This window comes from Psychromonas arctica, from assembly GCF_038155225.1.
In the GTDB taxonomy this organism is placed as follows: Bacteria; Pseudomonadota; Gammaproteobacteria; order Enterobacterales; family Psychromonadaceae; genus Psychromonas; species Psychromonas arctica_B.
Genome location: NZ_JBAKBA010000002.1, coordinates 115,343 through 173,013, shown reverse-complemented (window position 1 = coordinate 173,013; position 57,671 = coordinate 115,343). Strand labels below are relative to the sequence as shown.

General features: G+C 35.5%; 50 protein-coding genes (2 of these 50 running past the window's edge). 38 read left to right on the top strand and 12 right to left on the bottom strand.

Annotation, left to right across the window (positions count from 1 at the left end; translation table 11 throughout):
- Both V6255_RS01925 and V6255_RS01920 read left to right on the top strand, forming a co-directional pair.
- Window positions 1-308, top strand: the 3' end of a protein-coding gene (locus tag V6255_RS01925; RefSeq protein WP_341626629.1) for a LysR family transcriptional regulator. The gene continues 601 nt to the left of window position 1, outside the view; the window shows 308 of its 909 coding nt (coding positions 602-909); the start codon falls outside the window, past its left edge; its stop codon occupies window positions 306-308.
- Window positions 309-359: 51 nt separating this feature from the next.
- Entirely contained in the window at window positions 360-1,232 is an 873-nt protein-coding gene (locus tag V6255_RS01920) for a hypothetical protein (RefSeq protein WP_341626628.1), read from the top strand.
- A 191-nt stretch (window positions 1,233-1,423) separates the two neighbouring features.
- On the opposite strand, the gene V6255_RS01915 is transcribed toward V6255_RS01920, so the two are convergent.
- On the bottom strand, window positions 1,424-2,767 hold the full coding sequence (locus V6255_RS01915; protein WP_341626627.1) for an MATE family efflux transporter: 1,344 nt from the start codon (window positions 2,765-2,767) through the stop codon (window positions 1,424-1,426).
- A 178-nt stretch (window positions 2,768-2,945) separates the two neighbouring features.
- Here V6255_RS01915 and V6255_RS01910 point away from each other — a divergent pair, with 178 nt between their 5' ends.
- Together V6255_RS01910 and pepN are read left to right on the top strand one after the other, a co-directional pair.
- Complete coding sequence (locus V6255_RS01910) at window positions 2,946-5,663, top strand: bifunctional acetate--CoA ligase family protein/GNAT family N-acetyltransferase (protein ID WP_341626626.1); 2,718 nt, start codon at window positions 2,946-2,948, stop codon at window positions 5,661-5,663.
- A 231-nt stretch (window positions 5,664-5,894) separates the two neighbouring features.
- Window positions 5,895-8,540 carry an aminopeptidase N gene (pepN, locus tag V6255_RS01905; protein ID WP_341626625.1) on the top strand — a complete coding sequence of 882 codons (2,646 nt, stop codon included), beginning with the start codon at window positions 5,895-5,897 and terminating at the stop codon, window positions 8,538-8,540.
- Between the two features lie 549 nt (window positions 8,541-9,089).
- Here the strand turns inward: pepN and V6255_RS01900 are convergent.
- Together V6255_RS01900 and V6255_RS01895 are read right to left on the bottom strand one after the other, a co-directional pair.
- Window positions 9,090-9,701, bottom strand: coding sequence for a hypothetical protein (locus tag V6255_RS01900; RefSeq protein ID WP_341626624.1), 612 nt, complete (start codon window positions 9,699-9,701; stop codon window positions 9,090-9,092).
- Between the two features lie 169 nt (window positions 9,702-9,870).
- Entirely contained in the window at window positions 9,871-10,389 is a 519-nt protein-coding gene (locus tag V6255_RS01895) for a DUF2062 domain-containing protein (RefSeq protein ID WP_341626623.1), read from the bottom strand.
- A 33-nt stretch (window positions 10,390-10,422) separates the two neighbouring features.
- Between V6255_RS01895 and V6255_RS01890 the strand changes: the two genes are divergently transcribed.
- The 10 genes from V6255_RS01890 to V6255_RS01845 all read left to right on the top strand — a co-directional run bounded on the left by V6255_RS01890 (window position 10,423) and on the right by V6255_RS01845 (window position 24,208).
- Window positions 10,423-12,897 carry a DNA internalization-related competence protein ComEC/Rec2 gene (locus V6255_RS01890; RefSeq protein WP_341626622.1) on the top strand — a complete coding sequence of 825 codons (2,475 nt, stop codon included), beginning with the start codon at window positions 10,423-10,425 and terminating at the stop codon, window positions 12,895-12,897.
- A gap of 20 nt (window positions 12,898-12,917) precedes the next feature.
- Window positions 12,918-14,669: a lipid A ABC transporter ATP-binding protein/permease MsbA gene (gene msbA / locus V6255_RS01885; RefSeq protein WP_341626621.1), complete on the top strand. Its 1,752-nt coding sequence runs from the start codon at window positions 12,918-12,920 to the stop codon at window positions 14,667-14,669.
- Window positions 14,669-15,649: a tetraacyldisaccharide 4'-kinase gene (gene lpxK, locus V6255_RS01880; protein WP_341626620.1), complete on the top strand. Its 981-nt coding sequence runs from the start codon at window positions 14,669-14,671 to the stop codon at window positions 15,647-15,649. Before msbA ends, lpxK begins: the two co-directional genes overlap by 1 nt.
- On the top strand, window positions 15,643-15,822 hold the full coding sequence (locus tag V6255_RS01875; RefSeq protein WP_160062031.1) for a Trm112 family protein: 180 nt from the start codon (window positions 15,643-15,645) through the stop codon (window positions 15,820-15,822). The genes lpxK and V6255_RS01875 overlap by 7 nt, the downstream gene beginning before the upstream one ends.
- Before the next feature lie 2 nt (window positions 15,823-15,824).
- A complete protein-coding gene (gene kdsB, locus V6255_RS01870) occupies window positions 15,825-16,616 on the top strand; it encodes a 3-deoxy-manno-octulosonate cytidylyltransferase (RefSeq protein WP_341626619.1) in 792 nt (263 codons plus the stop codon).
- A 5-nt stretch (window positions 16,617-16,621) separates the two neighbouring features.
- The gene (locus V6255_RS01865; RefSeq protein ID WP_341626618.1) at window positions 16,622-17,557 is read left to right on the top strand and encodes a hypothetical protein; all 936 of its coding nucleotides are present in this window, start codon (window positions 16,622-16,624) and stop codon (window positions 17,555-17,557) included.
- A 9-nt stretch (window positions 17,558-17,566) separates the two neighbouring features.
- Window positions 17,567-18,466 carry a DUF350 domain-containing protein gene (locus V6255_RS01860; protein WP_341626617.1) on the top strand — a complete coding sequence of 300 codons (900 nt, stop codon included), beginning with the start codon at window positions 17,567-17,569 and terminating at the stop codon, window positions 18,464-18,466.
- Between the two features lie 75 nt (window positions 18,467-18,541).
- Window positions 18,542-20,251, top strand: a complete 1,710-nt coding sequence (locus V6255_RS01855) for a polyamine aminopropyltransferase (RefSeq protein WP_341626616.1) — start codon at window positions 18,542-18,544, stop codon at window positions 20,249-20,251.
- Between the two features lie 510 nt (window positions 20,252-20,761).
- Window positions 20,762-22,507 (top strand): lysophospholipid acyltransferase family protein, encoded by a 1,746-nt coding sequence (locus V6255_RS01850; protein ID WP_341626615.1) that lies wholly within the window; start codon window positions 20,762-20,764, stop codon window positions 22,505-22,507.
- 138 nt (window positions 22,508-22,645) lie between these two features.
- Entirely contained in the window at window positions 22,646-24,208 is a 1,563-nt protein-coding gene (locus tag V6255_RS01845; protein ID WP_341626614.1) for a SulP family inorganic anion transporter, read from the top strand.
- A 184-nt stretch (window positions 24,209-24,392) separates the two neighbouring features.
- On the opposite strand, the gene V6255_RS01840 is transcribed toward V6255_RS01845, so the two are convergent.
- A complete protein-coding gene (locus V6255_RS01840; RefSeq protein ID WP_276607156.1) occupies window positions 24,393-24,518 on the bottom strand; it encodes a hypothetical protein in 126 nt (41 codons plus the stop codon).
- 413 nt (window positions 24,519-24,931) lie between these two features.
- On the opposite strand from V6255_RS01840, the gene pfkA reads away from it, so the two are divergent.
- From pfkA to V6255_RS01825, 3 genes are all read left to right on the top strand, one after another.
- Window positions 24,932-25,894 (top strand): 6-phosphofructokinase, encoded by a 963-nt coding sequence (gene pfkA, locus V6255_RS01835; RefSeq protein ID WP_341626613.1) that lies wholly within the window; start codon window positions 24,932-24,934, stop codon window positions 25,892-25,894.
- Window positions 25,895-26,091: 197 nt separating this feature from the next.
- Window positions 26,092-26,703, top strand: a complete 612-nt coding sequence (locus tag V6255_RS01830; RefSeq protein ID WP_341626612.1) for a UPF0149 family protein — start codon at window positions 26,092-26,094, stop codon at window positions 26,701-26,703.
- 77 nt (window positions 26,704-26,780) lie between these two features.
- Complete coding sequence (locus tag V6255_RS01825) at window positions 26,781-27,491, top strand: TIGR01621 family pseudouridine synthase (protein ID WP_341626611.1); 711 nt, start codon at window positions 26,781-26,783, stop codon at window positions 27,489-27,491.
- A gap of 285 nt (window positions 27,492-27,776) precedes the next feature.
- Here the strand turns inward: V6255_RS01825 and xthA are convergent, their stop codons facing one another.
- From xthA to V6255_RS01810, 3 genes are all read right to left on the bottom strand, one after another.
- Complete coding sequence (gene xthA / locus V6255_RS01820) at window positions 27,777-28,583, bottom strand: exodeoxyribonuclease III (protein WP_341626610.1); 807 nt, start codon at window positions 28,581-28,583, stop codon at window positions 27,777-27,779.
- Between the two features lie 243 nt (window positions 28,584-28,826).
- The gene (locus tag V6255_RS01815; protein WP_160062009.1) at window positions 28,827-29,063 is read right to left on the bottom strand and encodes a TIGR02647 family protein; all 237 of its coding nucleotides are present in this window, start codon (window positions 29,061-29,063) and stop codon (window positions 28,827-28,829) included.
- 249 nt (window positions 29,064-29,312) lie between these two features.
- On the bottom strand, window positions 29,313-29,735 hold the full coding sequence (locus V6255_RS01810) for an outer membrane protein assembly factor BamE (RefSeq protein WP_341626609.1): 423 nt from the start codon (window positions 29,733-29,735) through the stop codon (window positions 29,313-29,315).
- Between the two features lie 244 nt (window positions 29,736-29,979).
- On the opposite strand from V6255_RS01810, the gene hemA reads away from it, so the two are divergent.
- The 8 genes from hemA to rlmM all read left to right on the top strand — a co-directional run bounded on the left by hemA (window position 29,980) and on the right by rlmM (window position 37,159).
- Window positions 29,980-31,245, top strand: coding sequence for a glutamyl-tRNA reductase (gene hemA, locus V6255_RS01805; protein WP_341626608.1), 1,266 nt, complete (start codon window positions 29,980-29,982; stop codon window positions 31,243-31,245).
- 50 nt (window positions 31,246-31,295) lie between these two features.
- On the top strand, window positions 31,296-32,387 hold the full coding sequence (gene prfA, locus V6255_RS01800) for a peptide chain release factor 1 (protein WP_341626607.1): 1,092 nt from the start codon (window positions 31,296-31,298) through the stop codon (window positions 32,385-32,387).
- Complete coding sequence (gene prmC / locus V6255_RS01795) at window positions 32,388-33,212, top strand: peptide chain release factor N(5)-glutamine methyltransferase (protein ID WP_341626606.1); 825 nt, start codon at window positions 32,388-32,390, stop codon at window positions 33,210-33,212.
- Window positions 33,213-33,344: 132 nt separating this feature from the next.
- On the top strand, window positions 33,345-33,731 hold the full coding sequence (locus V6255_RS01790) for a SirB2 family protein (RefSeq protein WP_341626605.1): 387 nt from the start codon (window positions 33,345-33,347) through the stop codon (window positions 33,729-33,731).
- Between the two features lie 3 nt (window positions 33,732-33,734).
- Entirely contained in the window at window positions 33,735-34,595 is an 861-nt protein-coding gene (locus V6255_RS01785; protein ID WP_341626604.1) for a SirB1 family protein, read from the top strand.
- Between the two features lie 54 nt (window positions 34,596-34,649).
- Window positions 34,650-35,495 carry a 3-deoxy-8-phosphooctulonate synthase gene (gene kdsA, locus V6255_RS01780; RefSeq protein WP_025565595.1) on the top strand — a complete coding sequence of 282 codons (846 nt, stop codon included), beginning with the start codon at window positions 34,650-34,652 and terminating at the stop codon, window positions 35,493-35,495.
- A gap of 171 nt (window positions 35,496-35,666) precedes the next feature.
- Window positions 35,667-36,059, top strand: coding sequence for a DUF423 domain-containing protein (locus V6255_RS01775; protein WP_341626603.1), 393 nt, complete (start codon window positions 35,667-35,669; stop codon window positions 36,057-36,059).
- Between the two features lie 14 nt (window positions 36,060-36,073).
- On the top strand, window positions 36,074-37,159 hold the full coding sequence (gene rlmM, locus V6255_RS01770; protein ID WP_341626602.1) for a 23S rRNA (cytidine(2498)-2'-O)-methyltransferase RlmM: 1,086 nt from the start codon (window positions 36,074-36,076) through the stop codon (window positions 37,157-37,159).
- Window positions 37,160-37,492: 333 nt separating this feature from the next.
- On the opposite strand, the gene V6255_RS01765 is transcribed toward rlmM, so the two are convergent.
- Entirely contained in the window at window positions 37,493-38,569 is a 1,077-nt protein-coding gene (locus V6255_RS01765) for a VanZ family protein (protein ID WP_341626601.1), read from the bottom strand.
- Between the two features lie 317 nt (window positions 38,570-38,886).
- On the bottom strand, window positions 38,887-40,101 hold the full coding sequence (locus tag V6255_RS01760) for a pyridoxal phosphate-dependent aminotransferase (protein WP_341626600.1): 1,215 nt from the start codon (window positions 40,099-40,101) through the stop codon (window positions 38,887-38,889).
- 206 nt (window positions 40,102-40,307) lie between these two features.
- On the opposite strand from V6255_RS01760, the gene V6255_RS01755 reads away from it, so the two are divergent.
- The 5 genes from V6255_RS01755 (at window position 40,308) to V6255_RS01735 (ending at window position 46,698) form a co-directional block, all read left to right on the top strand.
- Window positions 40,308-41,261 (top strand): LysR family transcriptional regulator, encoded by a 954-nt coding sequence (locus tag V6255_RS01755; protein ID WP_341626599.1) that lies wholly within the window; start codon window positions 40,308-40,310, stop codon window positions 41,259-41,261.
- A gap of 238 nt (window positions 41,262-41,499) precedes the next feature.
- Window positions 41,500-42,747 carry a molybdopterin molybdotransferase MoeA gene (gene moeA, locus V6255_RS01750; RefSeq protein ID WP_341626598.1) on the top strand — a complete coding sequence of 416 codons (1,248 nt, stop codon included), beginning with the start codon at window positions 41,500-41,502 and terminating at the stop codon, window positions 42,745-42,747.
- Window positions 42,748-42,992: 245 nt separating this feature from the next.
- Window positions 42,993-44,045, top strand: a complete 1,053-nt coding sequence (aroG, locus tag V6255_RS01745) for a 3-deoxy-7-phosphoheptulonate synthase AroG (RefSeq protein ID WP_341626646.1) — start codon at window positions 42,993-42,995, stop codon at window positions 44,043-44,045.
- A gap of 278 nt (window positions 44,046-44,323) precedes the next feature.
- Window positions 44,324-45,724, top strand: a complete 1,401-nt coding sequence (locus V6255_RS01740; RefSeq protein WP_341626597.1) for a cobyric acid synthase — start codon at window positions 44,324-44,326, stop codon at window positions 45,722-45,724.
- A gap of 2 nt (window positions 45,725-45,726) precedes the next feature.
- Complete coding sequence (locus V6255_RS01735; protein ID WP_341626596.1) at window positions 45,727-46,698, top strand: Solitary outer membrane autotransporter beta-barrel domain; 972 nt, start codon at window positions 45,727-45,729, stop codon at window positions 46,696-46,698.
- 46 nt (window positions 46,699-46,744) lie between these two features.
- Here V6255_RS01735 and pdxH read toward each other — a convergent pair whose 3' ends face one another.
- Window positions 46,745-47,398: a pyridoxamine 5'-phosphate oxidase gene (gene pdxH, locus V6255_RS01730; protein WP_341626595.1), complete on the bottom strand. Its 654-nt coding sequence runs from the start codon at window positions 47,396-47,398 to the stop codon at window positions 46,745-46,747.
- A 155-nt stretch (window positions 47,399-47,553) separates the two neighbouring features.
- Between pdxH and V6255_RS01725 the strand changes: the two genes are divergently transcribed.
- Both V6255_RS01725 and V6255_RS01720 read left to right on the top strand, forming a co-directional pair.
- On the top strand, window positions 47,554-48,048 hold the full coding sequence (locus V6255_RS01725) for an elongation factor P hydroxylase (RefSeq protein ID WP_341626594.1): 495 nt from the start codon (window positions 47,554-47,556) through the stop codon (window positions 48,046-48,048).
- 205 nt (window positions 48,049-48,253) lie between these two features.
- A complete protein-coding gene (locus V6255_RS01720; protein WP_341626593.1) occupies window positions 48,254-48,805 on the top strand; it encodes a hypothetical protein in 552 nt (183 codons plus the stop codon).
- A gap of 733 nt (window positions 48,806-49,538) precedes the next feature.
- Here V6255_RS01720 and V6255_RS01715 read toward each other — a convergent pair.
- Entirely contained in the window at window positions 49,539-49,964 is a 426-nt protein-coding gene (locus tag V6255_RS01715; RefSeq protein ID WP_341626592.1) for a hypothetical protein, read from the bottom strand.
- Window positions 49,921-50,178 (bottom strand): hypothetical protein, encoded by a 258-nt coding sequence (locus tag V6255_RS01710; RefSeq protein ID WP_341626591.1) that lies wholly within the window; start codon window positions 50,176-50,178, stop codon window positions 49,921-49,923. The genes V6255_RS01715 and V6255_RS01710 overlap by 44 nt, the downstream gene beginning before the upstream one ends.
- Before the next feature lie 585 nt (window positions 50,179-50,763).
- On the opposite strand from V6255_RS01710, the gene V6255_RS01705 reads away from it, so the two are divergent.
- The 6 genes from V6255_RS01705 to V6255_RS01680 all read left to right on the top strand — a co-directional run.
- The gene (locus tag V6255_RS01705) at window positions 50,764-51,171 is read left to right on the top strand and encodes a response regulator (protein WP_341626590.1); all 408 of its coding nucleotides are present in this window, start codon (window positions 50,764-50,766) and stop codon (window positions 51,169-51,171) included.
- A gap of 508 nt (window positions 51,172-51,679) precedes the next feature.
- A complete protein-coding gene (locus V6255_RS01700) occupies window positions 51,680-52,501 on the top strand; it encodes an EAL domain-containing protein (protein WP_341626589.1) in 822 nt (273 codons plus the stop codon).
- Window positions 52,502-52,761: 260 nt separating this feature from the next.
- On the top strand, window positions 52,762-53,109 hold the full coding sequence (locus tag V6255_RS01695; protein ID WP_341626588.1) for an Hpt domain-containing protein: 348 nt from the start codon (window positions 52,762-52,764) through the stop codon (window positions 53,107-53,109).
- A gap of 12 nt (window positions 53,110-53,121) precedes the next feature.
- Complete coding sequence (locus V6255_RS01690; RefSeq protein ID WP_341626587.1) at window positions 53,122-54,576, top strand: sigma-54 dependent transcriptional regulator; 1,455 nt, start codon at window positions 53,122-53,124, stop codon at window positions 54,574-54,576.
- A gap of 494 nt (window positions 54,577-55,070) precedes the next feature.
- A complete protein-coding gene (locus tag V6255_RS01685; RefSeq protein WP_341626586.1) occupies window positions 55,071-55,937 on the top strand; it encodes a phosphate/phosphite/phosphonate ABC transporter substrate-binding protein in 867 nt (288 codons plus the stop codon).
- A 31-nt stretch (window positions 55,938-55,968) separates the two neighbouring features.
- Window positions 55,969-57,671, top strand: the 5' portion of a protein-coding gene (locus tag V6255_RS01680; RefSeq protein WP_341626585.1) for a response regulator. 1,027 nt of this gene lie beyond the right edge of the window; only the first 1,703 of its 2,730 coding nucleotides appear in the window; its start codon is at window positions 55,969-55,971; its stop codon lies off the right edge, out of view.

Sequence of the window (57,671 nt, the reverse complement as noted above, 5' to 3'; positions counted from 1 at the left end):
GGTTATGTGAAATAAAAGGGCAGTGGCGCGATGTCTCTGCTGAACCTTATTTAATGTCCAATAATGGTGATTGGTTATTGCAAAAAGCCATTGCAGGTAAGGGGATTTTAATGATGCCTCGTTGGGCATTAAGTGCTTACTTAGCAACAGGGCAGTTAGTTGAGTTAGATATTAAGCCTAGATTAACGGTTACTCAAAATCCTAATCTCGGGTTGTTTTTATTGTACCAAAAACAACATTATCAAGTACCTAAACTAAAAGCTGCTATCGACTTTTTAGTCGCAAGAATAAAAGCAATTAATGTCTAAGCTAAGTGAATAAGATGTAAGTTAACATATTAAAAATAAATATAGGTCAATATGGATTTTAATAATTTAATTGAAGAGCTTAAAGTAGCTTTATCTCAAGCGCCAAATTCATCTGAAAAATGGGGGAGTTGGCTAATCGAACAGCTAACGGTATTGAGTAATCACATTGCATTGTTTTTAATATTGATTTTGACATTGTTTGTTTTACAGCGATTAGTCTTTTTATTATCTGCTAAGATGTTGGGTGGTAAGGCTATCTACATAAGTGCATGGATAGGCACGCCTATTCATGAACTGTCTCATGCATTATTCTGCTTTGTGTTTGGCCATAAAATCCAACGGGTTGTGTTATTCAATCCTGATAAACGTGGCACCTTAGGCTATGTGACTCATTCTTATAATAACCGTAATTTATGGCAGGTAATGGGTAACTTCTTTATTGGTATTGCGCCTTTATTTGGTGGTTTATTAGGTCTCTATTTAGTAACTTGGCTGTTGATAGATGATGCGGTTAATTTGTTTCATTTATTACAATTTTCTGCTTTTAATGACTTAGCAACGGTACAGTTATCACAGCTTACTACACTGAATAATCAGATCATTCATTTTATCGAAAATGCCTATATTCTGTCGCCAGTTAAAGTCGCTATATGGGCCTATTTATGTGCCGCTATTAGTTTGCATTTATCTCCTTCTAAAGAAGATTTAAAAGGGGCTTGGGTTGGGTTTATTATATTTATTGTGCTGTGTTTATCATTAATGATGCTTAATCAAATATTACAATTAAGCTGGTTTTCTAGTTTGAAAAATATCATCAATATGACATCAATGCTGTATTTTATTGGTATTATTCTCGCGAGTTTTTTACTTCTATGCTTATTTTTTTGTAAAGGTATTTCTTTAACTATTACTGGTAAATGGTAATCACTATATAAAATGTCAGTGACGACAAAATACAAAAATATAATAGACAAAAATATAATAGACAAAAAGTAAAAAGGCGTTGAATAGAGAGCCTCTAATCAACGCCTTTATTGGTTTTATTCTGAGTGCCAAATAAAATACTAAATACTAAATGTAAAGTAGTAGGCAAAGAATACTTTAGCTAATACTCATTATGCAAAACGTATTTTTTGTATCACATAAAGTCGTTGACCTAATAAGATTGCAGCAACGGTTAATCCGACCGTAATGCCTATCCAAAAACCTACTGCGCCTAAAGGTTCAGTTAATAAATCAGTCATTCCTAATACATAACCTAGTGGTAAACCTACAATCCAATAAGAGATGAAAGTACGGGTAAAAATAGCATTCATTTCTTTATAACCACGTAAAGCCCCAGCTGCAACGACTTGTATTGCATCAACACATTGATAAATAGCAGATAAAAGAATTAAGGTTATTGCGAGGTCAATGACTTCTTTGTGATCGGAATATAACAAGGCAATCTGCTCTTTAAAGATTACCGTGGAAAGGGCGGTGATAATGGATGCGCCTAAACCAATAGCAAAACCCGCATAACTGGCTTGTTTTGCACCATTATCGCTTTTATTGCCTAAGTTGAAACCTACTCTAATACTGACGGCATTAGCGATACTCATTGGTAACATAAAAATCATTGAAGAGAAGTTAATTGCAATTTGATGTGATGCAACAACATTCGCCCCTAATGGAGCGACTAATATTGCAATAGCTGCAAAAATAGTGACCTCAAAAAACATTGCAACAGCAACAGGTAACCCCAATTTACTGATGGATAATATATGCTTCATGTCAGGTTTAGTAAAATTGATAAACAGTGGGTAATGTCTTAGTTTCTTTGTGTAATAAACATATCCGGCTAATGCCATGCTCATTAACCAATAAACAATGGCAGTTGCAACGCCACAACCCGCACCACCCATTGCTGGTGCTCCCCATTCACCATATACAAACATCCAGTTTAATGGAATGTTAACTAGTAGCCCTAAAAAGCCAATCACCATTGCTGGTTTAGTCAGTGATAGACCTTCAATATAGTTACGTAACGCTTGAAACAATAAGAACGCTGGAATGGCAAAGATCATGGCATATAGGTATTTTACTGTGATCAATGCAAGTAACTCTTCTATATCCATCAATTTCATTAACATGCCGGCATTAAATAAGATCACACCAATCGGTATAGACAGCAATAAGGCAAGATACAGACCTTGCTGGCCTGTTTTAGGAATTTGTTCTAGTTCATTGGCGCCATGTGCTTGTGCAGTTAGTGGCACAACAGCCATTAAAACACCCACGCCAAAAAGAATACAGGGTAACCAAATACTTGATGCGATTGCAACTGCAGCCATATCAGTAGAACTCACTCCACCTGCCATGACAGTATCAACAAAACCCATTGCAGTTTGTGCAAACTGGGCAATAAATAAAGGAACACTGAGCTTGATGATTTTTTTAGATTCAATAAAAAAAGGCACTGCTAACTCCACTAAAGGAAAAATTATGGAGTGTATGTCGCGCGTTAACAGGGTGCAATTGAATTCGTAAATAATATTAAATGATAGGCCTCTTATTTTCTTTAAAAAACAAAGCAGAATTCATTTTAAAGAGTAGACTTGATACTCTTTATTTTTGATAATATTAGGTGAATTTGTTATGAGTTTGCAGCTACTTAAACACTTTTTTAATCCTCAATCGATCGCCGTTATTGGCGCTTCGGTGAATATAAAACGTGCCGGTTATTTAGTCATGAATAACTTACTAGCTGCTGGGTTTAATGGCCCTATAATGCCGGTCACACCTAAGTACACTTCTGTACATGGTGTACTTGCTTATAAACAGGTTAATGATTTACCAATTGTGCCTGATTTAGCGGTTATTTGTACTAACGAGTTCCGTATTCCAGAGATACTTATTGCGCTTGCTGAAAAAGGTTGTGCTGCTGCGATTATTGTTACCACTGAAAGTGATCCGGTAATCTCAAAAAGTATTTATGACATTGCAGCTGCCAATAAAATTCGTCTATTAGGGATGAGCAGTTTAGGTATTATCAATCCTCATAATTTAGTTAATGCAAGTTTGGCTCATTGCAATGCGTTACCTGGCAATATCGCTTTTATTTCTCAATCTGCTGCAGTGTGTACGACGGTATTGGATTGGGCAACGAGTAAAGGCATTGGTTTTTCTGCTTTTGTTTCATTAGGTGATGCACAAGATATCTCTTTTGCAGAGTTGTTAGATTATTTAGCGCGTGACTCTAAAACACAGTCCATTTTGTTATATATCGATAATATTGATAATGCTCGTGAATTTTTATCTGCGGCACGTGCCATTTCACAGCATAAAACTGTATTGGTGATTAAATCAGGTAGTTCTGTATTAGGAGCAAAAGCGGCTGCCTTACATACGCGTGGCGCCTATGGTCATGATAGTGTTTATGATGCTGCATTCAAACGTGCCGGTATGTTGAGAGTACATGATTTTCATAAACTGTTTGCTGCAGTAGAAACCTTAGCTTATTCAAATTATTTACACGGAGAACGCCTCGTAATCATCAGTAATGGTGGCGGTTTAGGTATTTTAGCCGTTGATAATTTAGTAGAAGAAGGAGGACGATTAGCTGAATTAGATGAACCTTTAATGGATAAACTTAACGCTTGTTTACCCAGTAACTGGTCGCATAATAATCCTATTGATATGATTGGAGATGCTGATCCGAAACGCTACGCGACTGCTTTAACACACTTGATGGACAGCGATAAAGTGGATGCTGTCTTAATAATGCATTCACCTTCTGCGTTATCAGACAGTGAAGAAACGGCGCAAGCGATTGTCGATGCTATTAATAAGCACCCTAAACGTAAACAAATTAATATCTTAACCAATTGGACCGGTGAAGCAGCGGCTAGACCAGCAAGACACATCTTTGCCAATGCTAAAATTCCAACGTTTAGAACCCCCAATGGCGCGATCACGGCTTTTATGCATTTGGTTCAATATCGCCGTAATAAAAAATTATTAATGGAAACGCCAACTAGTTTACCTGACCATCTTGTTTATGATGCGCAAGCCGCTGCCGAGTATATTCAACAAAATCTCATAGAACGCGGTGATTTTGAGTTAGATAAATCAGTTAAGTTAAGTACTTACTGCACTAAACCTTTATTAGATGCTTACCACCTCAATACGATTGATACCCATATTGCTTTAGATATTAGCGAAGCGATTGAAAAAGCTAAGATCATTGGCTATCCATTAGCCGTTAAAATCAACTCGCCCAATATTCAATTTAAATCTCAAGTGCACGGTGTGATGTTGAACATCAATAATGCTCGTGAACTGGACTCAGCATTAAAGTCAATCACCGATCGAGTTAAAGCTGCATTACCTGATGCTGAATTAACAGGCTTTACGTTGCAGAAAATGGTCGCTTCAGGATTGGCCTTAGAATTACGAGTGATGATTAAGCAAGATGCTATTTTTGGCCCTGTTATTGCGATTTCTCAAGACAGTGATGGAAGAGACTTACAAACTACGTTAGAAAATGCTGTCGTCGCTTTGCCGCCTCTTAATATGGCATTAGCAAGATACCTTGTAATTCAAGGTATTAAAGATAAAAAAATCAAGGTTAAACAACATGCCAAAGACTTTGATATGCAAGCCGTGTGTTTGATGCTGACGCAACTGTCACAAATGTTATTAGATAACCCACAAATTAATGATTTAGATTTAAATCCAGTGTTAGTTTCCGGTAAAGATGTCACGATTGTTGATAGCCAAGTGACATTGATTCCAAGTGATTTAAATTTACCTTGCCGTTTTGCTATTAGTCCATACCCAAAGCAATTAGAAGAAAAAGTCACATTAAAAAACGGTATTAGGATATTACTACGTCCGATTATTGCAGAAGATGAAGCAAGGCATCATGTTTTTGATAATGGCTTAAGCAAAGAAGATCGATATAAACGTTATTTTTCCCAGCGTGGGTCAATGACACACGAAGAGATGGCGATGTTAACGCAAATAGATTACGAGCGAGAAATGGCCTTTATTGCGATACGAATTGATCAACAAAATGAAGAACAAGAAATATTAGCTATTATTCGTGCATCGACCGATCCGGATAATATAGAAGCTGAATTTGGCATGATAGTGAGTGCAGAGTTACAAGGGCTTGGGTTAGGATCTATTTTGTTGAAAAAGCTAATAAGCTATCAGAAAAATAAAGGCACTCAATACCTTGCTGGCATGACTATGCTTAGTAATACGGGCATGGCGATGTTAGCCAAGAAACTAGGTTTTAGTATTGAACGAGATATTGAAGAGGGAATTATCAATATGCACATGGAACTAAAAAAAATGCCATCAGTCTGATATTCAAAGAACAATAACGATAGTTATGGTCATCATTGTAATAATAAATATGTTCTACACCATCACCGTAACCACAACGATAATAATGATCATGTTGTAAAACTCATGACATTAAAAAATTATTGTTAATATCAATAAGTGTCGAGGTTTTATGCAAATAAGGCTTAGTAATTATTGAGCCTTCTTGTATATTAACAGTATTAATTTTCCTGATTTAAGAGTGCAAAAATAATGAGCAATTCAGACTCTCTCGTAGAAGAAGTTATTGAAAGAAATCCACAAGAAAAACACCTTAGCGATTACCGCCCATCAGATTATACGATTTCAACCATTGATCTTGAGTTTGACTTGTTTGACCATCAAACAAAAGTACAAGCTATTTCTCAAGTACAGCGAGTTAGCAAAGAAGTCACTCCATTATTCTTGTTTGGTGAAGCATTAAATTTAGTGTCTATTTTAGTTGATGATGTTGATTACACTGACTTTGAATTAGTGAAAGACGGAATAGTTATTAACCATTTGCCTACTTCATTCAAATTAGAAATTAATACTGAAATTGATCCTGCTAAAAACCATGCATTTGAAGGTTTATATAAGTCTGGTGATGCATTCTGTACACAATGTGAAGCGGAAGGTTTTCGTCGCATCACTTACTATCTTGATCGTCCTGATGTACTGGCTAAATTCAGTACTAAAGTGATTGCAGATAAAACGCTTTACCCTTATTTATTATCTAATGGTAACCAAGTGGATCAAGGCGATCTAGACGCGGGTCGACATTTTGTAAGCTGGGTTGATCCTTTCCCTAAACCTGCTTATTTATTTGCGTTAGTCGCTGGTGACTTTGATTTAGTAGAAGACAATTTTATTACTAAAAGCGGGCGTGATGTTAAGTTAGCGATTTTTGTTGATAAAGGTAACTTAGATAAAACACAGCATGCGATGCTTTCTCTTAAAAAATCAATGCAGTGGGACGAAGAACGTTTTAATTTAGAATATGATTTAGATATTTATATGATTGTGGCTGTTGATTTCTTCAATATGGGCGCAATGGAAAATAAAGGCTTAAATGTCTTTAACTCTAAATTTGTATTAGCGAATCAACAAAGTGCAACAGACCAAGATTACTTAGGTGTGGAAGCGGTTATTGGACATGAATACTTCCATAACTGGACCGGTAACCGTATTACTTGTCGTGATTGGTTCCAGTTAAGCTTGAAAGAAGGGTTAACGGTATTCCGTGATCAAGAGTTTAGCTCAGATTTAGGGAGTCGTAGCGTTAACCGTATCGCTAATGTGATGACCATGCGTGATCACCAGTTTGCTGAAGATGCGGGTCCAATGTCACATCCTATTCGTCCTGAAAGTGTGATGGAAATGAACAACTTCTATACCTTAACCGTGTATGAAAAAGGATCTGAAGTTATTCGAATGTTGCATACTTTACTAGGTGAAGAGAAGTTTCAGAAAGGCATGCAACTTTATGTACAGCGCCATGATGGACAAGCTGTGACGTGTGACGACTTTGTCGCTGCGATGCAAGATGCAAGTGAAATCGATTTAACGTTATTTAAACGTTGGTATTCTCAGTCGGGCACTCCGCAGGTATTTGTAACCGACCATTACGACAGTGTTAATCAAACTTATCAAATTACCTTTAAACAAAAAACCTTACCAACGGCTGACCAAAAGAAAAAATTACCGTTGCATATCCCTATTGATATCGAACTGTTAGACAGTAATGGTAATTCACTTGAGTTATTAGAAGGCAAAAAGAATCGCGTCCTAAGTTTAACGCAAAAAGAACAAACCTTTGTGTTCAAGCATATCTTAAGTAAACCAGTACCTTGTTTATTCCGTGGTTTCTCTGCTCCTGTAAAATACCAATATGCGTACACTGATGAGCAACTGTTAGATATTATGAGTTTTGCTAGCGATGAGTTTTCTCGTTGGGATGCAGGGCAAACGCTATTTAACAAATATTTAGTTAAGAATGTAAAAGCATTGCAAAGTGGCGGGGCATTATCATTACCAGAGATTTTCATTGATGGTTTTAAGTCAGTATTAGTCAGCGAAACATTAGACCCATCTTTAGTGGCTGATATGTTTGCTTTCACTAGTGAAAATGGTGCTCGTGAATTATTTGAACAAGTCGATATTGATGCTATTCATAATGCGCGTGATTTTATGTTAAAAGAAATTGCGACCAAATTACATGAATTATTTGTTGATACTTATTTACGCCATAACCAACTTAAAGCTTATCAACCAAATATCGATGATATTGCTAAACGTAAACTAAAAAACAGTGCATTATCATTCATTGCTCGTGTTGATAAAAAAGTTGCTGATGAGTACGTATTAGCACAGATTGCATCATGTAATAACATGACGGATTATCTTGGTGCTTTAAATGCTGCAAACAGTGGTTTATTACCTTGTCGTGCTGCTGTGATGCAAGCTTTTGATGATAAATGGTTTGAAAATGGGTTAGTGATGGATAAGTGGTTTGTGTTACAAGCTAGTATGCCTTCTGATAATGTGTTAGATAACATTGACGCATTATTTAATCATCGTAGTTTTGATTTTAATAATCCTAATCGTTTGCGTTCATTAGTAGGGGCGTTTGCTCAGACAAATACTTACCGTTTCCATCATGTTGATGGAAGTGGTTATGCTTTCCTTACTGATCAATTAATCAAATTGAATAGCCAAAACCCACAAGTGGCTTCACGTTTAATAACACCGTTAATTCAATTTAAAAACTTAGATCAGGTGCGTATTAAATTGATCAAAGCTGAGTTAAATCGTTTATTAGCACTGCCTGATTTGGCCGTTGATTTATACGAAAAAGTGACTAAAGCTTTAGCTCAATAAATGACTTTATAAACAGACTCTATATTCGCTTATAGAGTCTGCCTTTTTAAGCCTTTCTAATACTGTTAGAAAGGCTTTTTTGATCGACAATCTTTATACCAACTCCGATAAATAGCTGATCTATTTTACTTGCTAAAACAACTCACTTATTTGTTGTAAATGTTGTAAAGGAGGCAACCATTTACTTCAATTTGTGTCTCGAATTGAATTGTTTTTTCTACGCCAAATTTAGATCACATACTTAACGTAATTGGTATTATTATTAAATAGTTTTTTCTTAAAAATAGTTCAAAGTAGAAGAGGAGTTTGATTAAGTCTGACATAATTTAAACTGAATAGATTAAAGTAATGAGTGGCACTGGTTGAGCTAAGAAAGGTTATAAAAAGCGTATTAAATAAATTGATTGTAGAAGTTAAATCAGCAGAAGGAGATACGAGTGAGGTATATTGTATGAAACCTTTTACATTTTAAGTCTTAACAAATGACTTATATTTAATAATGCAAAAGGTTTATTTAGCTTTTTAGTGAATTAGGAACTAACTCTAAGCTTAGAATTTGTATTCTATACCTGTTAAGATTTCGCCTTCTATTAAGTAACCATCAGAACAGTCATCACCACTACAGAAAGATTCACTATGTCCTTCACGTAGTAAAGTTGCATATACTCTTAAATCACTACGTAAAGCGAGTTGATCTGTGAATTGGTAACGAATACCTGCTGCCATACTAGCTGAAAAAGCAAGATTAGATTCGTATTTATTACCTTCAGGATTAATATAAGTGCCACCCAGTCCTAATGCAATACTCGTTGAAAATGGTGTTGTATTAGTAAACAAAATACGTCCACCTACATGTAAATATTGAACATAGATATCTTGATCGCCATCGGTACGTAAACTATTAGAAAACAGTAATTCACCTTCTGAGTTTTCTTTGTAATTCCAATTTAATGCAATTGCTTGTGAAAAATGAAGACCATCACCCGGATCATTTTCACCAGTTCCATCATCAAAATCGATGTCTAAACGTGAACCCAAAAAACCAGTAACAGTGACATAATCATTACTATACGGTTCTGCGCTAACTAATCTTTCGGCCAATACCGGTATTGAAAAAGTACTTAATACTAATGCTGATATGAGTTGTTGACGTATTTTCATGAAATATCCATATTATCAAATAGTGTTATTAACAATGAGCGACACTTTCACACATTGAATGAAATTGGTTTTACTATCAACAGGGTAAAGTAAATCCTGTTTAAATTCGAATTATTTATCTATTTTCTATCTATTCTTTGTCTATTTTGTTGATGTTGCTCTAGAGTTATTAGCGCTTTTTATAATATTTACGCTTTTTCCATTTTTGAATTGAGCTATAACGCCAAAATAACATCGCTCCCCAATAACCTAAAAAGGCACAAAGGCTACCAATGATCAAACAACCAACAAACAAGGGTGGAGCAATGGTTTCAAATGCATTGACTATCCAGTGGTATGAAAGTTTAAAATGGAAATCTAATAGTGGTTCTTGAAGAACAAAAGCACCTAACCGGTAAGCTCCATAGAATAATGGAGGCATAGTAATCGGGTTGGAAATCCATACGAGTGCCACTGATATCGGAAGATTAACAGAAAAAAACATAGCTAAAAATGCTGCTAATACCATTTGAAATGGCATAGGCATCCAAGCACAAAATAAACCCACAGCTACTGCACCAGCTGCGCCTCGTCTATTTAAGTGCCATAGATTAGGGTTTAGTAATTTAGACCCAAAATGTTTTAAATGCGGGTGAGCTTTTAATTTCTCTGGATTAGGGGTAAAACGTTTAATAAATTTTTTTGGCATATAATTAAGCTTTATCTACTCAAACGGGAAAAAATGCGCATAACAATATGGTTGTCTATTGTTACTTTTATTACCACACTTTATTGGCCACAGTTATTAGATGCTAGTGGCATGCTTAGTTGTGCGTTGGTTATTTTTGTTTTCATGTGCTGGCCAAGATGGCGATATTTAACCGTTATTCCATTAACTGCACTGTATTTCAGTTCCTTCGTATACATGACTTTCTTAGGAGGGTCTGTAGTACTCGTGAATCCGAGTAGTATCGCTCAAAACAAATATTTATTAAATAATAATAATCATAAATTATCTGTTAATTTTATACCGGGTGCACTTGCTGCTAAAGACAATAACATAACAGTGCATATTAAATCATTAATCAATACAAAAAATAGTGGTTATTTTGTTGCACGCATTACTGCATTCAATGATCAAACTTGTGATTTCTGTCCATTAATTGAGATGCGTTGGTTTAGACCTTCTTTGCAAGTGCAAGCAGGGCAAGTACACCAATTTAAAGTGAGATTAAAAGCATTACAAGGAAATGCAAACCCCTCTGGTTTTGATCGACAAAAATGGCGTTATTCACAACACATTGCTTATATTGCCAGTATTAAAGAGCATCTTAACGTAATAAATCCCGACATATCATTACGCGCTAAATTATATCAAAAAGTATTACAAGTGACTGATTCTATGTCACAACAAGGATCGCTTGTTGCACTTATTTTTGCGGAAAAAAGTTTAATGAGTATGACTGATAAAAATACAATTAAAGAACTAGGTATTGCCCATTTGTTTGCGATATCTGGGTTACACATTGGTTTGTTGTTTGTTTTCTCTTTTGTAATATTCAATGGGTTATTGAAAAGGTTATTACCGGGCAGACGTTTAGGCTGGTTTTCCTGGCGTTTAGTTAATGGGCTGGGGTTCTTTGTTTGCATTGGTTACGGCTATATATCGGGCTTTTCCTTACCCACTCAGCGTGCATTACTCATGTTGTTTTTAGGTGTGTTGATGTTATCTAGCAAGCGAAAAGTCAGTTTGTTAGATCTATTAGTACTGTGTTTTTGGTTAATGTTGTTGTTCGATCCTTTAGCTATTTTAAGTAGTAGTTTATGGCTTTCATTTGTTGCGATGAGTAGCATTCTTGCCTTCATTTGGGTAATGCATCGAACGGATAAAATAAACAACCAAGAGGTACCTTGGTGGAAAGTAATTCTACAAAGTACGATGACATTTATTAAAGGATTAGTTTTGTTACAGCTTGTATTAACCTTGTTTATGTTACCCATTCAACTTGTTAATTTTTCAGCGATTAGTCTTTTTTCTTTGTTCATTAATTTAATTGCTATTCCGCTTTTCTCTTGGTTGATTATTCCACTTACTTTATTAGGCAGTTTGATGTTGGTGATTATTGAACCTTTGGGTAGGTGGTTATTAAATGTGAGTAACTATTTATTAGAAAATTTCTTAACCTATGCAAGTCAATTCACGGTGGGTTACTTATCGATTTCAGATTTCACTATTTCGCTAATATTAAGTGTTGGGTTGTTTATTTTATTATTGTGTTTTTTATTTTTATTAAAACGATTTTTTATTATTAAGCCTATGCTATTAGTTCTTGTTACCTTTACTTACGTTGGCTTTATTATTCTTAGAATGGCGGAATTTGCATGGAATGAAAAACATACATGGCAGGTTGAGGTGTTTGATGTTGGACAAGGCCTAGCGATATTAGTTAAAAGTGAAGGGGAAGTTTTATTGTTTGACACTGGACCAAGCTATTCCTCTGATTATGCTGTTGCTAATTCAACTATTTTGCCTTATTTGAATGCACGTGGAATAAATGAGTTAGATTATTTATTTGTTAGCCACAGTGATAATGATCATGCAGGAGGAATGTTCGCAATACAGCAGAAACTACATATAAAAGAGACCTACGTTGGTGAAGCCGTATTAATGAATAATGAACGAATAATAAATGAAGGGGATTCCCAAAAATACAAACAATGTTTAGCAGGGCAATCTTTTAGACTAGGCAAACTAACGTTGAAGGTTCTTTCTCCTTCGAAGGTGGGTAAAAATAACAATGATAATTCCTGCGTAATAAAAATCAGTGATGGTCATAAAAGTGTTTTACTTACGGGAGATATTAGTAAAGTGGTAGAGCAAAAGTTGGTGAATGAAGATGTCAGTCAATATAAAAATAAATCGGAGTTACAGGCTGATATTTTAATTGCGCCTCATCACGGTAGTAAAACATCCTCCAGTCAGGCTTTTATTCAACAAGTCGAACCACAATGGGTCGTTTTTTCTGCAGGTTACAAAAATCGATGGAATTTCCCCATTTTATCGGTGGTTGAGCGCTATCAATTACTCAATGTTGAGCATTTAACAACCGCAAATACTGGATTTATTCGCTTTAATGTGGAAAATCAGCACATTGAAGTAAAAACTTATAGAGAAGATCTCGCTGCTTATTGGTATCATCGCCATCTTGCATTCTAAATCTATTATTTGGTGTATTCATGAAAAATAAAAAAGACAACGGCTGGGCGGTATTAAAGCGCTTAGTTAGTTATGTGAAAGAATTTAAACTCGCATTATTTGGCGGCATAGTCGGTATGATTGGCTATGCTCTGGTTGATATGACACTTATTTGGTCATTAAAGCCATTAATTGATAATGGTTTTACTGGTAAAGATCCCTCTGTACTTGAAATGATGCCGTATTTTGTAGTGATCATCATTGCCCTTCGAGGTGTATCTGCATTCTTAAGTTCGTATTGTATGGCTTGGGTAGGCACACACGTAGTAATGAAGCTACAGCGTCAGTTGTTTGCACAATTGATATTGTTACCGATCTCTTTCTTCGATAAAACTAATACGGGTGATTTGTTATCTAAAATAACCTATGACGCAAGTCAAGTCTCAAATGCAGCCAGTAATGCTTTAGTTAAAATATTTCGTGAAGGTGCAACGGTTATTGGTTTAGTTTTATTGATGTTTTATCAAAGTTGGCAATTATCATTAGTCTTTTTTGTGATTGCTCCTATTGTTGGTATTGCTATTAGTATTGTTAGTAAGCGTTTTAGAAAAATCAGTAAAAACTTACAGAATGCAATGGGGTTAGTGACAACGTCGTCTGAACAAATGCTCAAAGGCCATAAAGAAGTACTCATGTTTGGTGGGCAAAAAGTTGAGAATGAAAAATTTCGTCGAGTTAGTAATACCGTACGTACACAGAATATGAAAATGGCGAGTGCAAATGCTATCAGTGTGCCTGTAATACAAACCATTGCTTCTTTTGCGTTAGCTTTTGTTCTTTATTTAGCGACTTTTCCTCAAATTATGGACACGTTATCGTCGGGCACTTTTGTGGTTATTATTAGTTCAATGTTGGCATTGATGAAACCCATTAAAAACGTTACTCAAGTGAATAACGAAATTCAAAAAGGTATTTCTGCCAGTCATAGTTTATTTGATATGTTAGATATGACAAAAGCGAAAGATGACGGCGAATATGAAGTTGAACGTGTGAAAGGTAATATTAGTATCGATAATATTATTTTTACTTATCCTACTGCTGAAAAGCCAGCGTTAAATAAAGTGAGTTTTGAAGTAAAAGAAGGTCAATCAATAGCCTTAGTAGGGCGTTCAGGCAGCGGTAAATCAACTATCGCGAACTTACTCACACGTTTTTATGATATTGATTCAGGTGAAATTAGATTAGATGGTAAAAATATTGAAGAGTACCGTTTAAGTTCATTACGTAACCAAGTGGCCATTGTGTCGCAAAATGTACATTTATTTAACGATACTATCGCTAATAATATTGCTTATGCTAGTGAAGGAAAGTTTACGGAACAAGATATTATTGATGCAGCTACCACCGCACATGCAATGGAATTTATTGAAGGGTTTCCTGAAGGATTAAACACTATTATTGGCGAAAATGGGGCAATGTTATCGGGCGGCCAGCGCCAACGTTTAGCGATTGCACGTGCTTTATTGCGCGATGCACCTATTTTGATTTTAGACGAAGCAACTTCGGCACTGGATACAGAATCTGAACGTCATATTCAAGCTGCATTAGATGAGTTACAAAAAAATAGAACATCAATTGTGATTGCGCATCGTTTATCCACTATTGAACATGCCGACCAGATATTAGTGATTGATCAAGGGCAAGTCGTTGAACATGGCACACATGCTGAATTAATCGCTGAAGGAAAAATTTATCATAGCTTGAGCCAGATGCAAGCATCAGGAGAGTTGTAATGCCATTTTGGTATCAATCAACTCGCTGGTGGGCGTGGTTGTTATTCCCATTGGCTTTAGTCATGCAATGTATTAGTGCTGTACGTTGTTATACCTATAAAAAAGGGTGGTTAAAAAGCTATCAAAGTCCGTTACCTGTTGTCGTTGTTGGCAACATTTCAGTGGGTGGTAACGGTAAAACACCATTTGTAATTAGTCTATGTGAGTTGTTAATTAAACAAGGTTATAAACCGGGTGTAGTTAGCCGTGGTTATGGCGGAAAGTCAGGTACTTATCCATTGTTAGTCGGGCAAGATACCATTGGAAAAGAAGCAGGTGATGAACCTGTTTTAATTTATAAACGTTTAAATATTCCTGTCGTAGTTGATCCGGTTCGTTCCAATGCAGCTGCTTATTTAGCTGAACATTGTGACGTTGATGTCATTATTACCGATGATGGACTTCAGCATTATGCATTACAACGCGATATTGAAATTGTGGTGGTTGATGGTAAACGACGTTATGGTAATCAACATATTATGCCAATGGGGCCTCTTAGAGAGCCGGTCAGTCGTTTAAAAACAGTAGATTATATTATCAATAATGGTGAAAACCATGTTGGTGAATTTACTATGTTATTACTGCCGTCAGAATGTAAAAGAGTCGATGGTCAAGCTGATATATTAACACTTGAATCGACTCAACCAGTGAATGCGTGTGCTGCAATAGGTTACCCTCCGCGCTTTTTTGATACACTCATAAAACAAAACTTCATATTACAAAAAAAGATCGCATTTGCAGATCATCATGCTTATACAGAAGATGATTTTAAGCAATTTGAAACAACAATACCGTTATTAATGACAGAAAAAGATGCCGTAAAATGTACCGGCTTTGCACAACCTAATTGGTGGTATTTACCGATTGATGGACAACTCCCAGATACATTTACTCAACCATTTCTAGAAAAATTAAAACAGATTAAGGAATCAAAATGTTAGATATTAAACTATTGGATATCATTGCCTGCCCAATATGCAAAGGTAAATTAGCTTATAATAAAGCTGATAATGAACTGATCTGTAAATTTGACCATTTAGCTTACCCTGTGAGAGATGGTATTCCTGCATTGTTACAAGTGGAAGCACGTAAACTGAGTGCAGACGAGAGATAGTTATGTCATTTATTGTAGTTATTCCAGCACGATACGAATCTACTCGATTACCAGCAAAACCATTGGCTGATATTTTGGGTAAAACCATGATTGAACGTGTTGCAGAGCAAGCATTACAAAGCGGCGCTAAACAAGTCATTGTAGCCACTGATGATCAACGTATTGTTGACGTTTTAAAGGACTTAAATAACATTGATGTTTGTTTAACGTCTAAAGATCATGAATCAGGCACAGATAGATTGGCTGAAGTTTGTACTATCTATCAATTTGCTGACGATGAAATAATCGTTAATGTACAGGGGGATGAACCTTTAATTCCACCAAGTGTAATAAAGCAAGTCGCTAATAATCTATTTGCTAACGAACAAGCGAGCGTTGCTACGTTAAGTGCCCCTATCACTGTTCAAGAAGATGCATTTAATATTAATGCGGTTAAAGTCGTTACAGATAAAAATAAACTCGCTTTATATTTTAGCCGTGCGACGACTCCTTGGGATCGCGATAATTTTACTGCAAAAAACCAACAAGCAAAAAATGTTGATTTGCAACATTTACAACGACATATTGGCATTTATGCCTACCGTGTTAGCTTTTTAAAACAATACGCACAATTATCTGTATCACCTTTAGAAATGATAGAGAAATTAGAGCAATTACGTGTATTGTGGCATGGTTACAAAATACATGTTGATATTGCCTGTGAATTACCGCCGGCAGGTGTTGATACAGCTGATGACTTACAACGAGTCATTAATGTATTGTCTGATAGAACGCTTAACAGTAAGGAATCATAAAACATATGCGCATTTTTCTTATCTGTTGTTTTAGTTTGTTGCTTATTGCCTGTGGCGATGATCGTGCAGATCGACTGCAAGCAAATATTAAAACAGCCGATTATTTAATTGAAAACTTAGGTAATAACTTAGATACCGATCGTATTCGTAATGCGATTATCTTGCAGCAATATGCAACGTTATTAGCCAAAGAAAAACCTGATCTTAGTCCATTGTTAACTGAGTTGTCTAAAGATGCGACTCGTAATGGCCCTATGTACCGTTCGTTAACTGATCGTTTATCGACTTTAAAATCGAGACCTGATGTATTAGGCGATATCGAAGCACAACTTTACGAAAGTGAAACGTTAGTTGAAGCTTCTGACCCAAACTTATATAGCGATGCTTTGTCGGATCCTATCAATGTTATTGCCGATATGTCTGATGGTGAATTGGCTCGTGTTAATGCGATTAGCAAAACCCAAAGCTTACAAGCAAATGGCGCTGAAAGTAATGGTGCTGGTAGTCAGTTAGTGGGTAATCCTGGTTACGGTCAATGGCAATCAAACAGCAGTGGTGGTTCATTTTGGCAATGGTACGCCGCTTATACTTTATTCTCTGCCATTTCACCTCGTCAAATTGGTTATGACCGTTGGTCTTCTCGTCGAGACTATAGCTACTACAATGATGTAGGTCGTAATCGTTATACTTCACCGCAACAAAAGAAATCTCAAGATGATTTAGCACAACGCACGAAGAAAAAATTTGGTAATAAAGGAGGGTTCAATAGCCCTTATGCTAAATCTAAAACTGGCGCTAGCAGTATGTCTACTGCGAGCAAACAGGCACAACGTGCACCAAGTTTTTCAGGGAAATCCAGTTACTCTAAACAGAAAGCATCATCGAGTAGTTTCAGAAATAGCACATCGACCACTTCACGTGGCGTTAGACGCGGTAAATAGGATAGTAATATGAATGAATTAATCAAAACGTTAGATCTCAGTGGATCGCTGATAGGTTATTTAGCAATTGATATGGCTGTTGCTATCTTATTATTAGGTTGTATTCGTTATGCGATGGGTATGATTGGTAAAGTTGATACTGCAGATGAATTAGCAAAAAAAGATAACTTTGCTTATGGTATCAGTATGGCTGGTGGCGTTGCAGCAATGGGTATTGCATTAAGTGGTGCAATTACAGGTGAATTAGCTGGATCATACCAAATTGAATTTATTGGTATGCTTAGCTACGGTCTAGCGGGTTTAATTTTAATTAAAGCAGGACGTTATATCCATGACAAATTTGCGTTACCTGATTTTAATAAACAAGAGTTAATTTTAGATCGTAACATTGCTGTTGCACTGGTTGATGCTGCTTCAGTTATTGCAACTGCGATTGTTGTACGTGCTGCCATTATGTGGGTTGATGGATTAACTGTCGATACCTTTATTGCTTTGATCGCGGCATGGATTGTTTCACAAGTTATGTTAGTCATTATTACTCGTCTTTTTGAATGGAAATATGCAAAAAATAACGGTATTTCTTTCCAAACTGCATTAGTTAATGAACACATTGCATTATCGTTACGTTACAGCGGTTACTTAATTTCCACGGCTATGTCAGTAACGGCAGCTAGTTACTTTATTATTTTTGATGCAAATGCATTATGGCATGGTATTGCTCAATGGGTTGTTATTAGTATTATCTTAATGGCTTTATTAACGGTACTCACAGCGGTTGCTAAATTTCTTGTTTTATGGGGGATTAATCGCCGTGAAGAAGTTGAAGATCAACAAAATGTGGGTATTGCAACAATTGAATTAGCAATATCATTCTCGATTGCATTGTTATTGATGGGCTTGATGTCTTAATTCAAAAAATCTCATTTCATCCTAACCTATTAAGCCATCTATTAGATGGCTTTTTTTATAAGCGAATAATAAGCAATGCAATCAAACTCACTTAATAGTAAAAAAATGAAACTAGTGATCGATGATGCTTTATTAATTTTAATCATGGCAACATTAGCTTGTTGTGGTTTAATTTATGAGTACCTTCTCTCTCATTATTCAGCACGCATTTTAGGCAGTGTGGAAACTGTTATCTATGCCATTATTGGTATTATGATTGTCTCTATGGGCTTAGGGGCATTTGCTGCTAAAAAAATCAAAGATGCCTTTCAAGGTTTTGTCATTTTAGAGTTAACCGTGGCATTAATCGGTTGTAGTGCGACTTTATTCATTGCTTCTGTGATCGGATTTAGTCAAACCTTACCGCAAATCATTGCTGATACTTACCAAATACCCAATGATGTTTTACTGAAAGGGGATTTTTTAGCCAGTATCACCTGGTTTAGTATTAACTTACCTTATGTGTTTGCTTTTATTTTAGGCTTTTTAATTGGTATGGAAATCCCGCTGATTGCGCGTATTCGTGAAACCATATATGGCCATCATTTAGCACATAATGCTGGGACAATTTATGGTGCCGATTATATAGGTGCTGGTGTAGGTGCCGCGATATGGGTACTGTTTATGCTAAACATTGAAATTAGCCAAGCAGCCGCATTAACAGCGTCACTAAACTTAATTGCTGGTTTTATCTTTTTAGTTCGCTTTAAACAATATTTACGTCATAAAGTAAAGTTGATCATAGGTCACTTAGTACTCGCTGTCTTTATTGTACTCATTTTTGTATCTGGCGGGCATTGGCAAAAGCAAATGCAAAACATGTTATATCTAGATAAAGTGGTTTATCAAACTCAAACACCTTATCAAAACCTGGTGTTTACAGAGCGTTTGTTAGGTGGTGGTTATGAACCTATTTATAATTTTTATATTAATGGACGTTTACAGTTCTCTAGTCTTGATGAATATATTTATCATGAGTTTTTAGTCCATCCTGCCATGCAAGCTTCAGCTCGCCACGATAATATTTTAATTATCGGTGGAGGTGATGGTTTGGCATTAAGAGAAGTGCAAAAATGGAACCCTTCTCATGTCACTTTAATTGATTTAGACCCTAACTTGATTGCATTATTTAAAACACCAGAGACGTTTTTACCACCTCATCTTAGTGACAAAATTGAACGTTTAACACAAGATAGCTTCAATCAACCAGGTGTGAAGGTTATCAATGATGATGCTTTTATTGCGATAGATCGTTTGTTAGCTAATAAACAAAGCTTTGATACTATTATTGTTGATTTACCTGATCCTAGTCACCCGGATTTGAACAAAGTGTACAGTGTGAATTTTTATTATCGTTTGAAGCATTTATTAAGTGGAGACGGTGTCATTGTTGTACAATCTACCTCACCATTTCATGCACAATCTGCTTTTATTTCGATAGGTAAAACACTGCAAGAAGCTGGATTTAATACTGAGCAATATCACCAAAATGTGCCTTCTTTTGGTGAATGGGGTTGGACTATCGCGAGTAAAAGTGGTCAAAAGCCATCACAACGTTTAACTCAATTTAATCAAGTTGAGGTGCCGACTAAATGGCTAACATTACCTTTATTAAAGGGGGCTTTTGTATTTAATAAAGACTTTTACGCTGATAAAGATAAAATTAAAATTAACTTCCTTGGTACTAATGCTTTATACCAATATCATCAAAAAGCATGGGAAGTAGAAACTGAATTTTCTAATTAGCTTAATAAAAAAAATTATAAATAGTTAATAAATTTAAAGCCCTTATAAATAATCAATGTAAGGGTTTTAAAATAAATACCACAAACCTTTTCTACAAACCTTTTCCATAAATATTTAATGCCCAGTTTATCTTTTTTTCCATTTCAATTGTTGCACTTCAAAGCAAGCTTTATCACCCCATCATTACCTATTTAACCTCAATTCTAGTTAATGAAAGCGGCATTATATTTAAAATCATAAGGTTCTATTTTTACTAGTCAGTGTCGTTAGTTTTGTATAGTTCAAGGTGAATTGTTGAAGCAATAACGGGATATTGGTAGATAATTTAATGCAGAAATAACGGTGTTGTATCGCTTTGCTTATCCTGAACTGAGGTTATTTGATATCAAAGTATAATCGAGACATATGCGGTGTGATTTTTACGCGTCATCAATAAGTCTTATTCTTGTAACCTAGCTGTCATCGATTGTTCTTATTCTATTTTAAACAGGATAAAAGGATGGTCATAAAATGATTTCAAGCCAGCAGATATTTAAAAAGTATTTTCCGCAGCTAGTCGAAAACTCATTACAACATAAGTTATTAAGCTCATTGTGTAAAAACCTATTACATGAAACAGAGTTTGTGCAATTTGCCGATCGCTACCCTAATTTGAAAGGGTTTGATTTAATCGAGAAGACCCTCGATTACTTTAATTTTAGTTTTGCTACCATAGACAAGCAAATTGAACGTATTCCTGTCACAGGGCGTGTTGTGATTGTATCAAACCATCCTATTGGTACATTAGATGGTTTAGCCTTATTACATTTAGTTAAAAAGCTAAGAAGTGACGTAAAAGTGGTGGCTAATGAGTTATTGATGGAAATAAAGCCGCTACATAATGTGCTATTACCCGTGAATAATATGTCTGGCAATACGGCTAGGCAGGACTTACTTAATATTCACAAATTTTTATCAGTAGACGGTGCCGTTATCATTTTCCCTGCTGGTGAAGTATCGCGCTTTACTGCAAAAGGCATTAAGGACTGTACATGGCAAAAAGGCTTTTTGAAAATAGCCTCGAGAGCCAAAGCGCCTATATTGCCTATCCATATTAAAGCCAGAAATTCTTGGACCTTTTATGCTTCTTCATTGTTTTATAAACCGTTAGCTGGTTTGTTATTAGTGAAAGAGATGTTCAAACATAATGAGCAAAGTATTCAAGTTAGTATTGGTAAGTTAATTCCTTTTAGTAGTTATGGCCAAAATCAACTATCGATTAAGGTCAAAGTTAATTTATTACAAAAAGAAGTTTATCGCGTTGCGAAAGGGCAACAAAGTTACTTTAAAACTGAAACGGTAATTGCTCGTCCGGTCGCTAGAGTTGAATTGAAACATGCCATCGAACAGTGTCAGTTATTAGGAATTACCTCTGATGGTAAAAGCATTTATTTATTAGAAAAGCCTGAGCATGGTGTGATTTTAAAAGAATTAGGTCGATGTAGGGAAGTGACCTTTAGAGCGGTAGGGGAAGGCACAGGTGAAAAACGTGATTTAGATAGATTCGATTTTGATTATATGCACATTATTTTATGGGACGAGGCGCAATTAGAGTTAGTCGGTGCATATCGGTTTACTACCACTTCTCGCTTAATATCTGAACAAGGTGTCAATACCTTATATAGCGCTCAACTATTTAATTACCAAGCGGACATGCAACCTTATTTTGAAAGAGGTATTGAACTTGGGCGAAGTTTTGTTCAGCCTCGTTATTGGGGAAAACGTAGTTTAGATTATTTATGGCAAGGTATCGGTGCTTATTTAGCGATGAATGAAGATGTTCGTTATTTATTTGGTCCGGTTTCGTTAAGTGCTTCTTTACCGAAAAAAGCCCATGCGTTTTTAGTCTACTTTTATCAATTGTATTTTCCTGCCCAAGGACATTTAGCCATTGCAAAAAACGCTTATTCATCATCAGAAGCGTTAGACTGTGAATTGTTTACTTATTTTAGTGGTGACAATTATGCAAAAGACTTTATGAAACTGAAAGCAATGATGAATAATATGGGGGTAAGTGTACCCACGTTATATAAGCAATATACAGGACTCTGTTATGAAGGTGGTGTACAGTTTATTGACTTTAATATTGACCCTGACTTTAATCATTGTATCGATGGTTTAGTCATTGTTGATTTACATTATTTAAAAGAAAAGAAACAAAGCCGTTATATTGATATTCACCATGAAAACAAAGAGCTCATAAAGGTTGTTGCATAGATTGAGGTTTAAACTTATCTTTAACCTTACAAACTGATATTTCTCATTTGATTTAAAAACGTGTTTTTTTTGCTGTTAGCCTTAATGGGCGATATAATGCGCGCCCTATATTTTACGTCTTAAAAAGGAACTACAGTAGTGTTCGAATTCCCCCAAATTAATAAAAGCAGTGTTAAAAATGATGTGCTTTCAGGTTTAACTGTTGCACTTGCACTGGTTCCTGAAGCGGTGGCTTTTGCCTTCGTTGCAGGTGTAGAACCAATGATTGGTTTATACGCTGCATTTATGGTGGGTTTAGTTACTGCTATATTCGGTGGTCGTCCAGGTATGATCTCTGGCGCAACGGGTGCGATGGCTGTCGTAATGGTTGCATTAGTGAGTGAGCATGGTGTTCAATACCTTTTTGCAGCTGTGTTATTAGCTGGCTTATTGCAGGTTCTATTTGGTACATTTCATCTCGGAAAATTCATCCGTATGGTTCCGCACTCTGTAATGATAGGTTTTGTGAACGGTTTAGCTATCATTATCTTCTTAGCGCAGTTGGGCCAGTTTAAAGTTAAAGATGCGGCGGGCAACCTAACTTGGCTTCAAGGCGAAGCGATGTACATTATGCTAGGGCTCATTGCATTAACCATGGCAATTATTCATTTTCTTCCAAAATTAACTAATGCAGTACCGTCTACTTTAGTGGCTATCTTAGTGGTTACTTTATTAGTTTATTTTGTACCTGCATTAGATACGCGTACAGTCTTAGATTTTCTACAAAGTATGACCGGTGATGAAAATGCAACAATAGCGGGTACTTTACCTACTTTTGCTTTACCTGCTGTTCCGTTTACATTAGAAACATTACAGATAATTCTGCCTTATTCACTTATTTTAGCGGCCGTCGGTTTAATTGAATCACTACTTACATTGACCGTTGTTGATGAAATGACTGGTACACGTGGTCGTCCCAATAAAGAATGTGTTGCTCAAGGTGCATCAAATATGATCAATGGTGTATTTGGCGGTATGGGTGGTTGTGCGATGATTGGCCAATCAATGATCAACATTAATTCAGGTGGTCGTGGTCGTCTATCGGGTATTACAGCTGCTTTAGCGTTACTTGCCTTTATTTTATTTGCTTCTGGTTTAATTGAGATAGTTCCGCTTGCGGCTTTAGTAGGTGTTATGTTTATCGTTGTATTAGGCACATTTGAATGGGCTTCATTCAAGATGATGCGTAATGTTCCTGTTAAAGATGCATTTGTTATTGTATTGGTTAGTGCGGTGACTGTGGTGACCGACCTTGCGATTGCTGTATTTGTCGGTGTGATTGTTTCTGCATTAGTATTTGCATGGGAACATGCTCGACACATTCACGCAAAAGTTGATCAAAATAAAGAAAAGACTGAAAAATCTTATAGTATCAATGGTCCATTATTCTTCGGTTCAGTAAGTAACTTTTTAGAGCTATTCGATGTTCAGAATGATCCTCGACATGTTGTTGTTGATTTTGCTGAGTCACGTGTTGCTGATCATTCTGCAATTGAAGCAATTAGCGTATTGAATGAACGTTATGTAAAAGAAGGGAAAAAATTACATATTCGCCATTTAAGCAAAGACTGCCGTAAGTTATTGCACAAGGCTGGTGTACTGGTTGAAATGAATGTGATTGAAGACCCATCATATGCAGTCGCGTCAGACAAATTAGGTTAATGTCATTTATTAAACTTATTGGACGGGGTGATTGTTGCTCAAAAAGATAAGTTAATTAGTGTGATTGGTATAACCATAGATTTTGACAGTATTTTAAGCAGGTTAATTACCTGCTTTTTTTATTTTTTGAATTTGATGAGAGTCTATGAAAATACGGTTTTAATAAACCGTTAGAGGGTGATTATTAACGAGTCGATTGGCGAATAGGGCGGTATTCCGCATCACATTTTGGACTAAGTTGGCTCGATTTTGGGTTCCATACTGAAAACCAAACATGCTTATTTCTTAATGTTTTCTTTTTACTTTTCATTTTATTCTCCTTTTTAATTTTCAGTTACCTTAAAGCTTATTTATTGCAAATTTGTGACAATATAAAAAAAGATAACTGATCCAAATTAATAAAACAGCAAAGAAATAGCTTTTTAACCATAATATGAATATTATTGTTATTCTACAGCAGGCTCTTATTGTATGCTTGTTAAACGAGGCGTCATAGGTTGTTTACATGAAAAACCAGTGATTAAATAATAGCTATTTTAATGAAGTGGATATGCAGTCTAGTCATTTACTTTCTATATTTCTTATAGAAAGCTGCATTTAACTTGAGTTAAAATAATAAAGTTTTAATTTTATAGACGATAATTGTAATCTGAAATTATGCATAAACTGTCATAATTTAATTTTATAATATTTGTCAATTAGTGTAATTGGTTGAGGTAAATTGTGATTAAAAAAATTGGTGTTCTAACAAGTGGTGGCGATGCGCCAGGTATGAATTGTGCAGTACGAGCAGTAGTTCGAACTTGTCTATCACACGATATCGAAGTGTTTGGTATTTACGATGGTTTTGCAGGATTACATGCAGGTAAAATTGAACAATTAGATCGTCACTCAGTATCTGATGTTATTAATCGTGGCGGTACATTTCTAGGGTCTGCTCGTTTCCCTGAGTTTAAAGAAGAAAGCATTCGTAAAGAAGCCATTAAACAACTAGAAAAAGTCGGTATTGAAGCATTAATCGTTATCGGTGGTGATGGATCATACATGGGAGCTTTGAAATTAAGTGAAATGGGATACCCATGTATTGGACTTCCTGGCACAATTGATAACGATATTGCAGGCACTGATTTTACAATTGGTTTTATGACTTGTTTAAATACAATCGTAGATGCAGTTGACCGTTTGCGTGATACATCTTCTTCACATAACCGTATTTCAATTGTTGAAATGATGGGACGTTACTGTGGTGATTTAACACTATGGGCGGCGATTGCTGGTGGTAGTGAATATGTTATCGTCCCTGAAAAAGAATTTGATGAAGAAAAGCTAATTAAACAAATTCAATTAGGTGAAGAGAAAGGTAAAAAGCATGCGATTGTTGCAATCACAGAGCATATTACTGACGTTAATGCTTTAGCTAAACGTATTCAAGAAAGAACTAAACGTGAAACACGTGCAACAATATTGGGGCATATCCAACGTGGTGGTTCTCCAATGGCATTTGACCGTATTTTAGCAAGTCGTATGGGTTCTTATGCTGTTGATATTTTAATGGCAGGAAAAAGCGCACGTTGTGTTGGTATTAAAAGCGGTGAAATGGTCGACCATGATATCGTTGAATGCTTAACAGAAATGAAGCGTCCATTCCGTCAAGATTTATACAATTTATCTGACGTTTTATACTAAAGTATGACTAGATAGCTAGATTTAGCCTACCTTCGGGTAGGCTTTTTTGTATGTGATGTTCTAGTTTCAGTCATGTAAATCGTATTGAGTTACAGGTTTTTGATCGTTAAAAAACATGACTGATCACAGCTAACGCATTACGATATAACATATAGCGTCCAAAGTTCACCTATCAATAGATAATAATGAGATTTACAATGCCCGATCATCTAAATAATGTTTTTATGGATTTTATTACTTTTAATGAAAATCATAAGCAATCAGTTAATTTACACACTCCTTATTATCAACTTGGTTTTATTTGTAGTGTTCAAGCACTACCAGAATTAGTTGACCTTGAGCAGTGGTTGTCTTATTTATGGTTAGATGGAGTGGATATTAGCTTCGATAACGAACTGCAAGCTGCTGAATATGCTAAAAAAGTATTAACGTTAGTCTCTGAGATTCAAAATTTGTATCAACAAGCTATTCCATTAGATAATTTAAATAGTGGCCAATGGTTAACTGAACAAGAAACAGTAACCGATCATGCGATTCAGTTTGCCACTGGTTTTTTAGTTGCCATTGAGCTTTTCAATGATCAATGGGTATTGGTTGAACAAGATTTTAATACCCAGAACATCTTACAGACGACTATTTTATTGTTAAGTAAATTAGCGCCGGCTGACAATATTGATCAACAACATATCGAACTGTTAGCTCAATTACCTGAGCCAGTTGAAATATTAAGAATACTACCGCAATTACTAAGTAATTTAGCTTATAATGCAGGCCATAGTGCAGCGCAAAATGCGCCAGCTGATCTATAACGAATCAAGTAATGCCAAGCCATTATTTAATACCGTCTATCTAGAATCAGTCTTTTATAGTAATAATTGGAATAACCATGCTTGAAAAAATTGAAGCAAAAAACGCATACTTTTCATTAGTTGCAGAGAATGATGACTTTGTTGTTATTAATAAACACGCTGGAATTAACTTCCATAGTGAAGATGGAGAGTTTGGTGTTGTTGTTGCCGCTGAAAAGTTTTTAAAACAAAAGTTATTCAGTGTGCATCGTTTAGATAAAATGACATCAGGCCTTTTATTACTGGCTAAGTCATCACAGGTAGCAAGTGGTTTATCTGAATTGTTTAAAACACAACAAATTCAAAAATATTATTTAGCCATTGCAGATAAAAAGCCGAAAAAGAGCCAAGGCTTAATTAAAGGTGGAATGGAAAAATCGCGTCGTTCGATGTGGAAATTAACGCGTGGCCAAGATAATTTAGCCATTACTCAATTTTTTAGCTATTCATTAGGCGAGGGTAAGCGACTGTTTGTTGTTAAACCTAAAACCGGAAAAACACATCAAATTCGTGTTGCACTTAAAAGCGTAGGAAGTGCCATTATTGGTGACCCTATTTATGCTGCTGAAGAATCTTATCGTTATGATCGTGGTTATTTACACGCGTATCAAATTCAATTTACCTATGCTGATCAAGTTTTTAATTTTATGGCATTACCGGATACAGGATCTGAATTTTTGTCTGAGGCTTGCCAAGCTAAATTATCAACATTAACTGATTGTAGTTTATTGAGCTGGCCGAAAATTTAAAATAGCGAGTAAACATTATTTTTCATCTACTGACGGTTATAACTTTAATTGGCCATCAATACTGTTTTAAAAATGTGTAGTGATAAGAAAGTGGATTAATAAAAAAGTGGATTAATAAAAAAGTGTAGTGATAAAAAGGCTTGTTTACTACTGTAAGCAAGCCTTTTAATTTTTTGGGGTAGATAGTGTAATGATTAAATTTATTAGTTAGTGACACTGAACGTCATTTACTAAACTTTTACGCTCAATAATACCATTACTTCTCTTATACACTTTCAAAGGTTATTAAGCGAATTCAGTCCAGATTGGCGCATGATCTGAAGGTTTTTCAATGCCTCTTAATTCGTAATCAATGTCCGCTTCTACTGTTTTCTCTGCTAATGATGCTGTTGCTAAGACGACATCAATACGTAATCCTCGGTTATCATCAAAACCACGAGAGCGATAATCAAACCAACTGAATTTTTCATTTTCTTCTGGGTGCAATAAACGAAATGTATCGGTGAAGCCAAAGTTCATTAATGTTGCCAACCATTCACGTTCTTCCGGTAAGAAACTGCATTTTTTAGTTTGTAACCAGCGCTTTGCATTAACTTCACCAATACCGATATCTAAATCTAGTGGAGAAATATTAATATCGCCCATCACGATCACTTGCTCTTCTGCCGTGTGGTTTTCATTAAGATAAGTATTCAGGTCTTGATAGAATTGACGTTTATAAGGGTATTTAGTTTCATGTGTTTGATTTTCACCCTGAGGAAAGTAACCATTCAAAATGTGAACTGGTTGGCCATCTTCATCATCTACCGTTACCATGATCATGCGTTTTTGATGATCTTCATTATCAGTGGGGAAACCATACTGTACTGAAGTCGGTTTTTGTTTACATAACATAGCCACGCCATAATGCGCTTTTTGACCATGATAATAAACGTGATAACCCATTGCTTCTACTGCTTCAATTGGGAAAGCATCATTATGAACTTTGATCTCTTGCAGACCGATCACATCTGGTTGGTGCTTGTCGATGATTGCTTGTAATTGATGAAGACGTGCACGAAGCCCGTTAATGTTGAATGAAATAACTTTCATAGAAATTAGCCTTTACAGAATCGAAACGCTGAATGTACCTTGTTGCGCTTATTTACTCAACTGAGTAATAGAAATATTAAGCTGATTAAGTTAGAAATTCAAACATGTTGAGGAATGCTGAAGTACCTAAATTAAAATAGAGGCCGTAGTGAGCTCTTTAAAGATAATCGAGCTCACCATTGATTTATTCTGTTTATTTTAACGTCTACTACTATTAAAACAACTGCCATAAGGTAATCGAGTTTAATTTAAAGTGGTGATGACATGGCGTAAATGCTCGGCGGTCTCTAACCCACTATCAGTTAAATATCCTCCGTCATGTTGGGAAATAAGACCTTTATCAAATAGAGATTGAGCAGCTTGAATGACTGAATGCGCTGCTTCTTTATGAATTTTTAATCCTTCTAGTTGGGACGTTTCAGGGAATTTGGCAAGTAATTTCATTTCTTCTAAAAAAGTATCAGAGTAATTTTTAATCATCTTTTAATTCACTTCTATTGTTTAAGGAATTTTCATCATAGGCTTTGCTTTATAAAAAGCAAAAATTACTAGAAGGGAATTTGGGCTAGATCAATTCTCCATAAACTTATGTTATTAAAGGTGATTTAGCGCACTAAATAGATAGGTGGAGAGAAGGGTAAATAGATGAGGAATTTTACATAACTAAAAAAATGCAATAAAAAAGGAATGCGATAATGGCATTCCTTTTAAAATAATTTATGTTGTTATTTATTCTGAAGTCAATGGTACTTTTGTATCGTTAGTTTGCGCTGCTTCATTTGGCTCTTTTTTAACTTTAGGGTTTTTCACTAAAGGATTTTCTTCAGCTGTATTATCACTGCTTATTTCAATCAATTTACTATCGTCAAATGTTAATAGTATTTCTGACTGTTGCACTTCTTCTCCACCTGGTTTGATATAGCGAATATAATACCATTTTGACGAATCAAACTGGTCAATCAACATTGGAGATCCTAATACATAAATAATTTGTTGTTGAGTCATACCGATTTCTATTTCAGCTAATTTCTCACTATCGATATAATTTCCTTGTACAACATCAATTTGATATACAAATGTATCGTATAAAAAAGAGCAACCAGAAAGGGAGAAGGTAACAACAAGGCAGGCAAGTATTTTTTTAATAGTCATGGGCTCATCAATAATTAGGTGATAAAAATTCTGTGTCTGATAATACCCAAGCAAGGCTAACAAGTAAAAATATTAGCGAAGAAATTTTGTTAATCTGATTTATTGGGCTGAGTTATTACTTAATTGGTTAAAATTAAGACTAAATACTACGTAGAAACAGAGTTAGCTTTAAATTTAGCGTAAATTTACGTAGAATTCAGCTCTTTTGTTTTAATCCGTTTTCTTGTCTTTGTGAATTATATAAATGCCATTATTTGCGTTAGGAATTAATCATCAAACTGCTCCAGTAAAATTGAGAGAACAAGTTGCTTTTGCACCTGACTCTTTGAATACTGCTTATACCGATTTATTAGCACAACCCTTTGTGAAAGAAGCGGTAATCATCTCAACATGTAATCGCTGTGAAATTTATTGCAACTTTGAGGGTAACGATAGTAGTTCACTTCTGCGATGGCTGACTGACTTCCACAATATAGAACCAGGCAGTTTTGACGATAACTTTTATTGTTATCAAGATCAGCAAGCTATTTCCCATCTATTTCGTGTTTCCTGTGGGTTAGACTCATTAGTATTAGGTGAGCCACAAATATTAGGCCAAATTAAGCAAGCTTTTGCAGTTGCAAGTCATGCTAAAGCTGTTAATAAAAGTTTAAACAAGTGGTTTCAATATGCCTTTAAAGTTGCAAAGAAAGTACGAACAGATACTCAAATAGGTGCAAATGCAATTTCAGTTGCCTTTGCCGCAGTGAGTTTAGCAAGACAAATATTCAGTGATCTAAAACAAAGCCGAGTATTATTAATTGGTGCTGGTGAAACCATCGAGTTAGTAGGTAAATATTTACTCGAACATGAAGTGCCTAATATCACGATTGCTAACAGAACGTTAGCTCGAGCAGTTGAGTTGGTTGACAAGTTTGATGCAAAAGCAATTACATTAGGACAAATTCCAGATCAATTGTCTAAAGCAGATATTATTATTTCGTCTACCGCGAGTCAGTTACCAATCATTGGTAAAGGCATGGTCGAATGTGCATTAAAAGATCGCCGTCATCAGCCTATGTTATTTATTGATATTGCGGTCCCTCGAGATATAGAACCACAAGTTTCGGAGTTGAACGATGCTTACCTTTATAGCGTCGATGATTTACAAGGTATCATTGAAGAGAATAAGCAAGCACGAGTTGAAGCTGCGATAGAGGCTGAGAAAATCATTGAAATGGGTGTTAATGATTTTATTGCTTGGCAAGAATCATTAAAAGCAGTGGAAAGCATAAGATTGTATCGTCAAAATAGTGAGCAATTAAGAGATGAATTATTACAACGTGCTATTGCTTCATTAGCGAATGGCAATGACACTGAAAAAGTATTAAAAGAATTAGCATTTAAGTTGACCAATAAGCTTATACATCATCCAAGCCAAGCCTTAACTACCGTTAGCCAAACAGGTAACGAGCAAGATTTAACGCTACTTAGGTTGACATTAGGCTTAAGCCAAACAGATGAATTATAAGCACAAAAAGAATAGCTAGGCTATTTACCTATTCATAAGAAGAGATAAAAATGAAAGCATCAATTGTTGCAAAGTTAGAGATATTAGTTGAACGCTATGAGGAAGTTCAAGCGTTATTAGGCGATCCCGACACGATTAGCAACCAAGAAAAATACCGTGAATTAACCAAAGAATACTCGCAACTTGAAGAAGTTGTATTATCGTTTAAAGCATTCCAAACCGCACAGGAAGATTTAGCTGCTGCAGAACTTATGCTCGAAGACGATGACGAAGATATGCGTGAAATGGCGCAAGATGAAGTGGTTGAAGCTAAAAATGCTGTTGAAAAGTTAGCTGATGACTTACAAATTTTATTACTGCCAAAAGATCCTAATGATGACCGTAACTGTTTTGTTGAAATCCGTGCCGGTGCTGGTGGTGATGAAGCGGCTATCTTTGCGGGTAACTTATTCCGTATGTACAGCAAATTTTGTGATAGTAAAAAATGGCGCATGAGTATTATGACGAGCAATGCGAGTGAGCAGGGCGGTTATAAAGAAGTTATTATGCAAATTGAAGGCGATGGTGCTTACGGTCTTATGAAGTTTGAGTCAGGCGGCCATCGTGTGCAACGTGTTCCTGAAACAGAATCTCAAGGTCGTATCCATACGTCAGCTTGTACTGTAGTCGTGATGCCTGAAATTCCAGAATCTGAAGCGATTAAAATTAATCCTGCTGATTTAAAAGTAGATACTTTCCGTGCATCGGGTGCTGGTGGTCAGCACGTTAATAAAACCGATTCTGCTATTCGTATTACGCATGTACCAACAGGTACTGTCGTTGAATGTCAGGATCAACGTTCACAACATAAAAACCGTGCGCAAGCGATGTCAGTATTGCAAGCACGCTTACAACAAGCAGAAGATGAAAAGAATAATGCTGAAGAGCAAGATATTCGTCGCAGCTTAGTGGCAAGTGGCGACCGAAGTGAACGTATTAGAACTTATAACTACCCGCAAGGCCGTGTAAGTGATCATCGTATCAACCTAACTATCTACCGTTTAAACGAAGTATTAGAAGGTGAGTTAGAAGCGCTACTTGATCCAATTCTACAGGAAGATCAAGCTGATAAATTAGCTGCACTTGCACAGGGTGGCCTGTAATTGCGTATTGATGATGCGTTAATCTGGGCAGAGTACACGCTAGTGAATAGCGACTCTGCTTTATTGGATGCGCAGGTGTTATTGGCCTTTGTTTTAGGTAAAGAAACGATTTATCTAATGACTTGGCCTGAGCGCGATTTAAGTGCACAACAAAAGTTACAGTTTGAAGACTTGATTGAAAAACGCGTTAATGGTCAACCTGTTGCCCATTTAACAGGAGAGCGTGAATTTTGGTCTTTACCGCTGAAAGTCAATAACAGCACCTTAATTCCAAGACCTGATACGGAAATATTAGTTGAAATAGCGCTGACTAAAAGTACTGTTAACGCGCATATTTTAGATCTAGGAACAGGTACAGGAGCAATCATTCTTGCTCTTGCAAGTGAATTGCCTAATGCCGTATGTACTGGTGTCGACTTTAGTGAAGAAGCTGTTCAGTTAGCGATTGAAAACCGTGACAGCTTGCAGTTTAATAATGTCAGCATTTATCAAAGTAACTGGTTTGAAAATATACAAGATCAGTTTGATATTATTGTTAGCAACCCCCCTTACATTGATGCTAACGATGTGCACCTTAAACAAGGTGATGTGCGTTTTGAACCTTTATCTGCGCTAGTGGCTAATGAACAAGGTTTGTCGGATATTCGACATATTTGCGAACAGGCTAAACATCACTTAAAAGAAGGAGGGTGTTTGCTCTTTGAACATGGTTTTGAACAAGGTGCTTTAGTGCAAGCAATTTTACGAGAAAATGGTTTTATTAATATAAAAACAGAACAAGATTATGCTAAAAATGACCGAGTTACTTTAGGTCATTTAGCGTAACTTGTAACAAGTAATCACATTAATGGACTGATATTACTGGTTAAAAAATAATTAGTTAAAGACAAACTAGCTAAACATAAAGGTTAGTAATGCCTTATCAGTAAGCATTTATTATTTATAAATAGGACGAACATGTATTCAATTTTAAAACACACCCACATGACATTCATTTTATTAGCTATCGTCATGTTTATAGTCAGATTTTATTGGCTTAAATCAGGCCATGCTAACGCACAAAAAGCCGTATTTAAAAAAATACATATACATACCAATGTTGCAATTATCTTACTTGGTTTAGCATTAATGGGGCTATTACACTTTAATCCTTTTGCTGAAGGTGGATACTGGTTATTAGAAAAAATGATCGCTTTTGTTGCATATTTCTCAATGGTACAAGTAGCATTAAATACAAATACCAAAACACACATTCAATGGTTAGCGTTTATTGGTGCTTTCGGTTGGCTTGCGTATATCGCTAAATTAGCATTCACTAAACAAGCCATTTTATTAGTGGGGTAGACAGTGGAATTAGACGAACTGGGTGTTGTTGAACAACCCGTTGTTAACACGAGCATTATTCATGAAGCGATAGATTATAGTGCTTTTTCTCTTTTACAATTAGCCAGTATGGCTGAAGCTGAAATTACTGGACAATCAATCTTACAATTTCAAGATTCAATGCGTTTACAATTGATTATTGTTAAGTCACAAGTAAGAAATAAAACGGAACAAAACTTAGATAAACTGCAAACTTTATTAAATAGTGTTTACCATGATCAAGGTTTTAAAGGTGATTGGAAAGCATTTTTCAAAGTTAAAAATGCATTAGTATCAAAAGTATTATCACGTCGCAAAGGTGTGCCCATTAGCTTAGGTATTCTATTAATAGAGATGTTAAAAGAGACAGGTTTCAGTGCTTTTGGTATCTGTTTTCCAAGTGGATTTATTGTTAAAGTCGAACTTGAAAACGGGACTGTTTATATTGACCCCTTTAATGGTGATATTGTTGATATTCAACAATTAGAATTAAAAGTACGTGGTCAGTTAGGTAACCATGCTCGTTTAACACCTGAGATGTTGCAAGCAGATAGTACGGAAACTATTATTAAACGTTACGTTAGCGTATTAAAAGCAGCTTATATTCAAGCTGAAAATATTGAATTAGCATTACTGTGTAGTGATATTTTATTACGTTTAGACCCTGAAGATGCTTTTGAAGTAAGAGACCGAGGTTTTTTGTTTCAGCAATTAGATTGTTTTCAGCTGGCATGTAATGATTTTACTTATTTTATTGAGCAATGCCCTGAAGACCCAATCGTTAATTTATTAAAACGACAAATTAAACAAATGAATGATGAGCATAATGCTCAAACTATTCATTAAACAAACTAAGTAACTTTTTGGCAGCTACGGTTGCTAATGAATAAGAGAGTAAAGATGAGCCAGAAAATTATCAAAGTAGGCAATATTGATGTTGCAAACGATCGTCCATTTGTTTTATTTGGTGGGATGAATGTTTTAGAGTCTCGTGATCTCGCGATGAAAATGGTTGAAACGTATGTTGAAGCTACTTCTAAACTGAACATCCCATATGTATTTAAAGCATCTTTTGATAAAGCAAATCGTTCTTCAATTAACAGCTACCGTGGACCTGGTCTAGAAGAAGGTTTACGTATTTTTGAAGATATTAAATCTACTTTTAATGTACCAATTATTACCGACGTACATGAACCGTACCAAGCAAAACCAGTTGCTGAAGTCGTTGATGTTATCCAGTTACCTGCTTTTTTAAGTCGCCAAACTGACTTAGTACAAGCAATGGCTGAAACCAACGCGGTTATTAATGTTAAGAAAGCACAATTTTTAGCACCACATGAAATGCAACATATCATCACTAAGTTTAAAGAAGCGGGTAATGATAAAATTATCCTATGTGAACGAGGCAGCTGTTTCGGTTACAACAACCTTGTTGTTGATATGTTAGGTTTCAGTACGATGAAAGAAACTGGTTACCCAGTTATTTTTGATGTGACACATTCACTTCAAAAACCAGGTGCGCGTTTAGATAGTGCTGATGGCCGTCGTAGCCAAGTAGTACAACTAGGTTTAGCGGGTATGTCACAAGGTATTGCAGGGTTATTCTTGGAGTCTCACCCTGATCCTACTAATGCTAAATGTGATGGTCCATGTGCATTACCACTCGATAAGTTAGTACCATTCTTAACACAAATGAAACAAATGGATGACTTAGCAAAAAGCTTAGAGCCTATTGTCACTGAATAGTTAATACTGAATAGTTAATACTGAATAAAGACTAGTGACAAGTGTTGCCAAACAATTGTCACTAGGTAATGACGACTCTACATAATTGCTATTAATTTTTTAATAGCAATGACTAAGTCACTGTTATTAAAAAACGGTTACTAAGTTCTGCAATAAATAAGGTTATTAACATTGCTGATAACTAAACAATCACGTTGTTTTATCGCCATCGCTGCCTTACTAGGTGCAACGGCGGTTATGTTTGGCGCTTATGCAAGTCACGGTTTGTCGACTTGGGCAAGCACAGCGCAAGTCTCTCAGGTACAAGTTGCTGCACAATACCAGCTGTTTCATGCCATCGCATTAATAGTGATATCACTATTAAGTTCAATGTTTACAAGTCGGTTACTGATCATTAGCTTATATTGCTTCACATTGGGTACTGTATGTTTTAGCGGTAGCCTATATTACTTAGTATTTTTAGGCTCAAAATTATTAGTATTAGTGACTCCATTAGGTGGTTTGTTACTCATACTCGCTTGGTTATTTGTTGCTATTGCCATGCTATTTACACAAAGAAAATAAAGGTTTAAGTCTGTATGTTAGGTATTCTGTTATATTGTCGTCCTGGTTTTGAAAATGACTGTGCAAATGAAATCCAAGCTAAAGCGAGTGAGTTAGAAGTTTTTGGTTATATTAAAACCCTTAAAAATAGTGGTTTTGTTTTATACCATTGCTATGATTCAACACAAGTGGAGGCATTATCAGAGCAGATTAATTTTGCTCAACTTATTTTTGCTCGTCAAATGATTGTTGCGGTCGCACTGCTTGAAGACTTACCTGCAGATGACAGAATTACCCCTATTTTAGACATTACACGTAACTTACCAATGGCAGGTGATGTCTATGTTGAATGTCCTGAAGGCGATGAAACTAAACCTTTACTTACTTTTTGTCGTAAATTCACGGTTCCTTTTAGACAAGCGCTTAAAAAACACAATAACTTAACGAATAAAGAAAACCTAAAAAAGCGACGTATACATGTTTGTTTCATGGATTATGAAACCGCCTATGTTGGATACTCTTTACCTAAAAATCGCAGCGAATTGCATATGGGTATCACTCGTTTACGTTTTCCTAATGAAGCACCTAGCCGTTCAACACTTAAGTTAGACGAAGCCTTCCAAACGTTCTTAACCAAAGAAGAACAAGAAGCGCGAGCGCATTCAGGTTTACGGGCTGTTGATCTTGGCGCATGTCCTGGTGGTTGGACTTACCAGTTAGTACGACGTGGTATGTTTGTAAGTTGTGTTGATAATGGTGCAATGGCCGATAGTTTGATGGAAACAGGGCAAGTCACTCACTTTATGGAAGATGGCTTTAAGTTTGAACCTGAGCGTAAAAATATTCATTGGTTAGTTTGTGATATGATTGAAAAGCCTAAGCGAGTCGCTAAATTAATGGCGCAGTGGTTAATTGATGGTTGGTGTAAAGAAGCTATTTTCAATCTTAAATTACCAATGAAACAACGTTATCAAGAAGCGACTGATGATTTGAAATTACTGACGGATATGATTGAAGAAGCGGGATTCAATTATGAATTACAAGCGAAGCATCTATATCATGATCGTGAAGAAATCACTGTTCATGTTCGTTTAACGGATAAAGTATACGGGCCTTTGTAAAGTCTTCAATAAAATATATATTGATTGATAACATATGCTGAACGGTTATCAATAAAAAGAGAGACTAATGAGTCTCTCTTTTTATTTGTGTTGCTAGAACAATAAATTATACCAATCACATTACATAAGAACTCTAATTTGCACAGAAAAAATGACTGATTTTAAGGCGTAAGTTGAGATCTTTCTAAGATTAACTTCGTTAATCATCTCTCAGATTATTAATTAAAAAATGTTAATTCTTTAATGACCGCTCTCTTTACGAAACTTACAACGAATCAATAGGTTATTTAGCAAGTAAAATCGTTCAGTTAATGAGTGTGATTGGTATTAATATCACTGTAAATATAATTGATCGATATAAAGGTTAATTGGTCCATTTAATTCATACATATAAAAATCAACTCCTGCCATTTTACTTAAATCCATCTCTCTTAACTGAACTCCATCTTTGATTGTATTTAATGGAATGCTAATCTCACTGAAGCCTGGTTCAATATGTAATTTTTTCTCGTAGCGATCTTTATAGTTTGGTTTTGATTTATTGTAATGTTCATCTGTAACCAACAAAGTCACGGGTAATGTGTCAAGTTGCGTTCTTTCTACGTTCTCGTCTGTCTTAATCTCTGCTGGGGTAGCGGTATTAGGATTATAAAAGCGTATTACTAGTGTTTTGTAACCTTGCCAATCTCCTTCGAAATAACGTAAAGCGACGCCACTATATTCACGAGGAACAAAAGTCACTTTCATCATTTTATTAATGCTTGGCGACGATTGACTTAGTTGTCTATTTAGCTGCTTATCTAATTGCTCTGGTATGACTAAGGATAAAGGCTGATCTGCTTTCCAACGTGTCAGTGCAACGTCGTGTTCAAAAGAGGCTAATACGGGGTATTCAACCTTTGCTTTAATTTCATCATAAATACACAGTACAGAAGGGGAAAGTAAATAACTAAACAAGCAATAATAAATTAGCTTATAGCACCAATGAATAAAGTGACGACTGAACAAAATGATGCTGAGTAATAAGCCGACATAATTTAAAAAAACATCTGCTAGCTCTCTAGAGCGCCCAAAGAAAGGTTGTATTAATTCAATCGATATTCCAAAAATAAAACAAAAAACAGTCATCAATAAAAATTGTTTTTTGAGCGATGCCGCCTTTATAGTCGGTTGATAAAGCAGGAATAACGATCCCCAAAAAGCAAATACAGTGACGTGTCCAATAGGCCATAATGCATCGATTAATCGTTCTGAAATAATAGTTTGAATATCAAGAAATAAGAGTAAGAAAAAACATAATGAAATAATCGAAAGTGCTATTTTTTTAAACATTTTTATCTCATGTGAAATAAATAAAATAGTAGAAAGAGAGTTGATTTTATCATTACTATTTATTGACTTACAAAACAAATAAGCGTCAAAAGTAATAAAGAGCAAAAAAGAATAAATGAGGCTGAGTGATGACTTAATAGTGATGAATGTTAATACAGTGACCGCATACTCTTTAATGCTGAAAGTCGTTCATTGCCATCTTACTTACTGCCATTTAGTTAATTGATTTATTATTAATAGCTTTTCGTTAATAGAAAAGGGCTTAATAGAATTGAAACTGTCGAACTCAATAGTTATTGATTCTTGAATTCAAGTGATAAGTTCGACATGTTTCTGATATACCTTTTTAATATAGCTTCCTGGTTTACTTTTTCGATACGGATTTCTAGTATTACTTACTGACTATACCCATCTAGGAAGTGAGCAATTTTGTTAATCGCTATTGCCATCTCATCGACACGTGGTAAACAAACAATACGGAAGTGATCTGGTTTGTGCCAATTAAAGCCAGTACCTTGAACAATTAATATTTTTTCTTCAACTAATAAATCCATCGCAAAACGTTGGTCATCTTTAATATTAAAACGTTTTTGATCTAATTTAGGGAAAAGATACAACGCACCATTTGGTTTAGTACAACTGATACCCGGAATGTCATTTAATAATTTCCACGCGGTTTGCGTTTGATCATATAAACGGCCGCCAGGGACAGTTAACTCATTAATACTTTGATAACCACCTAATGATGTTTGAATGGCATGTTGCATCGGCACGTTGGCGCATAAACGCATACTCGCTAGAATTTCTATGCCTGATATATAATCACGAGCTTGTTTTTTAGCACCACTGATCATCATCCAACCAACACGGAAACCACATACTCGATAAGCTTTTGATAAACCATCAAAGGTTACAATCAAAATATCATCGGCTAAGGTGGCTAATGGAATATGGACAGCATCGTCATAAACAATTTTTGAATAAATTTCATCAGAGAAAACAATTAAGTTATGTTGACGGGCTAACTCTACAATTTGTTCTAGTAAATCTTTACTATAAACTGCACCGGTTGGGTTATTTGGGTTAATTAAAACAATCCCTTTAGTGCGAGAAGTGATTTTTGATTTGATATCGTCGATATCAGGGAACCAGTTTGATTCTTCATCACAAATATAATGTACTGCTTTACCACCAGACAGGTTAGCAGCGGCTGTCCATAAGGGATAATCAGGCGCTGGGACTAAAATCTCATCACCGTTATTCAGTAGACTTTGCATCGCCATGACGATCAATTCACTGACGCCATTACCAATATAAATATCATCGGTATCTAACGATAAAAGACCTTTAGCTTGGTAATGTTGCATTACGGCTTTACGCGCAGAAAACAGCCCCTTACTGTCACAATAGCCTTGGCTATTAGGTAAGTTTTTGATCACATCCATCAACACTTCTTCTGGGGCTTCAAAACCAAATTGGGCGGGATTACCAATGTTCAATTTAAGAATACGCTGACCTTCATCTTCTAATTTCATCGCTTGCTTTAATACAGGTCCACGAATGTCATAGCAGACATTATCTAGTTTGTTTGAACGAACAATTGAATACATTTAAACCCCTTAAATCCTAATTTCCATAATGCTTTAAACAGTGACATAAAGTACCTTATCTGATTGATTTAGTGAAGATGAAATCAACAATATGATGAGGTATATTCAGATAATGATTAATTATATTCAATGATTGCTTATATAGTGTGAAAATAATTAACTTTTATGGAATACTAATACTATTTAATGCTTTATTAAGGTTAATTATGATCGAACTCAAACACTTAAAAACGTTATCAACACTAAATAAAGCAGGTAGTCTGGTAGAGGCTGCAAAGCAATTACACTTAACGCAATCTGCATTATCACATCAGTTAAAAGAATTGGAACAACGTTTAGATTGTTCTTTGTTTATTCGTAAATCACGTCCAATTCGTTTTACCATTTCAGGTTTACGAATTTTAGAGTTAGCAGATCAGGTATTGCCGCAAATTCGTCAGGCTGAACGCGATATATCACGCTTTGCTTCTGGCGATGCAGGGCGTTTACACATGGCAATAGAATGCCATTCTTGCTTTCAATGGTTAATGCCGGCTATTGATAAATTTCGTGATAGTTGGCCTGAAGTTGAATTAGATTTTTCAAGTGGTTTTAGTTTTTTACCTTTACCCGCATTAAAGCGAGGTAACTTAGATTTAGTGGTTACGTCAGATCCTCAACCGATAGAGGGTATCAGCTATATCCCTCTATTTAGTTATCAATCGATGCTGGCATTAAGCCGTCATCATCCTTTAGCTAACAAAATCTATATTGAAGCCGAAGATCTAAGTGAAGAAACGTTGATCACTTACCCTGTCGAAAAAGAACGTTTAGATATCTTTAATGCTTTCTTAACACCAGAAGGAGTGACACCTGCAAAAATTCGCCAAGCAGATATGACTTTAATGATGTTGCAACTAGTCGCAAGTGGCCGAGGCGTAGCAGGTTTACCAAATTGGGCTTTGTTTGAATACCTCCAAAAAGACTATGTTGTTGCGAGGCGTTTAGGGAAAAATGGCGTTTGGAAAACACTTTATGCAGCGGTAAGAGAAGAACAAAATTCATTAGCCTTTATAGAAGATTTTATCACAACGGCTATTGAAAGCTGTTTTAGTAATTTAAAAGGGATTAAAGTACCAGAGTCTTTACCTGACGATGCGACTGCTAAAGACTTTGAGTAAGCTAATTACATTTTTCGGGTGTAAATTAAAAATTTTTGAGTGTAAATTAAAGTTTTAGATAAATTTAAGCACATTCATTGATCTTTATTCGGCTCAGCGAAGTTTTAATATAGTACCTTTACACTGAGTAATACATAATGAAATACCAATCAATTTTCGATAATCAATAAGCAAAAACTAATAAGTAATAACTAATAATTATTATTAAAAATTCACTAATCAAAATAGAGTAACCCATATGAGCTGTTGTAATGCAAAAGGATTAATGCCGTTAGCTGATGCGTTGGAAACAATGCAAGAAGCGTTATCGATAGTATGTGACAAAATCACGTTGCCATTATCGGATGCGTTAGGCTTTACACTTTGTGAAGATATTGTTTCACAAAAGAACGTTCCACCTTTTAACAATTCAGCAATGGATGGTTATGCATTACACGTTGATAATCTAAAAGATTGTTCTGCTGAAAATCCGGTTAAATTAACATTAGTCGGTAAATCATTTGCAGGAGTGCCTTTTAATGGGGAAGTCGATACAGGTTGTTGTATCAGAATAATGACAGGCGCATTAATACCTGATTCGTTAAATTGTGTGGTTATGCAAGAGCAATGTTTAGCTGAAGGTGAGCAGATTACTTTTAGTCATGCTCCTGAAATCAATAACAATGTTCGCTTTGCTGGTGAAGATTTAAGTATTGGACAACAAGTGTTACAAAAAGGCCATAAATTAACGCCGCGTGATATCCCTCTACTTGCTTCATTGGGTATCGCCAATGTTGATGTCTATCGAAAACTTAAAGTGGCAGTATTATCGTCTGGTGATGAGTTAAAAAGTTTAGGTGAGACGTTACAGCAAGGAGAAATATACGATAGTAATCGATATAGTATTATGGCACTTTTGTCTCGTTTAAATGTTGAAGTGATTGATTTCGGCATTATCAAAGATGATTACGCTTTAATTAAAGCGGCAATGATCAAGGCTGATCAACTGGCTGATGTTGTAATAACAAGCGGTGGGGTCTCAGTAGGTGAGGCTGATTTCATTAAAGAAGTGTTAAATGAAATCGGTGAAATAGGATTTTGGAAACTGGCGATTAAACCAGGTAAACCATTTGCTTTTGGTAAGTTACAAAACAGCGTCTTTTTTGGGTTGCCAGGAAATCCTGTTTCCGCTATCGTAACTCTATATCAATTAGCTGTGCCAGCAATGGCAAAAATGAGTGGAGAGCTTGTTAAACCTGCTCTACGCTTGAATGCAATATGCAGTGATGCATTGTCAAAGGCACCAGGAAGAACTGATTTCCAACGTGGTACCTACTCAGTTAATGAGCAAGGCCAGCTGGTTGTCTCAACTACTGGAAATCAAGGGTCTGGGGTGTTTAGTTCAATGAGTCAGTCAAATTGCTTTATTGTACTTGAACAAGACCGAGGCAGTATTGCCGAAGGTGAATCGGTGGTTATTGAACCGTATAGTCCTTTAATGGATTGATGTTTAAAATAAAACGATAGATAAACTGATATAAAAAAGTAAAGCCATAATATTTCGTAACTTAACACATAACATTTGGCACTTAGCAAAAATGGCACTTAGTAAAAAGTTAAATAAAACAAGTGCCTAAAACGATAAATAATAGTACTAATAACATTATCAATAACAATATTTTATATAATATAAATAGAAGTAAAAGATAAATTAAAAACTAACTACCAGCACAACGAAGTGCTTCAGGACAAATTATGATTAAGACAGATGACGTGAATATAACTGCAATCAAAGAATTATTACCCCCTATTGCTCTATTAGAGAAATTTCCAGCTACATCTGAAATCAGCCGTACTGTTTCTGGTTCTCGTAATGCTATCAGCAAAATTTTAAGCGACGAAGATGACCGTATGTTAGTGATCATTGGTCCTTGTTCAATTCATGATACAGAAGCTGCGCTTGATTATGCTGCTAAATTAATGCCCCTACGTGAAAAATACAAAGATTCACTAGAAGTTGTTATGCGAGTTTATTTTGAAAAACCACGTACTACGGTAGGTTGGAAAGGATTAATCAACGATCCTGAACTAAACGGCACGTTTAATATCAACAAAGGTCTACGTACCGCTCGTAAATTATTATTAGATATCAATTCAATGGGTTTACCTGCTGCAACTGAATTCTTAGATATGATCACGCCACAATATGTTGCAGATCTAATGTCATGGGGCGCAATCGGTGCGCGTACTACTGAATCTCAAGTTCATCGTGAATTAGCTTCTGGTCTTTCATGCCCAGTGGGTTTCAAAAATGGTACAGACGGTACAATTAAAGTCGCTGTAGATGCAATTGGCGCAGCTAATGCTTCACATCACTTTTTATCGGTTAACAAGTTTGGTCATAGTGCAATCGTAGAAACAGCGGGTAACCCAGATTGTCATATTATTTTACGTGGTGGTAAAGCGCCTAACTATAGCGCGGAACATGTTGCTGCAATCAAAACTGATTTGAAAAAATCGGGTCTAGCTGAAACTCTAATGATAGATTTCAGCCATGCAAACTCAGAGAAAAAATTCGAAAATCAAATGAAAGTGTGTGATGACGTTTGTAGTCAAGTTTCTGGTGGCGATAAAGCTATTTCAGGCGTAATGGTTGAGAGTCATTTAGTTGAAGGTCGCCAAGATTTATGTGAAGGTGTTGCTGCAACTTATGGTCAAAGTATTACTGATGCATGCATTGGTTGGGATGCAACTGAAACATTATTAGCAAACTTATCTGCTGCAGTAATTGCTCGTCGTGGCTAATAACTTGTTATCAGCTATAGGTTAGCTTATTGTAAAGCACTGTGAATACAGTGCTTTTTTTTGCTTTCTTGAATTCAAATAAGAAGTAAAATATTTTATAAAATGAAATACCTATAGGCTCCACATTAAATTATCGATGTAAATTTAATTGGCAATAAACAATATAAAAAATGATGTTTATTGCCAATTAAATAGATGAATGCTGTTCTGATGAAATAGAGCAATGTGGTACAGCAAGTCACTTTATAAACGCTAATAAATAAACTCAAGTGAGACTCATGTCCGTAAAAAATAAACCCATCATGATTCTAGGTTGTACGAGTGATGCAGGTAAATCACTAATTGTCACAGCTATTTGTCGATTACTCGCCAATAGAGGCGTTAATGTTGCGCCTTTCAAAGCGCAGAATATGAGCAATAATGCCGCTATTACAGAAGATGGTTTAGAGATCGGTCGTGCGCAATATTTACAAGCGATTGCCGCTAAAGTAACTCCCTCAGCATTAATGAATCCCGTGTTACTTAAACCCAGTGCAGAGACCTTTAGCCAAGTTATTATTAACGGAAAAGTTGATACTGACATTTCAAATATGCCTTGGATGGCACGTAAAAAGTTACTCTGGCCAAAGGTTGTCGAAGCATTAACCACCTTACAAAGTGAACATGAACAAATAGTTATTGAGGGTGCGGGTAGTCCTGCTGAAATCAATCTACGCCAAGGAGATATCGTCAACATGAGCGTGGCTTTAGCTTGTCAGGCTGATGTGTACTTAGTCTCAGATATTGATCGTGGTGGTTCTTTTGCACATTTATTAGGTACTTGGGCATGTTTAGCAGAAGAAGAGCAGAAACTCATTAAAGGGTTTGTCCTTAACAAATTTCGCGGCGATCCTAAGTTGTTAGGTAATGCAATGGATTGGTTGGAAGAAAAAACAGGTATTCCTACGGTTGCTAACTTGCCTTATCATCGTCATCAATTACCAGAAGAAGATAGCTTCCGTTTAGGCACAACTTGGCAACACGGTGCTATTAATGTGGCTCTTATCTATTACCCTTATGCCTCTAATATGGATGAGTTCGATGCGTTAACTTATCAAAACGATGTTAACTTAGTGCCAGTTCAGAAAAACCAAGATCTATCTGTTTTTGATGCCGTGATTTTACCGGGCAGTAAAAATAGCGGTAAGAGCTTAGCGTTTCTAAAGGAAACGGGGTTGGATAAAGAAATCCAACAATTTAGTAAAATGAATAAATTAATACTGGGTATTTGTGGAGGGTTACAAATCCTTGGCAATAGAATTAATGATCCATTGCAACTGGAAGATGGTAATAAACAAGGTTTAGGTATTATTGATTTGAGTACAACCTTAGCGTATGAAAAATCTACGCTTCAGAGAACCTTCGATTGGGCAGGTGAAAAAGTAGAAGCTTATGAAATTCATCATGGAGAAAGTGTTGTGTTAAGTGAAGCCGTTAAACCTTTTATTAATGACAATATGGGATGGCAACAAGCTAACATTTATACTTCTTATTTACATGGCTTATTTGATAACGCTGTCTTTTATAATTGGTTTATGCAACAACTGGGTGCTGCCCAAAATGGTATTAGTTGGAAAGCACATATCGATCAAGAATTAGATAAATTAGCAGACATGTTCGAAGAGCATGGTTGGTTATAACAATGAATATTAAGTATCACAGTAAATTTATACTGATTGCCTTATCTACGGGAGCATTTAGTAGCCATGTACAAGCAGCTGATAGTTCCTCCTTTGACTCAACTGAAGAAGCCTTTGCCATTGCGACGTTAATGTCTGATAGTGGTGCTTTGACTTTTGGTTTTACTAATTTTGATTTAGAAGTGGATGATCCTGGCTTTGGTGATGAAGATACTGTTGATTTAAAAAATAGTTTAAATGTATTTGTTATTCCCTATACATGGGATTTAGAGCCTAAGAGTGATGCTTGGGATCATGCTCTTACTGTACGTGCTTTTTATATAAATTCAGAACGTGACAGTGAAATCTTCTCTGATGTCACAGATGAATTAAAACAAGATACCTTTGGTGTGTATGGTAGCTATTCTCAGTTTTATCATGTTACTGATCATTGGTACGTCACCTCCGCTTTGGGGCTACATCTTATCTATTATAAAAATGATTATAATTATGGTGATGGTTTTCCAGAAGAGACTAAAGCAACGTTCGATAACAATGAATTCAATATCAGTGCTTTCACTGCCATTATAGAGCCTGAAGTAGGTATCGGTTACGGAAGAGAAGAAACCTGGGGCACATGGAGAGCACACAATAATAACAACTATATATATGGCCAAGGTTTAGGAGGCTCTATTGATGACCCTTATAGCATTAATCCAGAAGGTTGGCGTGTCACTAATGGTGTAGAATTTACGGTTGGTGTGCCTGATTTATGGGGTGTTGGTGATTTTTTAACTATCGACCTTAAAAGGATTGATTTGTTTGGCGATTTAACTGCTATTGCAGATAATGGCTATTATTATGAAACGAGTTTCGGTTGGGTAATTGATACTAATAACAAAATTCCATTACTAGATAATATTGGTATTGGGCTTTCTATTAATTATGGAAGTTCAATCAGTGGTGCAACACTGGTGCTTTATTGGAACGAATAATAAAGCACATGTTGTATTGATTATGATAATGAAGTTATTAATAAAGTTAAGGGTTTAAGCGTGTAATCACCCATTCACTCTGCATTTTTGTATAAATAAAACGATCATGTAATCGATCCGCCTTACCTTGCCAAAACTCAATTTTTTCAGGGATAACACGGTAACCACCCCAGAATTCAGGTAAAGGAATGGTTTTACCTGCAAATTTTTCTTCGTAAAACTTTACACTATCAACAAGGGTTTGGCGCTGATCTAATACTTGGCTTTGTTTTGAAGCCCAAGCACCAATTTGACTACCACGTCCGCGAGAATGAAAATAAGCTTCAGATTCTTCATGGCTAATGCGCTCTATTTTACCTTCGATACGCACTTGACGTTGTAAAATATTCCAATGAAATAATAAAGCAGCAAAAGGGTTTTGCTCTAGCTCACTGGCTTTTCTGCTACCATAGTTAGTAAAAAATACAAAGCCATCTTGATCAACTTCTTTTAATAACACCATACGTGAAGAAGGGCGTCCATCAGTCGTACATGTTGAAACCGACATCGACTCAGGTAATACAACACCTGTGCTTTCAGCCTCTTTCAACCAAGTATCAAAAAATTGAATGGGGTCATTAGTGGTCGTGAGTGCTTTATTTTCAATTAAGACACCTTGTCCTAAGGTGAATGCGCAACGAAGTTTACTGAGTAATGACATGGTTTATCTTTATTAGTTAGATTGAACAGTAAGTGAAGTGTATAATTTGCGCTTATTTTTGTCGAACTTATTGTTTTTTATCTAACAAAAATACTTCTTAAATCAATAAAATGACACTCTCGACCTTATTTTAGTCGCACTAGGATGATAGATAAATGAATGACTGTTTTACCGATGATGAATTTTGCCAATATTTAATCGGCATATTGGCAAATGTTTTTCCTGATTTGAGCATAGAAGGTGGGGCAGACGAACCCTTTTATCAAGCAGCAAAATACAATGCCAAAGCAGTCATTTATTTTCGTGATAATTACCCGAGAAGCCTATTACATGAATTGTCTCATTATTGCTTGGCAGGCGATCGAAGAAGAATGTTAGACGACTTTGGTTACTGGTATTCGCCATGTGGTAGAAGTGAAGAAGAACAGAATAAATTTGAAATGGTGGAAGCAAGACCTCAGGGCTTAGAAAAAGTCATGTGTGAAATACTGAAAATCAAGTTCTCGGCCAGTATCGATGACTTTTCAGGAAGACCACCATCGGATGCATTTTTACAGGGACTGGAAATGGCTTATCAAGAAATGCAGATTAATCCACCTCCTACTGCTTTAAAAGTATTAAATGGTTTAAAAAACCATTGCACACAGTAAAACTAATCCACACTGATGCAAGGGTGAACCTCAAACACGATTGTTTAAAAGTACCATTCACAATCGTCATCAACAATCATTAAGTAAACGTTAAACAAGATCAAAGCTAATAGCCTACATGTCCTTTGTAAGTTACACTGCGCCCATTTTATCAGCACAAACTAAGTCATCCAATCATGTGATGCAACATAATAGGCGCGTTTTAATGAGCATAGAATTACCAGAGCAAGAATCAATCATTTTAAAGTACTTAGATATCACGCATTACATCGATACTAATGCGCCAGAAGCACAAGAAAAGCGTGAAGCAAAATATAAAATCGGAGAGGCTTGTAAAGAAGCAAGAGACATTATTAGTGACGATGAAGCATTTAATGAGTGGTTATGGACAAACATCATTTCAGAATGCTCTGCAACCGAGATTGAAGAAGTCACTACTAATGCATTAGTTGCTTGGTCTAAACTGCCAGAATTTGGCACACTAGCACAATGTGAAATAGTAGGATTCACGCATATATCTAAATTGCTACAAAACAAAAATGCAGACATGAAAGCATTAGTCTTAGAAACGATTGCAAACAACGATCCTGAAACAGCTAAAGCATTAATTAAAACTATTCTTAAGCCAACTATCGACTTCACGCCAATCGTTGAAGATAAAGAAAAATTAGCAATCACGGTAGAATCGGTTAACAAATTATCAAAAGAAGCATTAGTGGCATTAGTAAAAGCAATGCATCAAGAAATGATTAAATAATAACTAACTTATAGATAACTATCGATTTAAAAGTCTTTAGTCTTTATTTCAAAAGACTAAAGATACTGTAAGTGGAATATGAAAAATAAATTTTTTATTGCAGTTCTTTTATTTTTCTATTTATTTTTTCGTTCACTCATCTAGCGCTCTATGCCTAGGTTCAATATCATTCATTTTAGGTCTTGACTGTTCAGATCTAGCATCTTCTTCAAAATAATCTTTTTCACCACCGTATTGATTTAATCCTTCTACTTCTATGGCGCTCTTGTCTGTCTTTGCATAAATAACCTCAGTTCTGGATAAGCAAAGCGATACAACACCGCTATTTCCGCGGATTTCTGCGTTAAATTATCTCTCAATAACCAGTTATTGCTTCAATAATTCGCCTTGAACTACACAAAACTAACGGCGCTGTAGAGTAAAAAATATAACCTTATGATTTTAAGTGTAATTCCGCTTTCATTAACCAGAATTGAGGTTAAATAGCTTATCTATTTTTCTTGTTAAAACAGCCCACTTTTTCGTTGTCAATTTGATAAGGGGAGCAGCCACTTACGCCTTCAATTGAACTGTTTTCCCAGCGTGTAATCGACATAATCAATTATTGGTGAATGCCTATTTTTTTGGTTCGCAAGCTCAGCGCATCCATTCTCAGCGTGATAATAATAACCTTCATGTGGATTAGCATGTCCACCGCATTGATCAAATACCACTAGCGTATGGTTGCTTAGTATCATATCAAGTGACGCTGGTGGCCTAATAACACGGCATTTAAGGCAATACCTGTATTGTCTCGACCTTTAATCTGAGTGGGTTTGCTAGTGAGTACCGGTTTTGTTGGGATAAAGACTGTTTTCTTTATACCGCCATTGATTTCATCAAGAGAGCATTCTAAATAAAAATTGTTAAACCCTGGAATTAATGGTGGATCGCCTGCTACTTCAACGCCTCGCGCACCACTTATGATGGTAACTTTACCTGTTTTTATATCATACATTTGCCATTGTTTATTTTTGTAAAGAGTCGATAAGTTTGCAATGAATTTTCCATCTACTTTATATACAGTACCTTTACCATCAATCCATGTTTCACCTTGATCTTCGTTTGATGCAATATTAGGAGGGCAGTAAAGTCCTATAAGGTGAAGTGCCTGGATCACCAGGCACACCGACAATGGTTAAAAGGTAACAGGTTGTTTTAGTGCCACCGCTCAAGGTGCAATCGACAATCACAAGGGCAGTTGTTAGAGTGCCTGGGATAAAATTATCAGTGTTAATTGCTTCTTTAGTAACGTTTGATTTTGAGGTGATTAGATCGATTTCTCCGCAAGTAATTAATATAGATGAGATGGTGAAAAAAGGTAAATAGCGCATAACTATTCCTTGAGTTTTAAGTATTTGATAAAGGTAGGTAGGGTATAAAATAAAAATGAGTAATAAGTATGGAAGTTATTGAGTAAGCTATGCTTAAGGTATTCATTAGTAGAAGATAATAGTAATCGGTTAAATCTTATTTAGAGCCTAATTTGAATGTTTAAGCTGGTTTTACCCATTTCCTATATCAAAATTAATTTTATCAATTTGCTTTTATTTCTGATTGGCCATTTAAGATGTGATTTTTTTTGATGTTGAGTCAGTGAAGCGAAGGTTACTAAATATGAGGATAATGCTGTTTTTTTATTAATTTAAGCATTGTGATTAACCATCATATAAAAGAACTAACTTAATAATGGAATGCTAATTGCTTCACACAATATTATATTTGAGATAATTGGTTAATGGTTAATGGTTAATGGTTAATGGTTAATGGTTAATGGTTAATGGTTAATGGGGCGTTAGCATGCGCTCATATTTTATGAAAACACTTCATTTTAATGCGACAAGATTTAGGTTGAGGCTATAAAAATGCGTTAAAGCTAGGGCGACAAATAGAACCTTAAAAATTGATCAGGAGAAAAAATGCAAGAAATAAATAAGTTAAAGGTGCTTGTCGCCGATGATAGTAAGCCTAGTAAGATGCTGACTATTATTCTGTTACAAAGTCTAGGTTGCGAAGTGTCAGATGCAGATGATGGACTTGAAGCTTTAAAAATAACAAGTGAAAATACGTTTGATCTTATTTTTTTGGATGAGTGCATGCCAATCTTAAAAGGTAGCGATGTCGCAGAACAGTTATGTATTGGTGAATATAATGGGATAAATAAGGACACACCTAAAATCTCGTTGACAGGCCTTGTCGGTGAAGACGCTGTTAATAATCTATATCAAAAAGGCATTACCCATCATATTGAAAAACCAGTTACAAAAGAGGTTTTAGAGCATTTTTTAAAATCTTGGCGTGAAGGTACTTTGATTGACCACTGCTGATTTAGTTTTATTTAATCGACTTCATTCAGTCGTACCATATGCTATTAACACTATTCATTTCTGCTTTATTGGGGTCATATCAGGCTAAACTTTTATTGCTAAAGGCTCGATCTCAAATGCTTAACTATATGTACTGCAATGATGATTAGATTCATTAATTTCATCTGCTATTGATTGAATAAAAGCTGTTTAACAGTCGACTCAATTAAGTTTATCGCTATTCCTTTAAATCTACTCATTCTAATTTAGTCGATCTTATCAAGTAAAAATCCGATGCTAACCATTTGACGTCAAGTGTTTAAATCATTTGCAAATTGGGAATAGGTATTGGTAATTTGATTCGCATTTTGCGAATCAATATAAATAAAAATCGACTACTTGCTAGTGTATTTAGATTTAATCTTTTACATTCAATTGATTAGTCGCTCTTTTAACTGCTTTAGAATCTTGGTCTGTGAATTGCAATATTAGTATTAATCTATTCAGGGTAATACAGGAATAAAATATTATGACAATATCAGAGATTCAAAATACAGCGCTTAACAATGAATGTGTTAATACATCATCAAGTTTAGATAACTTAACTAACATTATTGATATTGCAATGAAAAACCAACACTTTTCTATGGTTTATCAGCCGCTTTTCTCTATGCAAAATAGTAAGTTAATAGGTTTCGAAGCTTTAATACGTTGCCGTAGCCCTCAGTTTGGTTGTATTTCCCCAGACAAATTTATTCCTCATGCAGAAGAAAGTGGCCAAATTGTTGAGCTAGGTGGATGGATATTTCAACAAGTGCTTTTGGATCTCAAGCGTTTCCTCCAATACGGATTAAAAGACATTGTCGTTTCTATTAACGTATCTGCTGTGCAAATTGCGAATACAGATATTTTTAATCAAATAATGACATTAGTGAATAAATTAAAAATTCCAACACGCTGTATTAAATTAGAGTTAACGGAAACTGCATTAATCCAAAATCCTAAGGTGATTGCCAAAGTATTTAATGCTTTTCAAAAAGAAGGGATCCAAATCTGGGTAGATGATTTTGGGACTGGTTTTGCTTCCTTAAGCTTATTACGAGAGTTTAAAGTGAATGGTTTGAAAATCGATAAAAGTTTTGTCGATGGTATTGTTACTTGCAATGATGACTTTACTTTGTGTAGTGCGATAGTCGCGATGGCTCAACGTTTAGGTATGCATATTGTCGCTGAAGGCATTGAAGATGAAGAGCAATTACAAATACTCAATCAATTAGGGTGTGATACTGCACAAGGGTACTTATTAGGACGACCTGCTTCTTTTGAAGATAATCTACAACGTTGGAGATAACCTGCATGTTATTTTTTGATGTTTATTGTAAAAATGAAATATACACTTTTAATATTAAACTGACGCCTCTAAAAATCTTGTTAATATCTAATCTTTAAGACTTTAAATGGAAAATAGTGTTAATTAAATGGCCATAATTGAGCTAAAACAAGGTAGTTTATAAAATCAGTACTATAGTTACTTTATGGTTATTTTATAGTTGTTTTATGTTTGTAACGCATTGGATCATAAAGAAGAAAAATTAAATCGGTGATTAAAGAATGGATATTTTAATTGATGAAAGTGTTATTGAAAATATGAAAGAGGATTTAGGGGAAGATACCTGCCAAATATTAATCGGTTTGTTTATTGAAGAGACGACCTCGTTATTCATCGATTTAAAAAATGCTTTTGAAGCAATGGATTTAAAAGCAATTGAAAATGCGACACACATCCTTAAAAACTCGGCGGTACTTTATGGTGCAACTTCTGTTGCAGCTAAAGCTAAAGAAATCAATGATAGATTATGTTTACCATCAAAGCTGGCTACCAGCACAGATTATCAATTATTAGAATTGATCAAAACAACACTACAAGCGTATAACAACAAATATTACAAGGTTATTTAGTAAGGGAATTACATGCCAATAACATCACAAAAAACGTTAGTTTATATTGTAGAGGATAGTTTATCTAGCGGTGCTTTATACCGTTCTCAACTTGAAAAGGCAGGTTATGAAGCCAAACATTTTGTTGATGGTTATTCGGCTTTAGCGGCGATAAAAGAAAAAATGCCTAGCGTTATTATTCAAGATGTTTGTTTACCTGATATTAGCGGATTGAACGTATTACAATTTGTTAATCGCCAAGAATCTCCTGCACGAGTCATTATTATTACCTCAAATAGTTCGATTGAAGTTGCTGTTGATGCAATGCGGTTAGGTGGTTTTGATTTTATTGAAAAACCATTTTCCCGTGAAAGAATGGTCACCTCGGTACAGGATGCTGTTAAACAAATCAATTTAGAAAAAATAGAGTCTAAAACAGTAAAAATCGAAGAATCGATGGCGCCTGAACTGTCATTTATCGGTGAATCGTTAGCGATGAAAACAGTATTTCGTCTCCTAGAGAGTGCATTACGTAGCAAAGCCAGTGTATTTGTGACAGGTGAAAGTGGTACTGGTAAAGAAGTCTGTGCGCAATATTTACATAGTTATAGTGCAAGAAGAGACGCCCCTTTAATTGCCATAAATTGTGCAGCAATACCTGGTGAGTTGTTCGAATCAGAATTTTTCGGTCATATCAAAGGTTCCTTTAGTGGTGCGGTTTCTGATAGGAAAGGTGCGGTTGAAGCCGCTAATGGTGGTACTTTATTTCTAGATGAAATCTGCGAGATGGATTTAAACCTACAAGCAAAATTATTACGTTTTTTACAAACAGGTACATTTAGCCGAGTGGGAAGTACTGACGTTATTCAAAGTGATGTAAGAGTCGTTTGTGCAACAAACCGTCATCCTGCTGCTGAAGTTGGTGAAGGCCGTTTTCGTGAAGATTTATATTATAGATTGAATGTTATCCCGATACAGTTACCGCCTTTGCGTGACCGAGGTAATGATATTTTACTACTAGCGAATGCCATTTTAACGGATAAAAATGAAGCTAATAATAAAGAATTTAATCGTTTTTCATTAGATGTACAGTCAATGTTTATGAAATATGATTGGCCTGGAAATATTCGTGAATTGCAAAATATCATTGAGAATATGGTTGTAATACATTCTGGCAATGAAGTTTCTATTGATATGTTACCCGAGAGCTTTGCTCAAAGTGGTTCTCATACCATCCCATCTAATACATTTGCTACTAATAACGTAAATATTAGTTCCAATTACCTCGCAAAAAACAATCGACATAATAACAGTAACAGTAATACGTTAGCCTATCAGGCTGACATTAAAGATATTATACCAATGTGGTTAGTAGAAAAGAATGCAATAGAAAAGGCGATTGAAATTTGTGATGGTAATATTCCACTTGCAGCTGCTCACTTAGGAGTAAGTGCTTCAACTATTTATCGTAAAATAAAGAGTTGGTAAAGTGAGTTTTTATAACCTTCTTTTGTTTGGGTAAAGTTGAGTCGACTATTATTGTCGACTTTTGCTTTTTAGGTACATAGGAATGAGAGATGTACCTAAACGTTGCAATAGAGACTATAGGGGGGTTCGTTAACTTATTAGTTTCAACGTCACACTGATTTGTTTTTTATTTTTTGTTTTTTATTGTTAAGCATTAAGTGTTTTATTAATGGCTTAGATTTAAATAAAAAAGAAGTAAAAATTATCACAAAAGAATAGTGATGTTTTGAACTGAATCAGTTTATTAGTAGCTTTACAAATTGTAAAATGGATTGCAAATTAATTCGCATAATGCGAATCATATAAAGAAAATCATTAATTCCAAATATTTCCCGTCATAGAAAATAATACAATAATTTTAATTATCAATGGTTTACTTTGGTTTTTTGTGTTTATAGGAATATGGAATATTAATTGCTTAATATAAGGATTAGTAATTAAATAAAGGCAAAATGATGAAAAAATTATTTCAGTTCTTGGTGGCCATTTATATTTCATTTTCTATTAATACTGCCAATGCAGATAGTGTGTTGAAAGACTCTGTCGACAACAGTGAGCACAATGAGGTTAAGCCATTAGTTTTTGGTGTAGTACCTCAACAATCTGCTGCTAAACTAGCTAGAAACTGGATCCCTTTACTTAAGTTTGTCAGCGAAAAAGCAGGGGTTGAATTGAAGTTTGCAACGGCTCCCGATATTCCTACTTTTGAAAGGCGCCTTGCCAATGGTGATTATGACATCGCTTATATGAACCCATATCATTATGTCGTACTAAATAAGGAAGTGGGATTTAAAGCATTAGTACATGAGAAAGGTAAAAGAATTAAAGGCATTATTGTGGCTAATAAAAATAGCTCATTTAATACATTAGAGGACTTATCAGAACAAGTCATTGCTTTTCCTGCTCCAGCTTCTTTTGCTGCAACCTTAATTCCCAAAGCTAATTTAATTAAAAAGGACATTAATTTTACTTATCAATATGTTAATTCTCATGATGCAGTTTATCGTAATATTGCAGAAGGCCGCTTTGTCGCTGGAGGTGGCATTATGCGTACTTTTAATGCCTTGCCTGAAAGTGTACGAAATCAATTAAAAATTATTTGGACATCTGATAAGTATACACCGCATGCGATTGCTACTTACCAAAGCGTTAGCGAAGTCACTCGACAAAAATTAATAACGGGTTTTTTGGAAGTTGAATATGCTGATACGAGTGCTCAGCTATTGGGACCGTTAGCAATGAAAGGGTTTGTAAAAGCCAATTGTGATGATTGGGATGATGTTAGAGATTTAAATATCAATTTCTTACTCGGTCAAAAATAAACGTAGATGTGTATTTACAAGGAAGTTATGTATGTCGTTTCGATTAAAAACAATGCTAATGATAGGATTAACAGAAGCGCTATTTTTACTGTTATTACTGTGGCAAGCATTAGCTTATATTGAACGCTCTGGTGAAGAAGCGTTATATAGCCGAGCAACCGAAACGTCACATCTATTCGGTTTATTGGTTAAAAGTTCTGTTATCTCATCTGATATTGCCTCTCTTGATGAAATTACTCAGCAAATAGTAGAATTGAAAGACATACGCTACATACGTGTGATCGATAATATAGGTGTCTTGGCACAAGCGGGTGATACAAGTAGTTTGAAAAATGGCTTTATTGAAGATACTAAAGTCTATCAAGTTAATGATGGCCTTTTTGATGCTCAAGTATTAGTGTCGGTATCAGGTGTGGAGTTCGCTAAAGTCCAAGTGGGACTGTCTGTTGACTCATTATTGTTATTTGTCACTGATGCTCGTTATCGTTTAATTATGATCGCGTTAGCTGAATTATTTATTGTGGCTTTAGTGTCTTTAATTTTGAGCCGATATTTAACAAAAGGTTTACTCGCACTACAAAAAGTAGCATTGGCCGTTACTAAGGGAGATATGAGATCTCGAGCAAAAATCATATCAAAAGATGAACTTGGTATTACTGCTGAAGCTTTTAATGTCATGTTGGATAAGATTAATTGCGATCAGAAAAAACTTAATGAAAATGCAACTCACCTGACTAAAGCGAAGCAAGTAGCAGAAGATGCCTCTCAAGCTAAATCAAGATTTTTATCGCAAATGAGCCATGAAATTCGTTCTCCTATGAATGCAGTGCTAGGCGCCGTGAATTTAGTTGCAGAACAAATTAAAGAACCGCCTGAATATATTCGTCTGTTAAACACGGCTAAAACCAGCGGTAATGCGTTACTCGGTGTAGTGAATGACATACTCGATTTTTCTAAAATTGAGGCTGGGCATATGGAGTTGAAATACAGTGAAGTTAACCTAGCAGAGTTAGTGGAAGATGTACTAAACAGTGTGGAGGCAAAAACGGCTAATAACGAGTTAACCTTGTTGGGGGATCTATCACCAGGTGCGATTGGACGTGTTATTACCGATGCAATCCATTTCCGCCAAATACTGAATATTCTTGTTGATAATGCTTGTAAATTTACAGATAAAGGCGTGGTGATGGTATCACTTAGTCGAGTAAAATCAGAAGATGGTGATGAAATGTTGCACGTAAGTGTGAAGGATTCTGGTATGGGGATTAAACAGAGTTCTCTGACTAAGATATTTGATGAATTTGAACAAGTCGATTCAACATTAGAAGCAAGAACCTCTGGTACTGGGCTTGGTCTAAATATTGCCCAAGGACTTATTAATTTAATGAATGGCTCTATTGGTGTTAGTAGTGTCCTCGGAGAGGGGAGTGAATTCTATTTTACTTTACCGGTTATGTTTGTTGACCAGCCTAATTTGAAAATGCCTGTACTTGAAGGTCCAATGGTATTGGTTTCTAGTAATCAAAGTTTACAACGTATTTTCAGTGACAAAATGAATTATATGAATGTTCCTTTTTTCTCTTTTGAGAGCATTAAGTCGCTACATGAAAATATGGAGAAAAGTCTTTTAAGTCATACTGCTATTTGGCTGATAGATGATAATGTACTGAATGATGTAGAAGCATATTTTAATGATTGGGTTAACTCTCTTAATATTAATATCAACTGTATTAG

Excerpts from the sequence above, each read along its gene's own strand:
- V6255_RS01920 (WP_341626628.1), top strand. The coding sequence starts at position 360 with ATGGATTTTAATAATTTAATTGAAGAGCTTAAAGTAGCTTTATCTCAA.
- V6255_RS01910 (WP_341626626.1), top strand. The coding sequence starts at position 2,946 with ATGAGTTTGCAGCTACTTAAACACTTTTTTAATCCTCAATCGATCGCC.
- pepN (WP_341626625.1), top strand. The coding sequence starts at position 5,895 with ATGAGCAATTCAGACTCTCTCGTAGAAGAAGTTATTGAAAGAAATCCA.
- V6255_RS01900 (WP_341626624.1), bottom strand. The coding sequence starts at position 9,701 with ATGAAAATACGTCAACAACTCATATCAGCATTAGTATTAAGTACTTTT.
- V6255_RS01895 (WP_341626623.1), bottom strand. The coding sequence starts at position 10,389 with ATGCCAAAAAAATTTATTAAACGTTTTACCCCTAATCCAGAGAAATTA.
- V6255_RS01890 (WP_341626622.1), top strand. The coding sequence starts at position 10,423 with ATGCGCATAACAATATGGTTGTCTATTGTTACTTTTATTACCACACTT.
- msbA (WP_341626621.1), top strand. The coding sequence starts at position 12,918 with ATGAAAAATAAAAAAGACAACGGCTGGGCGGTATTAAAGCGCTTAGTT.
- lpxK (WP_341626620.1), top strand. The coding sequence starts at position 14,669 with ATGCCATTTTGGTATCAATCAACTCGCTGGTGGGCGTGGTTGTTATTC.
- V6255_RS01875 (WP_160062031.1), top strand. The coding sequence starts at position 15,643 with ATGTTAGATATTAAACTATTGGATATCATTGCCTGCCCAATATGCAAA.
- kdsB (WP_341626619.1), top strand. The coding sequence starts at position 15,825 with ATGTCATTTATTGTAGTTATTCCAGCACGATACGAATCTACTCGATTA.
- V6255_RS01865 (WP_341626618.1), top strand. The coding sequence starts at position 16,622 with ATGCGCATTTTTCTTATCTGTTGTTTTAGTTTGTTGCTTATTGCCTGT.
- V6255_RS01860 (WP_341626617.1), top strand. The coding sequence starts at position 17,567 with ATGAATGAATTAATCAAAACGTTAGATCTCAGTGGATCGCTGATAGGT.
- V6255_RS01855 (WP_341626616.1), top strand. The coding sequence starts at position 18,542 with ATGCAATCAAACTCACTTAATAGTAAAAAAATGAAACTAGTGATCGAT.
- V6255_RS01850 (WP_341626615.1), top strand. The coding sequence starts at position 20,762 with ATGATTTCAAGCCAGCAGATATTTAAAAAGTATTTTCCGCAGCTAGTC.
- V6255_RS01840 (WP_276607156.1), bottom strand. The coding sequence starts at position 24,518 with ATGAAAAGTAAAAAGAAAACATTAAGAAATAAGCATGTTTGGTTTTCA.
- V6255_RS01830 (WP_341626612.1), top strand. The coding sequence starts at position 26,092 with ATGCCCGATCATCTAAATAATGTTTTTATGGATTTTATTACTTTTAAT.
- V6255_RS01825 (WP_341626611.1), top strand. The coding sequence starts at position 26,781 with ATGCTTGAAAAAATTGAAGCAAAAAACGCATACTTTTCATTAGTTGCA.
- xthA (WP_341626610.1), bottom strand. The coding sequence starts at position 28,583 with ATGAAAGTTATTTCATTCAACATTAACGGGCTTCGTGCACGTCTTCAT.
- V6255_RS01815 (WP_160062009.1), bottom strand. The coding sequence starts at position 29,063 with ATGATTAAAAATTACTCTGATACTTTTTTAGAAGAAATGAAATTACTT.
- V6255_RS01810 (WP_341626609.1), bottom strand. The coding sequence starts at position 29,735 with ATGACTATTAAAAAAATACTTGCCTGCCTTGTTGTTACCTTCTCCCTT.
- hemA (WP_341626608.1), top strand. The coding sequence starts at position 29,980 with ATGCCATTATTTGCGTTAGGAATTAATCATCAAACTGCTCCAGTAAAA.
- prfA (WP_341626607.1), top strand. The coding sequence starts at position 31,296 with ATGAAAGCATCAATTGTTGCAAAGTTAGAGATATTAGTTGAACGCTAT.
- V6255_RS01790 (WP_341626605.1), top strand. The coding sequence starts at position 33,345 with ATGTATTCAATTTTAAAACACACCCACATGACATTCATTTTATTAGCT.
- kdsA (WP_025565595.1), top strand. The coding sequence starts at position 34,650 with ATGAGCCAGAAAATTATCAAAGTAGGCAATATTGATGTTGCAAACGAT.
- rlmM (WP_341626602.1), top strand. The coding sequence starts at position 36,074 with ATGTTAGGTATTCTGTTATATTGTCGTCCTGGTTTTGAAAATGACTGT.
- V6255_RS01760 (WP_341626600.1), bottom strand. The coding sequence starts at position 40,101 with ATGTATTCAATTGTTCGTTCAAACAAACTAGATAATGTCTGCTATGAC.
- V6255_RS01755 (WP_341626599.1), top strand. The coding sequence starts at position 40,308 with ATGATCGAACTCAAACACTTAAAAACGTTATCAACACTAAATAAAGCA.
- moeA (WP_341626598.1), top strand. The coding sequence starts at position 41,500 with ATGAGCTGTTGTAATGCAAAAGGATTAATGCCGTTAGCTGATGCGTTG.
- V6255_RS01740 (WP_341626597.1), top strand. The coding sequence starts at position 44,324 with ATGTCCGTAAAAAATAAACCCATCATGATTCTAGGTTGTACGAGTGAT.
- V6255_RS01735 (WP_341626596.1), top strand. The coding sequence starts at position 45,727 with ATGAATATTAAGTATCACAGTAAATTTATACTGATTGCCTTATCTACG.
- pdxH (WP_341626595.1), bottom strand. The coding sequence starts at position 47,398 with ATGTCATTACTCAGTAAACTTCGTTGCGCATTCACCTTAGGACAAGGT.
- V6255_RS01725 (WP_341626594.1), top strand. The coding sequence starts at position 47,554 with ATGAATGACTGTTTTACCGATGATGAATTTTGCCAATATTTAATCGGC.
- V6255_RS01720 (WP_341626593.1), top strand. The coding sequence starts at position 48,254 with ATGAGCATAGAATTACCAGAGCAAGAATCAATCATTTTAAAGTACTTA.
- V6255_RS01710 (WP_341626591.1), bottom strand. The coding sequence starts at position 50,178 with ATGCGCTATTTACCTTTTTTCACCATCTCATCTATATTAATTACTTGC.
- V6255_RS01705 (WP_341626590.1), top strand. The coding sequence starts at position 50,764 with ATGCAAGAAATAAATAAGTTAAAGGTGCTTGTCGCCGATGATAGTAAG.
- V6255_RS01700 (WP_341626589.1), top strand. The coding sequence starts at position 51,680 with ATGACAATATCAGAGATTCAAAATACAGCGCTTAACAATGAATGTGTT.
- V6255_RS01695 (WP_341626588.1), top strand. The coding sequence starts at position 52,762 with ATGGATATTTTAATTGATGAAAGTGTTATTGAAAATATGAAAGAGGAT.
- V6255_RS01690 (WP_341626587.1), top strand. The coding sequence starts at position 53,122 with ATGCCAATAACATCACAAAAAACGTTAGTTTATATTGTAGAGGATAGT.
- V6255_RS01685 (WP_341626586.1), top strand. The coding sequence starts at position 55,071 with ATGAAAAAATTATTTCAGTTCTTGGTGGCCATTTATATTTCATTTTCT.